General features: G+C 67.2%; 54 protein-coding genes and 1 tRNA gene (2 of these 55 only partly in view). 22 read left to right on the plus strand and 33 right to left on the minus strand.

What is annotated here, in order from left to right; genetic code table 11:
• The 15 genes from ABIA65_RS30550 to ABIA65_RS30620 form a co-directional block, all read right to left on the minus strand.
• Positions 1–683: the 5' portion of a M24 family metallopeptidase gene (locus ABIA65_RS30550; RefSeq protein ID WP_241404180.1), read on the minus strand. It extends 457 nt beyond the left edge of the window; the window shows 683 of its 1,140 coding nt (coding positions 1–683); the start codon lies at positions 681–683; the stop codon falls past the left edge of the window.
• The gene (locus tag ABIA65_RS30555; RefSeq protein WP_354525902.1) at positions 680–1,939 is read right to left on the minus strand and encodes a M24 family metallopeptidase; all 1,260 of its coding nucleotides are present in this window, start codon (positions 1,937–1,939) and stop codon (positions 680–682) included. The genes ABIA65_RS30550 and ABIA65_RS30555 overlap by 4 nt, the downstream gene beginning before the upstream one ends.
• Positions 1,940–1,951: 12 nt before the next feature.
• On the minus strand, positions 1,952–3,181 hold the full coding sequence (locus ABIA65_RS30560; protein WP_354525903.1) for an amidohydrolase family protein: 1,230 nt from the start codon (positions 3,179–3,181) through the stop codon (positions 1,952–1,954).
• Positions 3,182–3,230: 49 nt separating this feature from the next.
• A complete protein-coding gene (locus tag ABIA65_RS30565; RefSeq protein ID WP_241404177.1) occupies positions 3,231–4,466 on the minus strand; it encodes a cytochrome P450 in 1,236 nt (411 codons plus the stop codon).
• 4 nt (positions 4,467–4,470) lie between these two features.
• Complete coding sequence (locus tag ABIA65_RS30570; protein WP_354525904.1) at positions 4,471–4,665, minus strand: ferredoxin; 195 nt, start codon at positions 4,663–4,665, stop codon at positions 4,471–4,473.
• Positions 4,662–5,324: a TetR/AcrR family transcriptional regulator gene (locus ABIA65_RS30575; protein WP_354525905.1), complete on the minus strand. Its 663-nt coding sequence runs from the start codon at positions 5,322–5,324 to the stop codon at positions 4,662–4,664. The genes ABIA65_RS30570 and ABIA65_RS30575 overlap by 4 nt, the downstream gene beginning before the upstream one ends.
• Positions 5,325–5,455: 131 nt before the next feature.
• Positions 5,456–6,274: an SDR family NAD(P)-dependent oxidoreductase gene (locus ABIA65_RS30580; protein WP_354525906.1), complete on the minus strand. Its 819-nt coding sequence runs from the start codon at positions 6,272–6,274 to the stop codon at positions 5,456–5,458.
• Positions 6,275–6,289: 15 nt separating this feature from the next.
• Positions 6,290–7,111 (minus strand): alpha/beta fold hydrolase, encoded by an 822-nt coding sequence (locus ABIA65_RS30585; protein ID WP_354525907.1) that lies wholly within the window; start codon positions 7,109–7,111, stop codon positions 6,290–6,292.
• Positions 7,112–7,179: 68 nt separating this feature from the next.
• Complete coding sequence (locus tag ABIA65_RS30590; protein WP_241404172.1) at positions 7,180–8,175, minus strand: cyclase family protein; 996 nt, start codon at positions 8,173–8,175, stop codon at positions 7,180–7,182.
• Positions 8,159–9,013, minus strand: a complete 855-nt coding sequence (locus ABIA65_RS30595; protein ID WP_241404171.1) for a coniferyl-alcohol dehydrogenase — start codon at positions 9,011–9,013, stop codon at positions 8,159–8,161. The genes ABIA65_RS30590 and ABIA65_RS30595 overlap by 17 nt, the downstream gene beginning before the upstream one ends.
• 17 nt (positions 9,014–9,030) lie before the next feature.
• A complete protein-coding gene (locus ABIA65_RS30600) occupies positions 9,031–10,350 on the minus strand; it encodes an LLM class flavin-dependent oxidoreductase (protein WP_241404170.1) in 1,320 nt (439 codons plus the stop codon).
• The gene (locus ABIA65_RS30605; protein ID WP_354525908.1) at positions 10,347–12,152 is read right to left on the minus strand and encodes an FAD-binding protein; all 1,806 of its coding nucleotides are present in this window, start codon (positions 12,150–12,152) and stop codon (positions 10,347–10,349) included. The genes ABIA65_RS30600 and ABIA65_RS30605 overlap by 4 nt, the downstream gene beginning before the upstream one ends.
• Positions 12,149–13,090 (minus strand): 3-carboxyethylcatechol 2,3-dioxygenase, encoded by a 942-nt coding sequence (locus tag ABIA65_RS30610; protein WP_354525909.1) that lies wholly within the window; start codon positions 13,088–13,090, stop codon positions 12,149–12,151. Before ABIA65_RS30610 ends, ABIA65_RS30605 begins: the two co-directional genes overlap by 4 nt.
• Positions 13,023–14,711 carry a bifunctional 3-(3-hydroxy-phenyl)propionate/3-hydroxycinnamic acid hydroxylase gene (locus ABIA65_RS30615; RefSeq protein WP_354525910.1) on the minus strand — a complete coding sequence of 563 codons (1,689 nt, stop codon included), beginning with the start codon at positions 14,709–14,711 and terminating at the stop codon, positions 13,023–13,025. Before ABIA65_RS30615 ends, ABIA65_RS30610 begins: the two co-directional genes overlap by 68 nt.
• A complete protein-coding gene (locus tag ABIA65_RS30620; protein ID WP_241404166.1) occupies positions 14,708–15,586 on the minus strand; it encodes an alpha/beta fold hydrolase in 879 nt (292 codons plus the stop codon). The genes ABIA65_RS30615 and ABIA65_RS30620 overlap by 4 nt, the downstream gene beginning before the upstream one ends.
• Positions 15,587–15,695: 109 nt before the next feature.
• Between ABIA65_RS30620 and ABIA65_RS30625 the strand changes: the two genes are divergently transcribed.
• Both ABIA65_RS30625 and ABIA65_RS30630 read left to right on the plus strand, forming a co-directional pair.
• A complete protein-coding gene (locus ABIA65_RS30625; protein WP_241404165.1) occupies positions 15,696–16,400 on the plus strand; it encodes an IclR family transcriptional regulator in 705 nt (234 codons plus the stop codon).
• A 34-nt stretch (positions 16,401–16,434) separates the two neighbouring features.
• Positions 16,435–18,042: an FAD-dependent oxidoreductase gene (locus ABIA65_RS30630; protein ID WP_354525911.1), complete on the plus strand. Its 1,608-nt coding sequence runs from the start codon at positions 16,435–16,437 to the stop codon at positions 18,040–18,042.
• A 67-nt stretch (positions 18,043–18,109) separates the two neighbouring features.
• Here ABIA65_RS30630 and ABIA65_RS30635 read toward each other — a convergent pair whose 3' ends face one another.
• The 4 genes from ABIA65_RS30635 to ABIA65_RS30650 form a co-directional block, all read right to left on the minus strand.
• Complete coding sequence (locus ABIA65_RS30635; RefSeq protein ID WP_354525912.1) at positions 18,110–19,018, minus strand: enoyl-CoA hydratase; 909 nt, start codon at positions 19,016–19,018, stop codon at positions 18,110–18,112.
• A gap of 56 nt (positions 19,019–19,074) precedes the next feature.
• Entirely contained in the window at positions 19,075–20,232 is a 1,158-nt protein-coding gene (locus tag ABIA65_RS30640) for a thiolase family protein (RefSeq protein ID WP_354525913.1), read from the minus strand.
• Between the two features lie 13 nt (positions 20,233–20,245).
• Complete coding sequence (locus ABIA65_RS30645; protein ID WP_354525914.1) at positions 20,246–20,659, minus strand: Zn-ribbon domain-containing OB-fold protein; 414 nt, start codon at positions 20,657–20,659, stop codon at positions 20,246–20,248.
• Between the two features lie 63 nt (positions 20,660–20,722).
• Positions 20,723–21,658, minus strand: coding sequence for an ArgK/MeaB family GTPase (locus tag ABIA65_RS30650; protein ID WP_354526019.1), 936 nt, complete (start codon positions 21,656–21,658; stop codon positions 20,723–20,725).
• A 122-nt stretch (positions 21,659–21,780) separates the two neighbouring features.
• Between ABIA65_RS30650 and ABIA65_RS30655 the strand changes: the two genes are divergently transcribed.
• Positions 21,781–22,545, plus strand: coding sequence for an SDR family NAD(P)-dependent oxidoreductase (locus ABIA65_RS30655; protein ID WP_354525915.1), 765 nt, complete (start codon positions 21,781–21,783; stop codon positions 22,543–22,545).
• The gene (locus tag ABIA65_RS30660) at positions 22,542–23,288 is read left to right on the plus strand and encodes an SDR family NAD(P)-dependent oxidoreductase (RefSeq protein WP_354525916.1); all 747 of its coding nucleotides are present in this window, start codon (positions 22,542–22,544) and stop codon (positions 23,286–23,288) included. The genes ABIA65_RS30655 and ABIA65_RS30660 overlap by 4 nt, the downstream gene beginning before the upstream one ends.
• Positions 23,289–23,307: 19 nt before the next feature.
• On the opposite strand, the gene ABIA65_RS30665 is transcribed toward ABIA65_RS30660, so the two are convergent.
• The 4 genes from ABIA65_RS30665 to ABIA65_RS30680 form a co-directional block, all read right to left on the minus strand.
• Positions 23,308–24,072, minus strand: coding sequence for an enoyl-CoA hydratase/isomerase family protein (locus ABIA65_RS30665; protein ID WP_354526020.1), 765 nt, complete (start codon positions 24,070–24,072; stop codon positions 23,308–23,310).
• Positions 24,073–24,136: 64 nt separating this feature from the next.
• A complete protein-coding gene (locus tag ABIA65_RS30670; protein WP_354525917.1) occupies positions 24,137–25,234 on the minus strand; it encodes an acyl-CoA dehydrogenase family protein in 1,098 nt (365 codons plus the stop codon).
• Positions 25,221–26,036, minus strand: coding sequence for an acyl-CoA dehydrogenase family protein (locus ABIA65_RS30675; RefSeq protein ID WP_354525918.1), 816 nt, complete (start codon positions 26,034–26,036; stop codon positions 25,221–25,223). Before ABIA65_RS30675 ends, ABIA65_RS30670 begins: the two co-directional genes overlap by 14 nt.
• Positions 26,021–27,430: a class I adenylate-forming enzyme family protein gene (locus tag ABIA65_RS30680; RefSeq protein ID WP_354525919.1), complete on the minus strand. Its 1,410-nt coding sequence runs from the start codon at positions 27,428–27,430 to the stop codon at positions 26,021–26,023. Before ABIA65_RS30680 ends, ABIA65_RS30675 begins: the two co-directional genes overlap by 16 nt.
• Positions 27,431–27,580: 150 nt before the next feature.
• On the opposite strand from ABIA65_RS30680, the gene ABIA65_RS30685 reads away from it, so the two are divergent.
• Positions 27,581–27,889 carry a 2Fe-2S iron-sulfur cluster-binding protein gene (locus tag ABIA65_RS30685; RefSeq protein WP_354525920.1) on the plus strand — a complete coding sequence of 103 codons (309 nt, stop codon included), beginning with the start codon at positions 27,581–27,583 and terminating at the stop codon, positions 27,887–27,889.
• On the opposite strand, the gene ABIA65_RS30690 is transcribed toward ABIA65_RS30685, so the two are convergent.
• From ABIA65_RS30690 to ABIA65_RS30705, 4 genes are read right to left on the minus strand one after another with little or no spacing between them, the layout of a single operon-like run.
• Positions 27,877–28,944 (minus strand): CaiB/BaiF CoA transferase family protein, encoded by a 1,068-nt coding sequence (locus tag ABIA65_RS30690; RefSeq protein ID WP_502919639.1) that lies wholly within the window; start codon positions 28,942–28,944, stop codon positions 27,877–27,879. The two genes, ABIA65_RS30685 and ABIA65_RS30690, sit on opposite strands and share 13 nt — an antisense overlap.
• On the minus strand, positions 28,941–29,897 hold the full coding sequence (locus tag ABIA65_RS30695; RefSeq protein WP_354525921.1) for an LLM class F420-dependent oxidoreductase: 957 nt from the start codon (positions 29,895–29,897) through the stop codon (positions 28,941–28,943). Before ABIA65_RS30695 ends, ABIA65_RS30690 begins: the two co-directional genes overlap by 4 nt.
• A complete protein-coding gene (locus tag ABIA65_RS30700; RefSeq protein ID WP_241404153.1) occupies positions 29,894–30,301 on the minus strand; it encodes a cobalamin B12-binding domain-containing protein in 408 nt (135 codons plus the stop codon). Before ABIA65_RS30700 ends, ABIA65_RS30695 begins: the two co-directional genes overlap by 4 nt.
• A complete protein-coding gene (locus tag ABIA65_RS30705; RefSeq protein WP_354525922.1) occupies positions 30,301–31,878 on the minus strand; it encodes a methylmalonyl-CoA mutase family protein in 1,578 nt (525 codons plus the stop codon). Before ABIA65_RS30705 ends, ABIA65_RS30700 begins: the two co-directional genes overlap by 1 nt.
• Before the next feature lie 255 nt (positions 31,879–32,133).
• On the opposite strand from ABIA65_RS30705, the gene ABIA65_RS30710 reads away from it, so the two are divergent.
• From ABIA65_RS30710 to ABIA65_RS30720, 3 genes are read left to right on the plus strand one after another with little or no spacing between them, the layout of a single operon-like run.
• A complete protein-coding gene (locus ABIA65_RS30710; protein WP_354525923.1) occupies positions 32,134–32,982 on the plus strand; it encodes an SDR family oxidoreductase in 849 nt (282 codons plus the stop codon).
• Between the two features lie 10 nt (positions 32,983–32,992).
• Entirely contained in the window at positions 32,993–34,516 is a 1,524-nt protein-coding gene (locus ABIA65_RS30715; protein WP_354525924.1) for a class I adenylate-forming enzyme family protein, read from the plus strand.
• A complete protein-coding gene (locus ABIA65_RS30720; protein ID WP_241404149.1) occupies positions 34,513–34,815 on the plus strand; it encodes a hypothetical protein in 303 nt (100 codons plus the stop codon). The genes ABIA65_RS30715 and ABIA65_RS30720 overlap by 4 nt, the downstream gene beginning before the upstream one ends.
• Before the next feature lie 13 nt (positions 34,816–34,828).
• Here ABIA65_RS30720 and ABIA65_RS30725 read toward each other — a convergent pair whose 3' ends face one another.
• Positions 34,829–35,464, minus strand: coding sequence for a TetR/AcrR family transcriptional regulator (locus ABIA65_RS30725; protein ID WP_354525925.1), 636 nt, complete (start codon positions 35,462–35,464; stop codon positions 34,829–34,831).
• A 90-nt stretch (positions 35,465–35,554) separates the two neighbouring features.
• Between ABIA65_RS30725 and ABIA65_RS30730 the strand changes: the two genes are divergently transcribed.
• Positions 35,555–35,989, plus strand: a complete 435-nt coding sequence (locus tag ABIA65_RS30730; protein ID WP_241404147.1) for a nitroreductase family deazaflavin-dependent oxidoreductase — start codon at positions 35,555–35,557, stop codon at positions 35,987–35,989.
• Between the two features lie 27 nt (positions 35,990–36,016).
• Here the strand turns inward: ABIA65_RS30730 and ABIA65_RS30735 are convergent, their stop codons facing one another.
• Positions 36,017–36,793, minus strand: coding sequence for a FadR/GntR family transcriptional regulator (locus tag ABIA65_RS30735; protein ID WP_241404146.1), 777 nt, complete (start codon positions 36,791–36,793; stop codon positions 36,017–36,019).
• Between the two features lie 59 nt (positions 36,794–36,852).
• Here ABIA65_RS30735 and ABIA65_RS30740 point away from each other — a divergent pair, with 59 nt between their 5' ends.
• From ABIA65_RS30740 to ABIA65_RS30755, 4 genes are read left to right on the plus strand one after another with little or no spacing between them, the layout of a single operon-like run.
• A complete protein-coding gene (locus ABIA65_RS30740; protein WP_502919641.1) occupies positions 36,853–38,007 on the plus strand; it encodes an acyl-CoA dehydrogenase family protein in 1,155 nt (384 codons plus the stop codon).
• A complete protein-coding gene (locus ABIA65_RS30745) occupies positions 38,004–38,942 on the plus strand; it encodes an acyl-CoA dehydrogenase family protein (RefSeq protein WP_354525927.1) in 939 nt (312 codons plus the stop codon). Before ABIA65_RS30740 ends, ABIA65_RS30745 begins: the two co-directional genes overlap by 4 nt.
• Complete coding sequence (locus tag ABIA65_RS30750; RefSeq protein WP_354525928.1) at positions 38,939–40,132, plus strand: acyl-CoA dehydrogenase family protein; 1,194 nt, start codon at positions 38,939–38,941, stop codon at positions 40,130–40,132. The genes ABIA65_RS30745 and ABIA65_RS30750 overlap by 4 nt, the downstream gene beginning before the upstream one ends.
• Positions 40,129–41,124, plus strand: a complete 996-nt coding sequence (locus ABIA65_RS30755; protein WP_354525929.1) for an acyl-CoA dehydrogenase family protein — start codon at positions 40,129–40,131, stop codon at positions 41,122–41,124. The genes ABIA65_RS30750 and ABIA65_RS30755 overlap by 4 nt, the downstream gene beginning before the upstream one ends.
• Here the strand turns inward: ABIA65_RS30755 and ABIA65_RS30760 are convergent.
• The gene (locus ABIA65_RS30760; RefSeq protein ID WP_354525930.1) at positions 41,121–41,435 is read right to left on the minus strand and encodes a hypothetical protein; all 315 of its coding nucleotides are present in this window, start codon (positions 41,433–41,435) and stop codon (positions 41,121–41,123) included. The genes ABIA65_RS30755 and ABIA65_RS30760 overlap by 4 nt on opposite strands.
• Positions 41,436–41,526: 91 nt before the next feature.
• On the opposite strand from ABIA65_RS30760, the gene ABIA65_RS30765 reads away from it, so the two are divergent.
• A complete protein-coding gene (locus tag ABIA65_RS30765; RefSeq protein WP_354525931.1) occupies positions 41,527–43,155 on the plus strand; it encodes a flavin-containing monooxygenase in 1,629 nt (542 codons plus the stop codon).
• A gap of 5 nt (positions 43,156–43,160) precedes the next feature.
• On the opposite strand, the gene ABIA65_RS30770 is transcribed toward ABIA65_RS30765, so the two are convergent.
• Positions 43,161–44,927 carry an MOSC domain-containing protein gene (locus ABIA65_RS30770; protein ID WP_354525932.1) on the minus strand — a complete coding sequence of 589 codons (1,767 nt, stop codon included), beginning with the start codon at positions 44,925–44,927 and terminating at the stop codon, positions 43,161–43,163.
• 5 nt (positions 44,928–44,932) lie between these two features.
• A complete protein-coding gene (locus ABIA65_RS30775; protein WP_354525933.1) occupies positions 44,933–45,379 on the minus strand; it encodes a MarR family winged helix-turn-helix transcriptional regulator in 447 nt (148 codons plus the stop codon).
• Positions 45,380–45,446: 67 nt separating this feature from the next.
• Here ABIA65_RS30775 and ABIA65_RS30780 point away from each other — a divergent pair, with 67 nt between their 5' ends.
• The 6 genes from ABIA65_RS30780 (at position 45,447) to ABIA65_RS30805 (ending at position 55,326) form a co-directional block, all read left to right on the plus strand.
• Positions 45,447–46,988: a Bcr/CflA family efflux MFS transporter gene (locus ABIA65_RS30780; protein WP_354525934.1), complete on the plus strand. Its 1,542-nt coding sequence runs from the start codon at positions 45,447–45,449 to the stop codon at positions 46,986–46,988.
• 59 nt (positions 46,989–47,047) lie between these two features.
• Complete coding sequence (locus ABIA65_RS30785; protein WP_354525935.1) at positions 47,048–48,838, plus strand: penicillin-binding transpeptidase domain-containing protein; 1,791 nt, start codon at positions 47,048–47,050, stop codon at positions 48,836–48,838.
• A 48-nt stretch (positions 48,839–48,886) separates the two neighbouring features.
• Entirely contained in the window at positions 48,887–51,253 is a 2,367-nt protein-coding gene (locus tag ABIA65_RS30790) for a lysylphosphatidylglycerol synthase domain-containing protein (protein WP_354525936.1), read from the plus strand.
• 52 nt (positions 51,254–51,305) lie between these two features.
• The gene (locus ABIA65_RS30795; RefSeq protein ID WP_354525937.1) at positions 51,306–51,770 is read left to right on the plus strand and encodes an SRPBCC family protein; all 465 of its coding nucleotides are present in this window, start codon (positions 51,306–51,308) and stop codon (positions 51,768–51,770) included.
• Positions 51,757–53,595 carry a sulfatase-like hydrolase/transferase gene (locus ABIA65_RS30800; RefSeq protein ID WP_354525938.1) on the plus strand — a complete coding sequence of 613 codons (1,839 nt, stop codon included), beginning with the start codon at positions 51,757–51,759 and terminating at the stop codon, positions 53,593–53,595. Before ABIA65_RS30795 ends, ABIA65_RS30800 begins: the two co-directional genes overlap by 14 nt.
• 90 nt (positions 53,596–53,685) lie before the next feature.
• Entirely contained in the window at positions 53,686–55,326 is a 1,641-nt protein-coding gene (locus ABIA65_RS30805) for a peptide chain release factor 3 (RefSeq protein ID WP_241404133.1), read from the plus strand.
• Between the two features lie 104 nt (positions 55,327–55,430).
• Here ABIA65_RS30805 and ABIA65_RS30810 read toward each other — a convergent pair.
• A tRNA-Leu gene (locus tag ABIA65_RS30810) sits at positions 55,431–55,514 on the minus strand.
• Between the two features lie 337 nt (positions 55,515–55,851).
• On the opposite strand from ABIA65_RS30810, the gene ABIA65_RS30815 reads away from it, so the two are divergent.
• Positions 55,852–56,379, plus strand: a complete 528-nt coding sequence (locus tag ABIA65_RS30815) for a hypothetical protein (protein WP_354525939.1) — start codon at positions 55,852–55,854, stop codon at positions 56,377–56,379.
• Positions 56,360–56,382: the start of a hypothetical protein gene (locus tag ABIA65_RS30820; RefSeq protein WP_354525940.1), read on the plus strand. Its footprint extends 355 nt past the window's final position; the window shows 23 of its 378 coding nt (coding positions 1–23); it begins with the start codon at positions 56,360–56,362; its stop codon lies off the right edge, out of view. The genes ABIA65_RS30815 and ABIA65_RS30820 overlap by 20 nt, the downstream gene beginning before the upstream one ends.

Consider the following 56,382-nt stretch of genomic DNA (forward strand, 5'->3'; position numbering starts at 1 on the left):
GCGCCCACTCGGCGATCCCGTGGACCGTGGCGCCATGGGTGTTCGCGCGACGTGATCCACGCACCGTCCTGGGTGGCCGACGTGCTCACCCCGCCGGCAGCCATCGCCTCCAGCATCGCGCCGGTCAGGGCCTGCTCGGTGACACCGGGCGCCACAGCCGAAACACCAGCGGCAAGACCGGCTTGCGCCACCCGGGCCGCATTGCGAAGCGACTCGATCTCCTCGGGCGTCTTTATCCGCCGCGCGGTACGCATGGCGAGTTCGCCGTCGACGAACTCGGCCTTCGGGAACGCGATCGGCAGAAGTTGGGCGAATGTGGGTGACAGCGCGTCGGTTCCGACGCGGCGCGCCGTGGCGGCCCCGTCGATTTTTTTCAGCACGTCCATCAGCGTCATCGGGTTCCAGGCCAGCCCGTAGAGGTGATCGTGGTCGATCTCCTCGGGCATGCCCTCGTCCCAGCTGCTGTTCAGGTGGATCTCGCCGGTGCCGCGCAGCATGACGCAGATGGGCGCGAAGGGGCGCGTGCCCGCCACCCACAGCTGGGGCGCCCCGGTGACGTACCGGACGTTGGCCTGGCGGCCCAGCACCAGGATGTCCAGGTCGAAGGCCTCCATCTGAGCCAGTGCGCGTGCGCGCCGACCGGTCCGCAGTTCCAGACCGTCGGCAAGAACCTCGTCGCTCATCGTGAAAGACCGATCAGCTCATCGCCGTACGGCGTGTAGGGGTAGTCGGTGATCGGTGTGAAGCCGTCCTCGGTGATGACCACAATCTCCTCACTTCGATATCCACCGGTACCGTCCTCCCAGACCACCGGCTCCAGTACGAGCACCATGCCGGCCGGGAAGACGAAGTTGTCGTCGAACTCCTGCCCTAGATCGGTTCCGATCATTGGCATTTCGGCAGCATTGGTGCCGATGCTGTGTCCGAGGTAGAAGTGCGGCAGCCACGGTTTGCGACCGCCGTTGGCCGCGATCGCCGCTCGCGCCAGATCACCCGATGTCGCGCCCGCCTTGGTCACCGCCAGTACGGCGCCGAGGATCTCGCGCCACTTGAGGTACTGCTCCTGCTGGCGGGCCGTCGGCTCCTCACCCACGATCCAGGTGCGGCCGAAGTCCGAACAGTATCCCTCGTAGGTGATGCTGACATCGGTCCACAGCACGTCCCCCTTGACCAGTTCCTTCTCGGTGGTCAGCAGAGGAAGGGCAAGATCGCCGGTGGTGGTCCACACGTTGCCGCTGTCTCTGGTGGTGGGCATCACCTGCCAGATGGCCTCGAGCATGTTCGCGGTGGCGCCGAGTTCGAATGCGCGCCGGACGAACTGGGCCGAGAGGTCGATCTGACGGACACCGGGGGCCAGCGCCCTGTGTACATCGATGACAGCCTCCTCGGTGATCCGGCAGGCCTTGCGGATGCAGGAGATCTGATCGGGTGTCTTCGTCAGCTTCGCGGGACCCACCACCAGGGCCGCGTCCGATGGCGGCCCCGCGGGGAAGAGTCTGCTCGACGCGTGCCGCATCGCACCGGTGAGTTCGTCGACCGCGATGCTCGCTCCGGGCGGGACCAGCTCGGCCAGCACCTTGGCGAAACGTTCGACGCCCTCGTCGAACTCGAGGTAGAGCGGACCGTGGACGTGATCGGCGGGAAGCTCGGACTCCCATGCGGAGCCCTCACGGAACGGCATGTAGAGGTGCGGGTGCGGATCGTCGGCCAGCACGATCGCGACCGGGCGCTCGACGTGGGACAGGCCAGCGTCGAGCAGCGGCCAGCTCGCACCGGTCGCGTACACGACGTTGCCGTTGCCCAGCAGGACGAGCGCGTCGACGCCCTTCTCCCTCATCACCGTGCGTAGGCGCTCGCCGATCTCGCGATACATGCGGCCGCGGTCGGGCAGATCGGGGATGTCGAGCAGGGCAGCGTTCGGCTGCAGAAATGTCGTCATATCGCCGCTCCCTCAGATCCCGAGGAATCGCTTGATGTTGCCGCTGACTATCTTCACGGCATTGTCCGGACCGACCGCCTCGACCACGGCGGCCAGGGACTTCTCCGAGTACCCGAAGGTGCTCTCGTTGTGCGGGTAGTCGCTGGACCACATCACGTTGTCGACACCGATCTGATCGATCAGGCGCAGCCCCAGCGGATCCACCATGAACGAGGCGCTCATGTGGTTGTCCCAGTAGTGGCGGACGTCGTGGGAGAGCTGATGGTTGAACATGTGCCGATAGGAGGCGAGCATGTGCTCGGCGTCCTGTAAGGCCGTGGGAACCCAGGCGATACCGCCCTCGAACCAGCCGACGTTCAACGACGGGTGCCGGTCCAGGATGCCGGAGAAGACGTACTTGGCGAACTGCTCTCGGAACGAGTCGACGTTCACCATCATGCCGACCACGACACTGTTGTTCTGGCACGGCGTCTTCGGCGGTGTCTCGCCGATGTGGTGGCTGACCGGCAGCCCGGCCGCCTCGATCTCGTCCCAGACCGCGTCCATATCGGTGCTGCCGTAGTCGTAGATGTTGCCGTCGTCATCCTTGCCGGGGTTCAGTGGCAGCAGGAACGTCTTGAGTCCCAACCCCTTCAACTCCTCAAGCGTGCTGCGGGTGCCCTTCGGGTCCCACCAGTTGATCAGACCGACGCCGTAGAAGTGGCCTCCCGAGCGCTCCTGCAGTTCTGCGATGTGCTCGTTGTAGATCCGGAACACGCGCTCGCGCAACGCCTTGTCCGGGTAGTGGAAGAGGGCGAGCACGGCGTTGGGGAAGGCCAGCTCCCTGTCGATGCCGTCCTCTTTGAGTTCCCGGACGCGCGCCTCGATGTTGTTGGATGCGGCACCGGCGAGATCGTCGTACTGCATGAGCACCCGGCCGAAGTCACCGCCGGTCCAGGCCTTGCCCTTCATGCCCACCATGTAGGCGCCGTCCTCGTACCAGATGCGCGGCGCCGCACCCTTCAGCTCCTCGGGGAACCGGTCGAAGAAGATGTCGTCGGCCACCGAGATGTGGTTGTCGGCGGAGAAGATCTCGGTGTCGGCGGGCAGGCCGACGACTCCGCCGGTTGAGTGACCGTGGCGGTACTTGGGCGCACCCCAGCCCTCGGGGGGATAGAGGGACGCCGGCGGTGAGGTTGGGGCTGGGGTCGGCCGTGATGAGGTTGGGGCTGGGGTCGGCGGTGATGAGGTCGGGGTAGTCATCGTTGGTACTCCAATCGGACTGCGGGCGGGCTGGTGTTGGGCTGGCGGGCTACCAGGTCACCGGAAGTTCGTAGACGCCGTAGGCGAGGCGATCGTGCTTGAAGGGGATCTCGTCGAACGGGATCGCCAGACGCAGCGTGGGGATGCGGCGAAGAAGCGTGTGGAACACGATCTGCAGCTCGGCGCGCGCCAGCTGCTGACCGACGCACTGGTGACGTCCGTAGCCGAAGCCGAGTTGCTGCCCGGCACTGCGCGTGAAGTCAAGCTGGTCGGGCCGCGGGTAGGCGGCGGCATCCCAGTTCGCCGGCGCGAGATCGATGATGATGCCCTCGCCTGCGCGGATGGTCTCCCCTGCGATCTCGATATCCTCGATGGCCACACGCCGCTGACCGTTCTGGATGATCGACAGATACCGCATCAGTTCCTCGGCGGCATTCGCGATGAACTTCGGATCATCGGAATCACGAAGCAGGGCAGCCTGTTCGGGGTTCTCCAGCAGTGCGAGTACACCGATGCCGATCATGTTGGCGGTGGTCTCGTGGCCTGCGATCAGCAGGCCGGTGCCCAACTGGGCGGCCTCCTTCACGCTGATCTCGCCTGCCGTCACGCGTTCGGCAAGGTCGGACACCGCGTCCTCGGACGGGTTGGCCTGCTTCTCCTCGACGAGGTTGATCAGATACTGGTGCAGGCTCATCGCGCCCTTCTGCATGGCGTCCGCGGCTGCGTAGCGGGCCAGGCCGGCGTTGGCGTGCTCCTGGAAGAACTCGTGGTCCTCGTAGGGGACGCCCAGCATCTCGCTGATCACCACGGTGGGGACCGGCAGCGCGAGCTTCGCGATGATGTCGGCGGGCTGCGGCCCGGCCAGGATCTCGTCGATGCACTCGTCGGTGATCTTCTGGATCGCCGGACGCAGGCCCTCGACGCGCTTGAACGTGAACGGCTTGGACAGCATCCGCCGGAACCGGGTGTGCTCCTCGGCGTCGGCGGTGAACACCGAGCGCGGCCGCTTGTTGACGGTGGAGAGCATGTGCTCGTTCCAGTGCGGGAATCCCTCGATCCGGTCGTCGACGCTCACGCGGGCGTCGGCGAACAGCTCCCGTGCCACCTCGTACCCGGTGATGAGCCACGGTGTGCTGCCGTTCCAGATCCGCACTCGCGAAAGCGGTTTGACCTCGCCCATCTCCAGCATCTGACGGGGTGGCGCGAACGGGCAGCGCGCCTCACGCTCCATCGGGTACTCGGGGATGTCAGCGGAGACCTCGTCTGTCGCGAGCGTTTCTGTCATGGACTCACTCCTCGATGTGGATGGCTAGGGCCGGACATGCCGCTGCTGCATCGCGGGCGCTGTCGGCCCGGTCGGGGCTGGGACTCTCGATGAGGAGTACGACGACACCGTCGTCGTCACGCTGGTCGAAGACGTCCGGGGAGTTCATCACGCACATCCCGGACGAGACACACTTGTCCTGGTCCACCGTGACCCTCACGACGAATGGCCCTCCGGCGAGACCGGTGCGAGCCACATACCGACGATGGCGTCGATGAGCCCGGATCCGGCCTCCCGCCAGCTGGACCGTGCGACGGTGGCGCCCTTGGCCAGCGCGCGCTCGCGATCGGCACAGCTGTGCATCAACAGGTTTCGGGCCATGATGTTGCGCTCGAACCGGACGTCCAGCGGCAGGTCGGGAAGGCATCGGTTGATGCCGTCGACGACCTGGACCAGCGACGGTGAACTCAGCGCGTCCTTGACGACAAAGCCGTGGTAGGCCGGATCGGTCATTGCCTGCGCGGCGAACCGTGCGTACCAGGTCGGGTTGCCGAGATCGGCGAGGTGGTCGGTCAGCGGGCGGACCAGGCATGACACCCAGCCGCGCATGTCGGTGGTCTCGTCGGTCTGCTCGACCATCCGCTCCCTGTGTGCCTCGATGGGCGCGCGGTGACGCTCCTCGATGGCCCGGACCAGGTCGGTCTTGGTGCCGAAGTGATAGCCGACGGCGGCGTTGTTCCCTTGCCCCGCAGCCTCACTCACCTGGCGGTTGGATATGGCGTAGACGCCGTGCTCGGCGTAGAGCCGTTCGGCGGCGGCGAGAATCGCGTCACGCGTGCTGCTGGCACGTTCGGTGCGTAATGGCCGGGCTGCGGTCACGTGCTCAGTCAACGCCGTCCCTCCAATTAAGTCAAGCGACTGATTTAAATCAGCGCCGTGAACCGCTGCCGAGTGTGGGCTTCAGACACGCGTCCGGGCAGCTCCGCGCGGCGGTACTCGGCGTTTGGCCGTCAGCCGTCCTGCTTGGGCTTACGAGGTGGCATCACCTTTCCCGCCACGGTGCCGCCGTCCACGGGCAACACCGTGCCGGTGACGTACCGCGACCGGTCGGTGGCGAAGTACAGCGTTGCCTCGGCGACGTCGTCGGGTGTGCCCTCACGTTTCAGCGGACGGTCGTCGCGCATCTGCTGACGGATCCGGGCCTCGAACTTCTCGAGCCGCTCGCGATCCTCATCGCTGGCCGCGGTCTGCAGCAGTGGCGTCGGAATGTTTCCGGGGGCAATGCAGTTCACCCGGATCTCCCACTGGGCCAACTCGATCGCCGCAGACTTGGTGAACTGAATGACGGCCGCCTTGGAGGCGCGGTAGCTCGTCACTCCCCCGCCCGCCAGGATGCCGCCGATCGATGACATGTTGATGATCGAGCCGCCGCCGTTCTCGGCCATATACCGCGCCGCGTCTCGAGTGCCCGCCATCACGCCGAGCACGTTGATCCGCATGACGCTGTCGAACTCCTCGAAGTCCTCGTTGAAGAGCCCCCGCTTCAACGGGCTGGACCGTCCCGCGTTATTGACCATGACGTCCAGTGCGCCGAACTTGCGAACCGTCGCCGCGATGAGGTCGGCGATATGTGCCTGATCGGAGACGTCGGTGTGGTGGTAGACCGCCATACCACCGAGTTCGGCGGCGAGCGTCTCGCCGAGATCGTCTTGAATGTCGGCGATCACCACCTTGGCGCCCTCACCGTGGAACCGCTCGACGATCCCGCGGCCGATTCCGGACGCACCGCCCGTCACGATGGCGACCTTGCCTGAAAGCTCATTGACCATGGTGCAGAATCCCTTTCACGCCTTGCTCAGGAAGTCGAGCAACAGGCCGTTGACCTCGTCGGGCCGTTCCAATTGGGGACAGTGTCCCGCGCCGTCGACGACGGCCGAGCGAGCGCCTGCGATATGCGCGGCGATCTCGGCAGCCCACCCCGGGGGCAACAGCTTGTCGCCACCTCCCTCGAGGATCAGAGTCGGGACCACAATCCGCTCGTAGGCGCGTTCGGTAGACGGTGTCGGTGGCGGAGTCGCGCCGGGCCTGCGGAATCGCGCCGCCGCGACGGCCTCCCACGCACCGGGTGCGGTGCTCGAGTCATAGCGGCGCCGGACGTAGGCGTCGTCGGCCGGATAGGCGGGATCGGCGAACAGCGCGACGACAATGCGTCGCATGCCCTCAATCGTCGCGTCGTAGTCGTACAGGGCGTCGGCGTGCTCGTTGCGCTGAATCTGTCCGCCGCCGCAGATCAACGCCAGGCTGCGCACCGGCAGCACCGGCGACTCCGACGTCGTGTCGGTCAGCAGGTTGATCGCACCCATCGAGTTTCCGACGAAATGCGCGGACGCGACGCCCAGAACGTCACAGAGCCGCGCCACATGCCGGATACGCATACCGCGCCCGTCAACGAAGTCGAGCACCTTCGCGGACTCGCCGTAGCCCAGCATGTCCGGTGCCAGCACCCGGTACCTCGCGGCCAGCGCCCCGATGGTGCGCTCCCATCCGAGGTCCGCACTGGCGCCGAACTCGCCGCCGTGCAGCAGGATGACGGTGTCGCCGCTGCCTGCCTCCAGATAACCGGTGACGAGGCCGTCGACGACAACGGACTTCCGTTCGAACTCCACGGGAGCCAACGTACTGGTCACGAATTGTCCGAAGTGCTTAGTTTGTAATGCATGTCGAGGTGGCTGCCCTACTTGATCGCGATCGGGCTGACCGGGGAACCGACGGCGCCGACCACCTTCAGCGGTGGCGCAACCAGTTGAAACTCGTAGACGCCGTCGGCGGCGCAGTCGGCGGCCAGGCCACCGAGGTCCCAGTACTCACCGAGCATCAGGCCCATATCGCGCAGGCACAGCATGTGCATCGGGAGGAACGTGCCGTCGACGCCGTTGGCCGGATCAGGGTCCTCGACCATCAGATTGTCCGCGGCGACGGCCGCGACGTCGTGGTCGTGCAGCCAAGAGGCGCACGTCCAGTCCAGCCCGGATCCCGCTTCGGCACCGTCACCGGTGGACAGGAATCTGGTCCACCATCCGGTGTGCACCACCACGACGTCACCGGGTTGGACGCTGATGCCCTGGGCCTTGGCGATATCGTCGAGTTCGGCGGGCGTGATGGGGTTTCCGGGCTCGCAGAACACGTCTGCGCCGCGATGCGCGACGACGTCGAGCAGCACACCGCGCGATGTGATGCCCTTGACGTCGACCTTCTCGATCCCGAGGTGAAACGCACCGAAACTCGTCACCGAGTCCGCGGGAAAACCGTTGTACAGCTTGTCCTCGTAGTAGACGTGTGACAGCGCGTCCCACTGCGTCGCCGCCTGCAGTGGCATGACAATCATGTCGTCGTTGAACCGGAATGGATTGTCCACGAAGAACCCGCTGAGCTCCTTGGCCACGGAGTTACGCAGCCAGCCGGGCGCGTACTGGCACAGCGTGTTCGCGTCACCGCCGTCGACAGTCATGACGTGCACGGGGTTCTGTCGGAAGCCGAAGGCGCCTTGGGGACCCGAGGAGCCGAAGTCACCCCCGAGCGAGATGACCTTGCCCTTGCGCACGGTCGCCGCAGCCTGCGCCACCTTGTCCGCGGTGATCAGGTTCAGCGTGCCGAGTTCGTCGTCATCACCCCAGCGCCCCCAGTTGCGGACGTCGTCGGCAACCCGCCGAAAGTCAGCCATGCTGGCCATGCTGCGTCCTTCGTCTCTCGACCTCTCTGGCGTCTGCCAGGTCGCCGAACATCTTCTCCGCCACCGTGCCGCCGTCCGCCCAGATGACCTGTCCGGTGATGTAACTCGCCGCGTCACTGTTGAGGAACACCAGCACGCTGGCCTGCTCGGCGGGCTCCGCGACGCGTCCCAGCGGGGTGCGGAAGGCCTTTAGGAACAACTCCCCGTAGGCACCGCGCAACTGGTCCAGGATCGGGGTGTCCGTGACGCCGGGCGCGGTGGCATTGATCCGGATTCCCTTGGCGCCCAGCGTGGCCACGTTGGCCATGCCGTAGAGAATGAGCGCCTCCTTGGACAGCCTGTAGCCGCCGTCGGCCAGCGCCTCCGGATGGCGCTCACACCACTCGATGCCCGCAGACATGTCAGGTGTGTCCAGCAGGCCTGCGGTGACACTCGCGTTCTCCCGGTACCCCGAGGCCGCGAGCGAGGAGACGCTGGCGATCGCCGATCCCGGTGGCATCGCCGGTATCAACCCCTCGGTGAGGCGTCGGGTGCCGAGGAAGTTGATCGTCACCACCCGTAGCGGGTCCTTGATCCCCGAGGACACCCCGGCGACGTTGAACAGGCGGTCCACCGGGCCGTTGACGGCCTCGATAGCGGCGTCGATCGAATCCGGATCCGACAGGTCCACCGAGTGGAACTCGTTGACCGCGAACGACGGCGGGCACACATCGAGGCCAACAACGTATGCACCCAGGTCAGCCAACTGGCTCACCAGCGCCGCGCCGATGCCCGATGCGCAGCCCGTCACCACGACGCGCTGCGCCGCGTAGCTCGTCAGGTCGTGATACTCAGACACCGTCGTCCCCGTTCCGCTCAGCCGGCCGCCTCGCGAGCCGCCTCTTGTTCCTTGGCCAACTGCGCGGCATGCACGCGGCCCTCGTTGATCTCGGCCATGGCCTCGGGAATCTCGCCCGCGGTGAACTTTCCACCGCGACCGGTGGGCAACCCGCCGAACGCATAGGTCTCGTCGAACAGCGGCGCATCGGAACCTTCCCGACGCGCTTCGACCTTATCGATCACCGGCGCGAGCCGCTTGGCCTTGGCCACAACCGCCTTCGCATCGCGCTCGATGAACTCGGGCAGGATCTCCTTGCCCATGATCTCGATGGACTCCATCGTGCCCTCGTGGCTGCGCGGGTTGAGCAGCAGGATGATCTCGTCGACACCGCTGGCCTCGTAGCCGCGAAGGAACTCCCGAACAGTGTCCGGCGATCCGATCGCGCCGCGGCCGGGGCCGTACGCCAGCGTCGGATCCTCCTTCACGGCCTCCTCGTAGCGCTCCCACACCTTGGTGCGGCCGGGTGTGTGCATGCCGGTCAGGTAGTAGTGCATGATGCCGAAGGAGAAGAAGCCGCCGCCGATGCCAAGCCGCTTGAGCGCCTCGTCGTCACTCTTGGCGACCATCATCGACAGGTCACCGCCGATGGCGAGCACATTCGGGTTGATGGCGGGTGTGATGGGGGCACCCTTCTCCTCGAACTCGCGGTAGTAGCCGTCAACACGTTCCTTGAGGGCTTCGGGACCGGTGTAGGCGAAGCTCAGTGCGCCGATGGCCTTCTGCGCTGCCATCTGCACCGAGGACGGGCGGGTGCAGGCGACCCAGACCGGGGGGTGCGGCTTCTGCAGCGGCTTGGGAATCACGTTTCGGGCAGGCATCTCGACGTGTTCGCCCTTGAATCCGCTGAAGGGCTCCTCGACCATGCAGCGGATCGCGACCTCGAGGGCTTCCTCCCACTGTGCGCGCTTGTCGGCGGGATCGATGTTGAAGCCCTCGAGTTCTGCGACCGACGAGCCCTCACCGGTGCCGAACTCGACGCGTCCGTTGGACAGGTGATCGAGGGTGGCGACGCGCTCAGCGATGCGGGCCGGGTGATTGATCGTGGGCGGCAGGTGCATCACGCCGAATCCCAGCCGAATGTCCTTGGTGCGCTGGCTCGCCGCGGCCAGGAACATCTCCGGAGCAGTCGAGTGACAGTACTCCTCGAGGAAGTGGTGCTCGGTGAGCCAGACCGTCGAGAAACCGGCCTTGTCGGCGGCCTCGACCTCGTCCAGACCGTGCTGGAACAGCTGGTGCTCGTCGTCCTCCGACCACGGACGAGGCAGCGGGAACTCGTAGAAAAGTGAGATCTTCATTTAGTACCTCCGATAGGTGTCGGGCTGGTGCCGGTAGTGGGATGGGTATCCGTTGTGGGGCTTGAGGTGTGGTCGGCCCCGGCCGCGGCGATATGTCTGGCCGCCACGTAGCCGAACGTCATCGCGGGACCGATGGTGGCACCGGCGCCGGCGTAGCTGCGACCCATCACGGCCGCGGTTGCGTTTCCGGTCGCATACAACCCGTCGATCACCGAGTCGTCCTCACGCAGCACGCGGGCGAACTCGTCGGTGCGCAGGCCCCCGGACGTACCCAGATCACCCAGGATGATCTGAAACGCGTAATACGGCGGCTTGCCGAGCGGGTGCAGATTGGGGTTGGGCAGCGTCGGATCGCCGTAGTAGTTGTCATAGGCGCTGTCGCCGCGATTGAAGTCGTCGTCGTGGCCCTTTCTGGCCAGCTCGTTGAACCGTTCGGCAGTCTGGCGCAGGCTCGCTGCGGGAACACCGATCTGGACGGCCAGCTCCTCGAAGCTGGCGCCCTCCTTGACGATCCCGGAGTCCAGCCAGGCCTGTGGGACCTTCCATCCCGTCGGGACGGGAGCGAAGGGGATCTTCGGGAGCGGGAGATGCCCGCCGACCACGTAGCGGTGGAACGAACGGATGTCGGTGATCAGCCAACACGGTATGTGGGTGACACCGGAGCGCTCACCGTCCAGCATGGCGTGGGCGAAGTCCATGTACGGCGCGGCCTCGTTGATGAACCGCTTACCGTCGCCGTTGACGACGAACTGCGAGGGCATCATGCGCTCGTTGAGCATGAACTGCAGCCGCCCGTCGGGCCAGCACATCGCAGGGAACCACCATGCCTCGTCGAGCAGGTCGGTTGCGGCGCCCACCTTCTCGGCGGCGCGGATGCCCTCCCCCATCGCCGCTGGATTGCCGAAGCTCCAGTCCTTCTTCAGCTCCGGGAGGTGCTCCCTGCGCCACTCCATATCGTGGTCGAAGCCGCCTGCCGCCACGATCACGCCGCGCCGCGCCAGGACCCGCAGCGACTTTCCGTCGCGTTCCACGACGGCGCCCGTCACGTTGCCGTCGACGTCGGTGATGAGCTCGGTCATCGGCGCGCTCAGCCACAGCGGAATGCCGTGGTCCTTCAGCGCGAGCCGCATGCGGGCCATCAGTGACTGTCCGATGGCGGCCATCCGGTCCCCGAACACGTGCGCGCGGACCATCCGCCAGATGAGCTTGAGCAGCACGGCCTTGCCGCGCCAGTTCTGCCGCACCTGGTAGAAGAGCCGCAGATCCTTGGGCGCGAACCAGATTCCCCTGGGCGCCAGGGCCAACGGGGTCAGCAGGTCGGCTTCCTCGGGTCCCAGCTTGCGCAGGTCGATCTCGGGGACGTTGATCGTGCTGCCGCGCTCCGAGCCGCCGGGCAGCTCCGGGTAGTAGTCGGCGTAGCCCGGCTTCCAGACGAATTCGAACCACGAGCTGGACCTCTCGAGGAACTCCATCATCTCCGGAGCGGCGTCGACGTACGTCCGCAGGCGGGCATCGCTGACCAGTCCGTCGGTGATGCGCTTGAGGTAGTCGAAGGTGGCGTCCGGGTCGGGGCGATAACCCGCACGCCGCTGCGACGGTGCGCCGGGTACCCAGATGCCGCCGCCGGACAGTGCGGTGGAACCGCCGAACTGCGGTGACTTCTCGACGACGAGCGTGCTCAGGCCCGCCTCGTCGGCGGCCAGTGCGGCCGTCATGCCGCCGCCACCGGAGCCCACCACCAGGACGTCGACCTCGTGATCGAAGGGGGCCTCGTGGTCGAACACCGCCTCGGTACCCGTCATCGCGCCACCGCCGTGCGGACGGCGAAGCCGGCGATCAGCTCGGGCGCGGCCCGGTAGTAGCGCAGAACCGTGTCGTAGTCCCCCTGCGCTGCCATGGCCGCGTACGCCGCGATCCAGGTGCGCACCTCGTGGGCGGAGTTACCGGCCTCGGCGGCGATCTGCGCGTTGGACCACCCGTCGACGTCCGCGACCCGGTTGGTGTCCAGGAGTTCGAGAAGAGCGTGGTCCCAATCGGGGTTCAGCGGTTGCAACGGGCTCTCTCCGTGGGCGAAGTCGTGTGCGGCGGATATCACCGCGCTCTGTCTGGCTGCCCGCTGTTCGGGCGACATCGGCTCACCGTGCACAATGCGTCCGAGCGCGGCCGGTGGCGCGGTGGCCAGTGTGGGTACGGGCGGATCATGTGATAGGCCACCGGATCCCACCACCAGAACCCGCTTGCCGAGAGTGCCCAGAAAGTCCCCGACGGCAGCACCGAGTGCCCGCGCCCGCTTGACGGGGCCCAGCGGCGTGGCCACCGAGTTGATGAAGATCGGGAGCACGGGCACAGACGCCGCGTCACCGAACAACGTCTCAAGCGGCTGGACCGTGCCGTGGTCGACCTCCATGCTCGACGAGATCGCCACATCGACGCCCGCCTCCCACAGGGCCTCCGCGCAGGCGGTCGCGATATCGGCGGGCACACTCAGTGGACCCGCGTGCGTGCCGTAGTCACCCACACCGGTGGCCGCGGTGCCGACACAGAACGGTGGCATCAGTCGGTAGAAGAAGCCGTTGTAGTGATCCGGCGAGAAGATCACGACGAGTTCCGGATCGAAGTCGCGCACGAAGTCCCGCGCACCCGCCAACGCGGAGTCGACGTCCTCAAGGAGCTCAGGTGACGGTCCCGGAAGATTCAGCAGCGGGCTGTGCGACATGCAGCACAGCGCGATCGCGCTCATGGGAATCATGGGTTTCATTGCCTCCCTTGCTCAGACAGAGGACCTCGAACAATGACGCGCTCAACTCGGAAGCGAGTTGAGCGATACAGGCGCCTGCGATGCACCGGTCGGGGCGCAGGAACAACACCGATTCGGCGTGTGCGTCGAACCAGGCCTTGAGGGCGCCGGTGCAGTCACCGACGATGACGACGTCGGGGTCGTCCTGGCCGGTCCAGTGCAGCTGGGTCAGCGGGCGCACCGCGACGAACGTCGCGCCCAGGGCCTTCCAGCGCGCGAAGGCGAGGTCTCCGAGCAGTTTGCGCAGGTCGTTGTTCCAGCTGAGAACCGTGAAGCCGGAACCGATCACGTCGTCGAGCAACAGATTCCGTGCGTCGCGGGTGTCGACTCTCGGCTGGATGAACAACGTGCCGGTGGGCGACGTCTTCGAGCGCGGACCAACATGTGCGATGGCGCCCTGCTCATAGCGCGGCATCGGCTTGAACCGCATCTCCAGGATGTAGCGCTTCAACGTCGGCACCACGGACGCGGCCCGGATGACGCCGTCGCGCAATGACGCAACCCGTGCGTTCGTCGGCGAGATGACGCGGCCCACCAGCGTCGACAGGTCGATCATTGCGCGCGCGTGTTTGCGACGTTCCGCGTCGTAGGTGTCCAGCAGCGCGTCGTCGGCCTGCCCCGTGACCACCGCGGCGAGCTTCCAGCCCAGGTTCGTCGCGTCGCGGATGCCGCTGTTGTAGCCCTGCCCCTGCCACACCGGCATCAAGTGCGCGGCGTCGCCGGCCAGGAACGTCCGGCCACGCCGGAAGGCACCTGCGATGCGCGAGTGGTGGGTGTAGACCCGGTGGCGGATCACGTCGACCCGGTCCGGGTGCGGCACGAACGGCGCCAGCATCCGCTCGATGAACTGCGGCTCCTCCACCTGCTCGTCGGTCTCGTTCGCGTGAATCATGAACTCGAAGCGCCGGATTCCGTGCGCGATCGATATCGAGGCGTAGGGTCGCGCCGGATCCGCGCCGACCTCGCTGTTGGGGTGTCCCAGCGGGTCGGTCGCCAGGTCGATGACCAACCAGCGCGTCGGCGAGGTGGTGCCCTCGAACGAGACACCCATCAGGCTTCGGGTCGCACTTCGTCCGCCGTCGCAGCCGACCACGTAGCGGGCAGTCACCGCGGGAGCGCCGGCCAACTCGACCGTCACGCCGTCGGCGGTCTCTGTGAGTGACTCCATGCGCGCGTCCCACGACACCTCGACGCAGTCGAAGCGCTCAAGACCGCGCAGCAGTTCGGCGTCGACCATCGGCTGAACGAAGCCATTGCGCTTGGGCCACCCGAAACGTGCATCGGGAGGCGCCATCTCGGCGAGCAGCCTGCGGTTGCCGTCGAAGAAGCGCAGGATCTGGTTCGGCACTGTGTGGGGCAGAATGCGCTCGACCAGGCCGATGGACTGGAACGTCCGCAGCGCCTCGTCGTCCAGGCCGACACCACGCGGGTAGTCGATGAGACTGTCCCGCTCGTCGACGACACGGGTGACAACCCCCTGCTGGCCAAGGATGTTCGCCAGCGTCAGGCCCACCGGCCCGGCCCCGACGATGAGCACGTCCACCCGGTTCGCGGTCCCGCTCACTGCGGCGTGCCCAGCAGGAAGTCGATGTGCAGACGGTTGAACGTCTTTGCGTCCTCGTACTGTGGCCAATGACCGCAGTCGGGCATCACCTCGAACCGAGCACCCGGAATCATGGTGGCAATGCGATGACCCTCGCTGACGTCGGCGGTGGGATCGTCACTGGTCCACAGCACCAGCGTCGGTGCGGTGATCGCGCCGTACTCCTTGGGACCGAGTAGATTTCGAGCCCGGATCACGGGATCCTGCAGCGCCATGATGTCGCTCATCGCCGAGATGAAACCCGGCTGGCGGTACACGCGCTGCCTGCTCGCGACGATATCGTCGTAGTCCTTGGTCTTATCCGCCATAAGCCACTTGATGCGTGCCTGGACGGTGTCCCACGACGGGTTCTCCGCGGCGGCCATCGACAGCGTGATGATGCGCTTCATCACCTCGGGGTCGGCCTGTGACCCGCCTGCGGTGTTGAGCACCAGGCGGTAGATGCGGTCGGGATGGTCGGATGCGGCGCGGGCCGCCACCCAGCCACCCAGCGACTCGCCCGACAGGTGCACACGCTTGGCACCGATCGCGTCGAACACCGCGAGCAGGTGGTCCACGTAATGCGCGATCTCCAGCGGATGGCCGGGCTTGTCGGTGTAACCGTGCCCCAACATGTCGATCGACCACGTCGAGAAGTGCTCGGCGTGGGACGCCAGGTTGCGGACGTAGGCCTCCGCGTGACCGCCGGACCCGTGCAACAGCACCAGGGTCGGCTTGGTCTCGTCGCCGGCGTGCAGATACCGCGTGCGGACGCCACCCGCGTCGAGATAACCCTGCGAGAACGCGACGCCCTGGAGGTCGCTCCATACGCTCTCGAACACTGGGGACTCAGCCATTTCGGCGCCCTTCCAGATCCATGTTGGAAATCGCATTCTCTTGTACCGCGAGCGATGTGTGCTAATATCGCACATCGATGTGCACTATCTATAGAGCATCCTTCTCACGATGACGTCTGTCAAGGACGACGGCCCCGCGGAGCGGCTCACAGCCGGTTCGCAGACACTGGCGCGCGGGCTGACGGCACTGCAGGCGGTGGCCAACTCCCCCACGGGCGTGACGGCACAACAGGTCGCCGACCATGTCGGGGTGCACCGGACCATTGCCTACCGACTGCTGAGTACCCTTGCCCAGCAACGGTTCGTGGTGAAGGGCGAGGACGGCAAGTACCGGCCGGCCGCCGCGCTGGCGGTGCTCGGAGCGTCGTTCGACAACAACCTGCGACAGCTCAGCGTGCCCACGTTGCGCACCCTGGCCGACGACCTCGGCGCATCGGTGTCACTGCTGGTGGCCGAGGGCGACCAGCAGGTCGCGGTCGCGGTGATCGTCCCGACGCTGGTGTTCTACCAACTGTCGTTTCACGAGGGCAGCCGATACCCGCTGGACCGGGGCGCCGCAGGTATCGCGCTGCTGGCCAGCATGGCGCCGCGGCCCAATGAGCGTGACCTGGTGCCGCTCACCCGCGAACAGGGTTGGGTCATCACGCACGGCGAGATCGAGCCCGACACCTACGGATTGGCCGTCCCCGTGCGGCGCCGCCCCCCGTCCCCACCGACGTGCATCAACCTCATCTCCCACCGCAAGGACGTCCTGATCGAGGGACGCGACGCGGTGATCATGGCAGCCGACAGGCTGTCGGACATCCTCGGCTGACCTCGTCAGCCGGCGACTGAAAGGGAACGGGCACTTGAGTTCCGAATGGGATCACGAAGTCGACGTCGTGGTGCTCGGCACCGGCGGTGCGGGGCTGACCGCCGCGTTGACAGCCGCGACCCGCGGCGCTTCGGTCGCCGTGTACGAGAAGGCGCCGACGGTCGGTGGCACGACCGCGGTGTCCGGCGGCATCGTCTGGATCCCGGCGCATCACCGCTCCCCCGACGGCGAGCTGACGGTCGACGACGCCATGCGCTATCTGGAGGCGCAGTCGCTCGGCGCGATGGACACCGACCTGGTGGAGACGTTCGTCCGCACCGGGCCCGAGATGCTCGACTTCGTCGAGAGCCACAGCGAGTTGCAGTTCGAGGTCGCCGCGGGCTTCCCCGACTACAAACCCGAACTGCCCGGCGGACGGCCATCGGGGGGCCGCTCGCACAACGCCAAGCCGTTCGACCTCGACCGCCTCGGCGACTGGAGTGACCGCATCACCTCCTTCCCCGTCGACTTCAGCAATGTCGGGATCGACGCCGAGACACGTGCGCGCATCCACGCCTCCGTCGACGACATCGACGGGAACTACTGCGTGGCAGGCACCGCGTTGATCGCCGGACTGCTCAAGGGGTTGCTCGACCACGGCGTTGCGCCGGTGACCGAGGCCCGCGCGCTCGAGCTGATCGCCGGCAGCGACGGGCGGATCGTCGGTGTGCGGATCAGCCACGGCGGCAGGGACCTTCGGGTGCACGCCCGCCGCGGCGTTGTGCTCGGCACGGGCGGCTTCGAGTGGGACGAGAAGCTCGTCGACGCCTATCTGCGCGGCCCGATGCACGGGCCGGTGTCTCCGCCCAACAACACCGGCGACGGCTTGCGCATGGCCATGGTGCACGGCGCTGACCTGGCCAACATGGGTGAGGCATGGTGGGTGCCGATCGTGCAGATCCCCGGCGACACCATCGATGGCCATCAACGCAGCCGCAGTGTGCGCCTGGAGCGCACCAGGCCGCGCAGCATCATCGTCAACCGGGCGGGCAGGCGCTTCCTCAACGAGGCGGGCGAGTACAACTCGATGGCGGGCCCGTTCCACCACCTCGACCCGCGATTTGGATACCTCAACGACCCGGCGTGGATCGTGTTCGACTCGCTGCACCTGAAGAAGTACGGCTTCCTCGGTGTCGAGCCCGACGGTGTGGCGCCCGACTGGTACTGCAAGTCCGCCGACCTGACCGAGCTGGGCGCCAAGACGGGAATCGACTCGGATGGGCTGGCGCGCACGTTGGAGGTGTGGAACCGCAACGTCGCCCATGAGACCGATCCCGACTTCGGCCGCGGCTCAAGCGCTTACGACGGGTACTGGGGTGACACCAACGCCGCAACGCCCGCACTGCAGACTCTCGGCCCGATCGACACCGCGCCGTACTTCGCCGTGCCGGTGACGGTCGGCGCGATGGGCACCAAGGGCGGGCCACGCACCGATGGTGACGCACGCGTGCTGCACGTCAGCGGCCAGCCGATCCCCGGGCTGTATGCGGCGGGTAACGCAATGGCGGGCGTGACCGGGAAGGCCTACGGGGGCGCGGGTGGAACACTCGGCCCCGCAATGGTGTTCGGCTACCGCGCGGGGCGGGCTGTCACGACCGACTAACCCTCGGCGAACGTGAACAAGTGTGCGAGACCTCGCTCAAAACTCGCACACTTCCTCACGTTCGCGCTCAGTCGTCGAACCGGACCTTGTCCTTGACCGCGGGCACCACCGGGGGCGCCTCGCGCCAGTTGGGCAGGCCATCGGTCTCGTTGCCGACGGGGAAGCCGCCGCCGTGCACCTGGGACCAGTGGCTGTGGTTGAGCTGGTGCAGCGTGAAGCACGCGTTGATGGAGTTGTAGAAGCCCTGGTTGTCCTGGGTCTGGTTGACCGACTCCTTGATCAACAGCGCGGCCATGGTGGGCACCTTGGCGATGCGTCGCGCGAACTCCACTGTCTTGTCGGCCAACTCGTCGGCGGGGAAGACCTTGGACACCATGCCGAGCGCATGGGCCTCCTCGACCGACAGTGAATCACCGGTGAGCATGAGTTCCTTGGTCTTGCGCGCGCCGAACTCCCAGGGGTGGGCGAAGTACTCGACGCCGCACATCCCCAGCCGGGTGCCGACGACGTCGGCGAAGGTGGTGTTGTCGGCCGCCACGATCAGGTCGCAGGACCACATCAGCATCAGGGCCGCCGCGTAGACGTCACCGTGCACCGACGCGACGGTGATCTTGCGCAGATTGCGCCAGCGGCGGGTGTTCTCGAAGAAGTGATGCCACTCCTGCAGCATCAGCTTCTCGGCACCCTCGCGGGTCGCCCCGTTCTCACGGAAGCTCGGATGCTGATCCGGACCCGGCTGGTACTCCTGCATCATCACCTTGGAGCCCAGGTCGTGACCCGAGGAGAACATCGGCCCGTTGCCACCGAGGATGACGACGCGCACGTTGTCATCGGCCTCGGCCTTGAGGAACGCATCACCGAGTTCGACGAGCAGGCCACGCTGCTGGGCGTTGCGCTGCTCGGGGCGGTTCAGCATGATCCGGGCGATGGTGCCCTCGTCGAGCGTCTCGTATGTGACGTAGCGGTAGTCAGCCATGAATCGCACTCTATTCCTATGAGAATGACGTTACCGCGCGGGGTCGCGGCGCCGATTCAGAGCGACAGGATGGTCGCCGAAGCGGTACCCGGCGCGCCGTAAACCTGTGCCAATCCGACGCGCGGGTAGCCCGGCACCTGCCGGTCGCCCGCCTCGCCACGCAACTGGCGGACCAGTTCGTGCATCTGCCGCAGACCCGATGCGCCGATGGGCTCACCGTTGGCGATCAGACCGCCGTCGGTGTTGACCGGAATCGAGCCGCCGATCTCGGTGGCGCCGTCGGCCAGCAGCTTCTCCTGGTCACCGTCGGCGCACAGCCCGGTCTCGGCCATGTGGATGACCTCGGCGCCGGCATCGGTGTCCTGCAGCTGCGCGATGTCGACGTCCTCGGGCCCGATACCAGCTGCCTCGTAGGCGGCCTTGGCGGCGTACACCGTCGGCGAGGGGTCCTCGTCCAGCGGCGCGGAGGTGGCGTGCACCTCGTAGGCGCCGAAGGTTCGGGTGCGAATCTCGCTGGCCCGCACGTAGACCGGCGTCTTGGTGTACTTGTGGGCGAGGTCGGCGCGGCACATGATGACCGCAGCCGCGCCCTCGTCGGGTGCGCAGAACATGAACTGCGTCAGGGGATAGTTCAGGGCCGGCGAGTTGAGGATGTCATCCTCGGAGATCGGCTTGCGGCGGAACGCGTTCGGATTGAGTTCACCGTTGCGGAAGTTCTTGGCGGCGACCTTGGCCAGCGTCCGCTGCGAGATGTTGTGCTTGTGGAGGTAGTGGTTGGCCTTCATCCCGAAGAACTTGGTGGTGACGAACTGCCCGTTCTCGGCGTACCACTGCGGCAGCGCGAGCTTCGCGGGGTCGTCGGTGAATGCGCCGCGCGGGTGCTTGTCCAGCCCTATCGCGATGCCGATGTCGTACTTACCCAGCCGGATGGTGTCCGCGGTCTGCTGGATGGCGCTGGCCGAGGTCGCGCATGCGTTGAACACGTTTGTGAACGTGATGCCGGTCAGCCCGACAAGTCGCGTCACCGAGTCGGGATTGGACACCTCATAGCTGCCGCCGAACCCGAATTGGATGTCCTGCCAGCTCAATCCGGCGTCAGCCAGTGCGAGATGGATGGCCTCTGCCCCCATCTGAACTGCGGACTTCTCGAACCGGCCGAACGGATGCAACCCGACACCGATGATCGCGACGTCATTGGATTTCGAAGTGCTCATGAATCAGTCCCCTCTAGACCGGCTGGAACGCGAAGGTGACGATCTCGTTGCCGTCGGCATCCGTGGCGAACGGGATGAAGGTCAGTTCGACGTCCATGCCGAAATCGAGCTTCTCCGGATCGCTCTCAGTGAGGCGACCCTCGACGCGCACCACATCACCGAGCTGCACCAGACCCACCCCGAACGGGACGAAGTCCTTGCCCGTCGGACCGGCGTAGGGCGCACCCGGCGCGAAGCCCTGTGTCGTCCAGGCGATGACCGTGCCGCGACGCGGCAGCAGCACGTCGGTCATCTCGGCCCTGCTGCACTTCGGGCAGTGGCTCTGGACCGGGAAGACCGTCGCCGAGCAGGCCCCGCAGGAACTGCCGATCAGCTGCGGATTCTCCTGCGGCCACGTCGAGATCGTCGGGTCGATCGCCTTCTGCATCGAGGCTCCTCGCGGTGAAGATGTTGCGACTCCGGAATACGTTCACAAAATCGTACAACACGATTACTGCAAAGCGGAAACGTCATTCTCATCCTGGCCCCGCGCCTGTTCGGAAGCCACCGAGCCGGTGCCGAACCCAGCCTGATCGAGTAGGGCTGCGGTGGCCGCGTAGATGTCGAGGTCGCCGGTTGCCACCGAATCGGCGAGCGCGTCCAACCCGCCGTGCGCGCGCAGCGCACTCTGGGCCAGCGACAGGATCTGCGCGCGGGCGCGCGCCGCGCGGCGCCCCGGACTATCGTCGCGGTGATAGGCATCGATCACCGCGACGAGTTCCTCGATGCCCTCGTTGCGCGCTGCGATGATCTTGAGAATGGGCGCATCGGTCTCCGCGTGCAGGTCGCGCACCGTCTGATCGGCGCCCTCGCGGTCGGCCTTGTTGATGGCGACGATGTCGGCGACCTCGAGCAGCCCTGCCTTCGCCGCCTGAACCGCGTCTCCCGCACCGGGGTTGAGGATGACGACCGTGGGATCAGCGACAGCGGAGATCTCGATCTCGGACTGCCCGACCCCGACGGTCTCCAAAAGCACCACATCGTAGGCAAGTTCGGCGAGCAGACGGATAGCCGCGGGCACCGCAGCGGCCAGACCGCCCAGATGTCCGCGCGCGGCAACGGATCGAATCAGCACGTCATCGTCGTTGATATGGGCGGCCATCCGGATTCGGTCACCCAGGAGCGCTCCCCCGCTGTACGGCGACGACGGGTCCACGGCGAGCACCGCGACGCGTAGGTCCCGCTGCCGGTAGGCCGCCACCAGTACGGCAATGGTCGTCGACTTTCCGGCACCGGGCGGTCCCGTCACACCGATGACACGTGCGGTGTTCGTGCCGATGACGGCAAGCACCTCATCGCGGCGCGGACTCTCGACGAGGCTCAGCAGTCTGCCGACCGCACGGGTCGACCCGTTGCGCGCCTTCTCGAGGAGATCTTCGATGGTCATCGTGCGAGTCAGCCTATCGGCGCTGTCGGGGGCGACCTCGGGCATCGACTGACTCCTCTGTCCGCTTCCTGAAAATGTTATTCTCCCCTGAAGAGAGTCAGCGTTGCAACAAGGAGAACCACATGCAAATCGCCGGTAGCTCAGCGATCGTCGTCGGAGGCACGGGCGGTTTGGGAGAGGCGACGGTGCGCCGCCTGCACGCGGCGGGCGCCAAAGTCGTGATCGCCGACGTGGCCGACGACAAGGGCAGCGCGCTGGAGAGCGAACTGGGCGTGCGCTACGTCCACACCGACGCGACATCTGAGGAGTCGGTGAACGCGGCCATTGCCGAGGCGGAGGCGCTCGGTCCGCTGCGCATCTCGGTGGACACGCACGGCGGTCCGGCCAGTGGCGGCCGGCTCATCGGCAAGGACGGTTCACCGCTCGCCCTCGACGGTTTCAAGAAGACCATCGAGTTCTACCTGACAGCGGTGTTCAACGTGATGCGCCTGTCGGCGGCTGCCATGGCGAGGACCGAACCCCTCGACGAGGGGGCCCGCGGCGTCATCGTCAATACCGCCTCGATCGCCGGTTACGAGGGCCAGATCGGCCAGCTGCCCTACTCGGCGGCCAAGGGCGGGGTGCTCGGCATGACGCTCGTCGCCGCGCGTGACCTGTCGCCGCTCGGTATCCGCGTCGTCACCATCGCCCCCGGCACGATCAACACCCCGGCCTACGGCAAGGCAGGCGATCAGCTCGAGCAGTACTGGGGCCCGCAGGTTCCGTTCCCCAAGCGCATGGGTCGCTCGACCGAGTACGCCCAGCTGGCCCAGAGCATCATCGAGAACGACTACCTCAACGGCGAGATCATCCGTCTCGACGGCGCACTGCGCTTCCCGCCGAAGTGACGCAGTCCCTCGCAGGCAAGGTCGCGTTCGTCGCGGGCGCCAGCCGCGGTATCGGCGCGACCGTGGCGAAATCGCTTGCCGAGGCGGGCGCCGCGGTAGCTGTGGCGGCGCGGTCCGAGCAGCGGGGCAAGCTGCCGGGGACCATCTCCTCGGTGGCTGACGACATCGTCGCCACGGGCGGCCGGGCCATACCGGTTCCGTGCGACGTCACCAGCGAGGAGTCCGTCAACGCCGCCGTCGCCGCGACGGTCGCCGAGTTCGGCGGCATCGACATCCTGGTCGCCAACGCGGGCGTATTGTGGCTCGGCCCAGTCGAATCGACGCCGCTCAAGCGCTGGCAGCTGTGCCTGGACGTCAACCTGACGGGTGTCTTCCTGGCCACCAAGGCGGTGATCCCACACGTTCGCGAGCGTGGCGGTGGCTCGCTGATAGCGGTCACCACCACCGGCGTCAACATGATCGACCAGGGCGCCAACGCGTACTGGGTGTCGAAGGCCGCCGCCGAGCGCCTGTACCTCGGGCTGGCGGCGGACCTGCGGGCCGACAACATCGCCGTCAACTGTCTCAGCCCGTCGCGGGTCGTGCTGACCGAGGGCTGGCAGGCAGGCGGCGGTGGCTTCGAGATCCCGCCCGAGATGGTCGAACCACCCGAGGCGATGGGTACTGCCGCGGTATGGCTCGCCGGGCAGGACGCCAGCGGGATCACGGGCACCATCCAGCGCTCCGAGGAACTGGCCACCTAGCTCGCCGAAATAGGGCGGGCTAGTCCTTGGCGATAAGACCGTCGACGATCCGGTTGAAATCGGCGGTCCCGAAGGACACGTACTCGGACAGGTTGGCGTAGTCCAACGACGCCATCACCGACTTCTCCAGCTGGATGTTCATCAGCCGCTTGGTGGCCTCGAGCGCCTGCTGCGGCAACTCCATGATCTTCTTCGCGCAGGCAATCGCCTCGGTCAGCGGGTCAGCCCCCACGTGGTTGGCCATACCCAGTTCGAGCGCTCGCGCGGCCTTGATCCGCACACCGGTGAAGGCGAACTCCTTGGCCTGCAACAGGCTTATCTGCGACGGCCACACCAGTGGCCCACCGTCGGCGGCCACCAGACCGATCGACACGTGCGGGTCGGCGAAGAATGCGGTCTCGGCCATGTAGACGATGTCGCTCAATGCGGCCAGGCTGCAGCCCAGGCCCACGGCAGGCCCGTTGACCGCCGCGACAACGGGGACGCGGCAGCGCACCATGCCGATGACGAGATCGCGTCCGTGCTTGATGGTCTTCTGGCGCAGGGCCTCGTCATTGCGCAGCTCGTCGAGGTAGTTGAAGTCGCCACCGGCCGAGAAGGCGCGGCCCGCACCGGTGATCACCGCCGCTCGCGCACCGGCATCCTCGTTGAGCGCTTCCCAGATCTTGGCCAGCCCCACGTGCAGCGAGTCGTTGACCGCATTGAGCTCATCGGGCCGGTTGAGCGTGATGATGCGCAGTCCGCCGTCGGCCTGGACGTCGATTTCGTCTGGCATGTCGTACATGCTGTTCCCTTCATTCTTCATCCATGGCTCCTCGCCCGAGGGCTCGTCGCGGCGCGAGCGCTCATCACACTCCCAATCCGAGAATTCGCTGCGCGATGATGTTCTTCTGAATCTGCGATGTGCCACCCATCACGCTCTGGGCGCGGCTGTAGAGGTAGGCGCCGAACAACTCCTCGTCGGTGGTTCCGACGGTCGCCAGCGCCGCATGACCCACCGCCTGCTCGGTCCAGGTCATCAGGAGCTTGTCCAACGAACCGTTCGGCCCGTGTGTGATGCCGTCTAGCTGTTCGGACAGTCGCCGTCGCACGTGCAGACGCAGCATCTCGGTCTGAACCCACGCCCAGGGCAGCTCGTCGGGCACACGCCCCTCGGCACCGTCCACACGGGAGGCCAACTGACGCACCAGCTTTCCGTAACGTGCCGAGAATCCCAGGGTGGACGGCTCGCGCTCGTGGCCGACGACGGTCATCGCCAGCTTCCACCCGTCGCCCGGCTCACCCACCATGTTCTCGGCGGACACCCGGGCGCCATCGAAGAGGACCTGACCGAATTCCTTGGTGACACCGCTGATCATCTGCAGTGGCCGCTGCTCGATTCCGGGTTGATGCATGGAGACGATGAATGCCGAGATGCCCTTGTGCTTGGGCGCGTCCTTGTCGGTGCGTGCCAGCACCAGACACCAGTCGGCGACATCGGAGTAGCTGGTCCAGACCTTGTGTCCGTGAATCACGTAGTCGTCGCCGTCGCGAGTGGCGGTGGTCGTCAGCGACGCCAGGTCCGAGCCCGCACCGGGTTCGCTGAAGCCCTGACACCAGCGTTCGGTGCCCTTGATCATGCCGGGCAGAAACCGTTGCCGCAGTTCCTCACTGCCGTGGTGGCTCAAGCCGACGACGAGGTAGCCGAGGCCCGGCCGGGCAGGGGCGCCGGCCTTCGCGATCTCCTCGTCGACGATGACGTCGTATACCGGCGGCAGGTCCTGTCCGCCATACGCCTTGGGCCAGGACGTGCCGAAGAACCCGGCCTCGTACAGCGCCACGTGCCACTCGCCCGCCTTGGCCCAGTACTCGTCGCCGGACGTCGGGAACTTGCCCTTCTGTTCCTTCAGCCAGCCGCGCAACCTGTCCCGGAACGCGGCCTCCTCCGGAGAGTCACGAAAGTCCAACGGTCAACTCCTCCAACTTCACTGGCCACAGCTCGGTGGCGCTCAGAACTCGACGCAGGTAGACGTGCGCGAGGCAGTCCCAGGTGTTGCCGATTCCGCCGTGCACCTGGATCGACGTCTCGCACACGGTGAGCGCGGCCCGGGCGCTGTAGATCTTGGCGATGCGGGCGGCCTCGATGGCCTCGACGGCGGGCAGTTCGTCGACAGCCCACGCGGCGTGGCGTAGCACGCTGATCGAGCCCTCGATGAGCGCCAGCCCCTCGGCCAGCATGTGCCGCACGGCCTGGTACGAGCCGATCGCCGCACCGTACTGCTCGCGCACCTTGGCGTACTCGGTCGCGAGTGCCAGCGTGCCGCGCGCGGCACCCACCAGGTCCGCCGTGGTCGCCGTGAGGGCCAGCGCGTACCAGCGGCCGGCGTCCTCATCGGACAGTTCGGCGAGGGCCTCGGGTGATTCGACGACGCCCATGAGGCTTCTCGTCAGGTCGACCGACCGTGGTGCGGATGCCGGCGGCGGCACCTCGCGACCCAGCCTGTGGCTGAGGTCATCGGCCAGGACCGGCCCGAGGAACGCCACGTCGACCAGGCCGCGGGCGAACTCCTCTGCGACGATGGCCACCTCGACGCCGGACGCCTCGTCGGTGCGCAACGCGCGCCAGCCAGTGGCCGCGACGTTCTTCTCGAGCCGGGCGATACGGCCGTCATCATCGAGATCAGCGACCGAACCCGGCCCAAGATCGTCGGCCAGTTTGGCGGCCGCATCGCGTAGTTGTCGTTGTTCGGATGTCAGTCGGACGTCCACAGCCGCTCCTTGAGCACTCGGCGCAATACCTTTCCGGATGGAAGTCGGGGGATCTCCTCGACGAACACGACCCGGCTGGGTCGCTTGTAGGAAGCCAGACGGTCGGCCACCAGCGCGGTCAGCTCATCAGATTCCACTACCTGGCAACGTGATACGGCGGCGACGACGGCCTCGCCGTTGACGGCGTCGGGGATGCCGAACACGGCGCAGTCGGCAACCGCCGGATGTCCGTGCAGGACGGCCTCGATCTCGGCGGGCGCCACCTGAAAGCCCCGCACCTTGATCATCTCCTTGGACCTGTCGGTGATCCGCAACCATCCGTCGGCGTCCAGATGGCCGACGTCACCGGTGCGGTACCACCCGTCACCGACCGGGCCGGCGAAGGCGTCGGCCGTTGCGTCGTCGGGCAGGTAGCCGGCCATCACCGACGCGGAACGCACCTGGATCTCACCGGTCTCGTCCACGGGGACCGGCTCGCCGGACTCCAGGGAAACCACTCGGATCGTCACGCCCGGCACCGCGCGGCCGACGGTGTCCAGCCGCCCGGCCACCAGGGAGTTGCAGGCGATGACAGGCAGTTCGCTTGTGCCGTAGGCAGTCACCCAGTTGATGCCGACGCGGGCGGTGACCTCCTCGGCCACGCTCTTGGTCACCGGCGTCGCGCACCACATGACATACCGCAGCGACGACAGGTCGTAGCGCTCCAGACTCGGGTGCGCGGCGAGCGCCAGCGCGATGGGCGCGACGGCCATCTCGATCGTGATGCGGTCGGTCTGGATGTGACGCAGCATCGCATCGACGTCGAATCGGCGATGCAGCCGCAGCCACGCGCCGGCCTCGAACGCTGTCGCGATGTTGAGCAGCCCGAGGATGTGCGACGGCGGCGTCATGATCTGCATCCGGTCGTCTGCCGAGAGCCCAAGGGCTGAGCGCCAGTGGGCGACGGCCGTCGCGAACGCCCGATGCGTGTGCCGAACGGCCTTGGGCATGCCGGTGGTGCCGGAGCTGAAGACGAACAGCGCGTCTGCGTCGAGACTCGGCGGCGCGAACCGACGGCGGCTCGGGGTGATGGGCGCGTCGAGGTCGAGCATCGGCATCGCCTCGGCCAGCATCGGGTTGTCTCCGACGGCGTGCGACGGTGTCGTGAGCGCCAGCGCGTGGTCGACTTCGGCGCGCCTCCACGCGGTGCTGAGCAGCACGACGGCGGCCCCGAGACGCCAGATGGCCTGCAGGGCGACGACGAACTCGGGTCGGTTCGACGACATCAGCGCCACCCGATCACCGGAACGCACACCACGTTCCTCGAGGAGCGCCGCCATGCCGCTGACCAGCGCATCAAGCTCGGATCGGGTGTACTCCCGGTCCTCGAACGCAAGGAGGACCGGCTCAGTCACGTCTCGGTCCCTCCTGACTCGGCACCCGCACTCAATTGCAGTTGAGAATAGACTATCTATTATGGAGAATAGTATTCTCGCAGATACAGAATCTCAATGTCGATTGGGATGTTGAACGTGCCGCCGAACGTGATGTCAGGAGTGAGAGCGATGAGCGCAGACCCCGCGCCGTCCGATGTGGACGCCGACGAGGTGACGATCGTCCTCGACCGCAAGACTGTCTCCATCAAGATGGTCGAGGGCGAGACACTCCTCGAGTCCGCGAGGCGTGCGGGCATGGGCCCACCGTTCTCCTGCGAGGCGGGCAACTGCGGCACATGCATGGCCAAGATCACCGAGGGCAGCGCGACGATGCGGGTGAATGACGCCCTCGACGATGACGAGGTCGCCGACGGCTATGTGCTGACATGCCAAGCCGTGCCGGACACCTCATGCGTCAAGTTCAGCTACGACGAGTGAGGCTGAGCCGAGTCAGGCTGAGCTGAGTACTCGTCCAGCACCGGCGCCGGGCGATACTCGGCCTCGTGGCCAACGACCCTGATCGACCCGCGGACCAGACGCTTGTCCCCCGCGGTCACGATCACGTCCGGCGTCGCCTCGAGGGCCTCGGGCAGCGAGCGAACCGCGGCGGCGGGTATTCCGAGCGGGCGTAGCCGCGCCTCCCAGTTGCGTGCGGTGTCCTTGGCCAGTGTCGCGGTCACCAGATCGAGCACCTCGTCGCGGCGCGCGGCGCGCTCAGCCATCTTCTCGAAGCCGTCGATACCCGCCTCCCCCGCGAACGAACGCCAGAAACCGTCGTGGGTGATGAAGAGCGCGAGGTAACCGTCCGAGGTCGGAAACAGCTGCGCTGGAACGTAGTACGAATGTGCGCCGAACGGGTGGCGCTGTGGTGCCGCGCCGTCGTTCAGATAGGCCGCCGCGCGGTAGTTCAACTGCGACAGCATCACATCGCGCAACGACACGTCGATCTGCCCGCCACGGCCCGAGACCACCTGTGCGAGCAGTCCCAGCGCAGCGGTCAGTCCCGTCGAGTTGTCCGCCGACGAATACCCGGGAAGCGTCGGCGGCCCGTCCGGGTCACCGGTCATCGCCGCGACCCCGGTGACGGCCTGCACCACATAGTCGAATGCCGGGTCGTCGCCGCCCTCGAGGCCGTACCCGGTCAGCGCCACACAGACGATCCTCGGGTTGAACTGCGATAGCGCGTCATAGGTGAGGCCGAGCTTGCGGATCACCGACGGTTTCATGTTCACCAGCAGCGCATGGGATTTCGCGACCAACTCGCCGAGCCTGCGTCGACCCTCATCGGAGGTGAGGTCGAGGCACACGCTGCGCTTGTTGCGATTGAGGCTGGCGAAGTAGCTGTCGCTCACCTGACGGGATATCTCGCCGCCAGGTGGCTCGATCTTGATCACCTCGGCGCCGAGGTCAGCCAACATCATCGTGGCGTACGGGCCTGCGAGCATCACGCCTACCTCGAGGACACGGATGCCCTCGAGCGGTCCGGGCGTCACCTGACCGCCTTGGCCAACTCCGCGATCACCTCACGCGTGCGGTACTTCGACGCGATGAGTTCGTCTCGGGTGTCGCCGATGGGCAACAGGCGCACGGACAGGTCCGTCACACCGGCGTCGGCGAATGACTTGAAGCGCGCCAGGATCGACTCCTCATCCCCCGCGGCGCACAGGTCGCCGACGTTGCGAGCCTCGCCCCGGTCGAGCAGCTTCTGGTAGTTGGGCGATGTCTCGGCCTCGGCCAGAATCCGGTTGGCCCGGTCCTTGGCGGCGTCGATCTCGGAGTTGGCGCACAGCGTGACCGGGATACCGGCGACAATGCGTGGCGCGGGCTTACCCGCCTCCGCAGCGGCCTTGTTGATCTTCGGCGCGATGTGCTCGCCGATGGCCTTCTCGTCCGCCATCCACAGCGACGTCCCGTCGGCGTGCTCGCCGGCGATCTGCAGCATCACCGGCCCCAGCGCGGCCACCAGCACCGGCATCGGCGTCTCGGCGCCGAGCGCTGTCGGGTTGTGCACCGTGAAGTTGTCGTTCTCGACATCCACGGGGCCGGGCCCCGCGGTCGCGGCGTTGAGCACCTGCAGGTAGTCGCGGGTGTAGGCGGCTGGCTTGTCATAGGGCAGGCCGAGCATGTCGCGAATGATCCAGTGATGCGAGGGGCCGACGCCGAGGGCCAGGCGGCCTCCCGACATGGCGTGCACCGACAATGCCTGGCGGGCCAACGCGATCGGGTGCTGTGCCTGCAGCGGCACCACGGCGGTGCCGAGCTCGATCCGGGTGCTGTGCGCCGCCATCAGCGCCACCATGGTCAGCAGGTCGAAGTCGTCGGGCACCTGTGGCATCCACGCGGTGTCCAGGCCCGCCGAATCGGCCCACTCGATATCGGCGATGAGTTTCTTGACCTTGCGGGCCATATCGCCGCGCTCGGCCCCGATCATCACACCCAGTCTCATGCGCCCGCCTCCCCCGCTGACTCGGTCAAGGCCCGCACGTCGCGGACGAGCGTGTCGAGCGGGGTGCCGGTCGGGAACACCGCAGCGGCACCGGCATCGAGCAACTTCTGCACGTCGGACTCGGGGATGGTGCCACCAACGACGACGGCGATGTCTCCCGCGTCGGCGGCGCGCAGCGCGTCGACGGTCCGGGTGGTCAGTGCGACGTGCGCACCCGACAGGATCGAAAGCCCCACCAGCGCAACGTCCTCCTGCAGCGCGATGGACACGATGTCCTCGATGCGCTGCCTGATTCCGGTATAGATGACCTCGAATCCCGCATCACGCAGCGTGCGCGCGACGATCTTGGCGCCCTTGTCGTGTCCGTCCAGACCGGGCTTGGCCACGAGCACTCTGGTGGCCATCAGAACACCACCGGTTGCTGGAACTCGCCCCACACTGCCTTGAGCGTGGAGACCATCTCGCCCACCGTGCAGTAGGCGTTGGCACAGTCGATGAGCTTGTGCATGAGATTGTCGGTGCCCTCCGCTGAACGTGCCAGTGCGGCCAGAGCGTCCTTGACCGCGACCGGGTCCCGGTCGGCCTTGACCCTCGCGAGCCGCTTGAGTTGAAGATCGCGCCCCTCGGCGTCGAGTTCGTAGGTGTCGATGTCCGGTGGCGGCTCATCTGCGACGAACCTGTTGACGCCCACCACCGGGCGCTCCCCCGACTCGATCTCCTGGTGAATCTTGAATGCCTCATCGGCGATCAAGCCCTGCAGATAGCCGTCCTCGATGCACCGAACCATGCCGCCGTGCTTCTCGAGATCGTCCATGATCTCGATGATCTTGGCCTCTGTCGCGTCGGTGAGCGCCTCGACGAAGTAGGAGCCGCCGAGCGGGTCGGCGACCTTGGTGACGCCGGTCTCGAGGGCCAGGATCTGCTGGGTGCGCAGAGCCAGCGTCGCCGACTCCTCGCTGGGCAGCGCGAACGGCTCGTCCCAGGCGGCGGTGAACATCGACTGCACGCCGCCGAGCACCGAGGCCATCGCCTCATAGGCGACGCGGACGAGGTTGTTCTGCGCCTGCGGCGCGTAGAGGGAGGCCCCGCCGGACACGCAGCCGAAACGAAACATCGACGCCTTGTCGCTGGTCGAGCCGTAGCGTTCGCGCACGATGGTGGCCCACCGCCGACGTCCGGCCCGGTATTTGGCGATCTCCTCGAAGAAGTCACCGTGGGTGTAGAAGAAGAACGAGATCTGCGGCGCGAACTTGTCGATCGACATCCGGCCGCGCTCGACGACGGTGTCGCAGTAGGTGACGCCGTCGGCCAGTGTGAACGCCATCTCCTGCACGGCGTTGGCGCCGGCATCGCGAAAGTGCGCACCCGCCACCGAGATTGCGTTGAACCGCGGCACCTCCGCGGCGCAGAACTCGATAGTGTCGGCGATCAGGCGCAGCGACGGGTCGGGCGGCCAGATCCAGGTACCGCGTGAGGCGTACTCCTTGAGGATGTCGTTCTGGATCGTGCCGGTGAGCTTCTCGCGCGAGACGCCCGACTTCTCGGCGGCGGCGACGTAGAGCGCCAGCAGTATCGCGGCAGTGCCGTTGATCGTGAAGCTGGTGCTGATCCTGTCCAGCGGGATGCCGTCGAACAGGATCTCGGCGTCGGCCAGCGTGTCCACCGCAACACCCACTCGACCCACCTCCTCGCCGTACTCCTCGTCATCGGAGTCGTATCCGCACTGAGTCGGCAGATCGAGGGCCACCGACAGCCCGGTGCCCCCCTGGTCCAGCAGGTACCGGTAGCGGCGGTTGCTCTCCTCAGCGGTGCCGAATCCCGAATACTGGCGAAATGTCCACGTCTTACCGCGATAGCCGGACGCGAAGTTGCCGCGGGTGAAGGGGTACTCGCCGGGTGCCGGGGGATCTCCCACGCGGTCACCGGGTCCGTACGTGGGCTCCAGGGGGATGCCCGACGGGGTTTGAACGACGTCACTCATCGGTTGATAACGTACTTGCAAAAAATGAGAATGCCAATACCGCAGAGCGGAAACACAGCCGAGCCCTGGCATTCATTGGCACGTCAGCAGGCACGCGGGTGCGCGCGCCGTTCCCGCATGCCAGGCGATACGCCCCGTGTGCGAGCATGGCATTTGCCCAAAAAGAGAATGCCACTGCCGGTCGGTTACCATCGGGGGCACCTGAGTCACGAGGAGTCACATGACGGACCAGCGAGAAGCGCAGCGGGATCGCGCATGAAAAACGAGCGAGATTCGCTTGCCGATCGGACGATGGTGGTGTCCGGCGGTAGTCGTGGCATCGGCCTGGGGATAGCCCTTGGCGCCGCCAAGCGCGGCGCCAACGTCGTCCTTCTGGCCAAGACCTCCGAACCCCACCCAAGGCTTCCGGGCACCGTGCACACCGCGGTCGCCGACGTCGAGGCGGCCGGGGGCAAGGGGCTTGCCGTCGTCGGTGACGTCCGCAAGGAGGAGGACGTGCAACGCGCGGTCGACGCGGCCGTCGCGCACTTCGGTGGCATCGACATCGTCGTGAACAACGCCAGCGCCATCTCGACCGAACCGACCGAGCACCTGACGGCCAAGAAGTTCGACCTGATGATGGACATCAACGTGCGCGGCACGTTCCTGCTCACCAAGGCAGCGCTGCCGCACCTGCGCGCGTCGAGAGACGCGCACGTGATCACGCTCGCGCCACCGCTGAACATGAACCCGCACTGGCTGGGCGCACACCCTTCCTACACCGTGTCCAAGTACGGCATGACCCTGCTGTCGCTGGGATGGGCCGCGGAGTACGGCTCCGCGGAAGACGGAACAGCCATCGGATTCAGCTGCCTGTGGCCGCAGACCTACATCGCGACATCAGCCGTGACCAACCTGGCCGAGGGCGATGACCTGGTGCAGAGGTCGCGTAGCACCGACATCATGGCCGACGCCGCGGTCGACATCCTGACCCGGCCCGCCGCCGAGTCCAATGGCCAGACCTACATCGACGCCGATGTCCTGACCGCGGCCGGGGTCACCGACCTGTCGCGCTACGGCGGTGGCGACGATCCGATGTGGGATATCTTCGTCGACAAACCATGAGCGAGCATTCATGAGCATCTCGTTGTTACTGGAAATGGCCCTAGAAGCGGCCATGACGTCCAACCCGGACCGCACCGCCGTGGTGTCCGGTGAGTTACGGCTGACCGTCGATGAGTTGAGCGCGTTGGCCGATGGCGGCGCGGGCGTCATCGCGGTCTCGGGCGCTGAGCACGTCGCCTACGTCGGTGCCGGTGGCGCGATGCTGCCACTGCTGCTGTTCTCCTCGGCGCGGGCGGCCGTGCCGCTCACCCCACTGAACTACCGGCTGTCCGCTGACGGGTTGCGCGCACTTATCGACCGGCTGCCCAACGCGTTGGTCGTCGTCGACGACGAGTACCGCGAAGCGGTGGGCAACGCTGGTGTGCAAGTTCTCTCCTCTGCCGACTTCCTGGCCGCGGCGCGCATCGCGGAGCCCGCCGCCGAGTTCGCCGATCCCGACTCGGTGGCTGTCGTGCTGTTCACCTCCGGCACCACCTCGGCGCCCAAGGCCGTCGAGCTGACCCACAACAATCTCACCAGCTACGTGATGGGCACCGTCGAGTTCGACTCCGCCGCCGACGGCGACGCCGCGCTGATCTGCGTCCCGCCGTACCACATCGCGGGCGTCGGGGCGGCGCTGTCGAACCCCTACGCCGGCCGAAAGATGGTGTACCTGACCGCCTTCGACGCGGCCCAGTGGGTGCGGCTGGTCGACGGCGAGGGCGTCACGGCGGCGACCGTCGTCCCGACCATGCTCGACCGCATCGTCAAGGTCCTCGAGACCGAACGCGCGACCCTGCCGTCGCTGCGCACGCTCGCCTACGGCGGCTCCAAAGTTGCACTGCCCCTGGTGCGCAAGGCGTTGTCGCTGCTGCCCGACGTCGGATTCGTCAACGCATACGGTCTGACCGAGACCAGTTCCACGATCGCGGTACTCACCCCCGACGATCACCGCGCCGCGCTGGGCTCGCCCGACGAGGCCGCCGCTCGTCGGCTTGGATCGGTGGGCCAACCGGTGCCGAGCATCGAGGTGCAGATCCGGGCCGAGGACGGCACGGTACTCGGCGCAGGCGAGACCGGCGAGCTCTTCGTCCGTGGTGAGCAGGTCTCGGGCCGTTACACCGGCATCGGCTCGGTGCTCGACGAGCAGGGCTGGTTCCCCACCCGCGATGTCGCCTACCTCGACGACGAGGGCTATCTGTTCATCGGCGGCCGCTCCGACGACACCATCATCCGCGGCGGGGAGAACATCGCACCCGCCGAGATCGAGGACGTCCTCGTCGAGCACCCGCACGTGCACGACTGCGCGGTTGTGGGCGTCGAGGACCCGGAGTGGGGCCAAATCATCGTCGCCGTCGTGGTTCCCGCCCCCGACAGCACGCCCGACACCGAGGATCTACGGTCCTTCGTCCGCGGCCAGCTCCGCGGATCGCGCACCCCCGACCGGGTCGTGTTCCGCGCCGAACTGCCCACCAACGCGACCGGCAAGGTACTGCGCCGCGAACTTGTCGCCGAACTCAACGCCGAACAGAGCATCTCGAAGGAGTCAGCATGATCAAGAACGGCACCCGCCTCCAGAGCCAGGTCTGCGATACCCAGGTGATCGTGGTGCGCAGCGCCGACAGCCTCGATGACCTGCGTGCTGGCGGCGCACCCCTGGTCCCGGTCGGCTCGGACGTTGATTCCGGCCTGTCGCTCGATGAGTCGCTGGCCGAGGGCAACCTGATGGGCAAGCGCTACGTCGACGAGGCGGGCGCCGAGGTACTGGTCACCAAGGCAGGCAAGGGCACGCTCAGCATCGGATCCACTCCCCTGGCCATCAAGGAGGCCAAGCCGCTGCCCGCCAGCGACTAGGTCGGCATCAGGACTAGGACTGCATCAGGCTCGCGGCAACGGCCGCGGCCTCGGCCGCGCCGGCGGGCAGTGGAGTGGCCGCGGCGGCGCGTAGACCGTCCAGCAGCAGGGCAATCTGGCGGCGGGCGACCGCAGCGGCATCCGGGCCACCATGGTCGGCCAGGCAGGCATTGAGCCAAAGCGCCGTGAACACGTCGTCGACGGTGACGTCAGCACGCAGCGAACCGTCGGCCTGAGCGCCGGCAATCAACCGTGAGCCGAGTTCCAGACTGGCGTGGCAGATCTGCTCGATCGCCGGCGACGCGTACCGCGTGGTGCACATGGCATCGCTGAAGGCATGATCGCCGGCCTGCAGATCACACAATCCAAAAATGAAGGTGGCGAAGCGATCCCACGCCGAGTCGGCTGACAGCGCGCGCTCGGTCAGGTCCTCCAGTGTCTGCGCAAGCAGGGCAGGCAACGCTGCGTCGATGAGGTCCTCGCGAGTCGGGAATCGGTTGTAGAGCGTGCCGATACTGACCCCGGCGCGCGCCGCGATCGCCTCCAGCGGAGCGCCGAGCCCGCGCTCCTGAAACTCGACCTGCGCGGCTTCGAGCAGCTTCTCGCGATTGCGGCGCGCATCAGCGCGCAACGCGCGTTGTGTAGGCATCGCACCTCCAGAACTAAGTTGACACGCACCCTCAATATAGCGGTAAGCTGGCCCGCATAACTTGAGCCCAATCCTCAACTTGGAGAAACCGTGAAGCTGCCCTGGTACATCAAGCCCGGCAACAAGGCGATCGTCGCGCTGTCGCGGCTCGGACTCCGCTTCGGCGCAAAGGGTCCTGTGATCCTCACCGTCACCGGACGTAAATCCGGGCAACCCCGCGCGACACCGGTCACACCGATGTTCGTCGACGGCAAGCAGTACGTCGCGGCGGCACCGGAGGCGGCGTGGATCGCCAATGTGCGGGCCGACCAGGCCGCGACGCTGAGCCGAGGTCGTCGAGTCGAGCAGGTACGGGTGGTCGAACTCTCCGATGAGGACGCCAGACCACTACTTCGCCTGCTGCCCAGCCTGATTCCCGGCTGGGTCGGCTTTCTTCGCCAGGGCGGGCTGGTGACCGACGGTGGCCCCGAGGAGTTCGAGGCGCTGCTGGGGCGGATGCCGATCTTCCGGATGGATCCCGCGTAGGTGCCCTGCGCGCTCAGACCCTCAAGGTCAGCAGGTGCGCCGCTCGTGCGACTTGGCACCGCGCGCGGCCCGCACCACATCGTCGGTGAACCGTTCCAGCAGCAGCGACTGGGTGGCGGCTAGGTGCTTGCGAGCAATGCGTTCGGCCTCGGCGGCATTACCCGCGGCGATCTCGTCGACAAGGCGACGGTGGGTGCGCACTGCACCGCGCGCCTCGGCCGGTGACGGGTACTCCCCCCGTTTGACGACGTAGTCGGCCCACTTCTCCTCCTGCGCCGACCACAGCGCCACCAGGCTGCCCACCACATGCCGAACGGTGGCATTCGGGGTGTATTCGACCACCAGATCATGGAATTCACGCGCAATCCGGGTGAATGCCGCACCATCGGCGACGACTGCCGCGGACGCATCGACACTACGGGTGAGCACGGGCACCACGACCTTGAGCCGATCGGCGCGGCGTGCGACCTCGGCGACGCAGAGTGGTTCCAGCAACTGCAGGCCTGCCGCCAGGTCGCCGAGCGGTACGGCCGATCCCTGCAGGGCCAGGCCCAGGTGGTACGCCGCAGACGATTCGTCGGGCCGATGCACCTCGGCGCCACCGACGCTGCCGCGGCGAACCGTGATCAGGCCCTCGGTCTCCAGGATCCGCAACGCCTCCCGCACCGACGGATAACTGACGCCGAACTCGGTGACCAGCTGGTCCTGGGTCGGCAACCGATCGGCGCCCGCCAGGATCCGGTCGCGCAGTTCGCCCGCGACGGTCTCGGCGATGCGCTGCTGGGGAGTCCGCCGAGAGGCCATATCGAGAATACTAGCAATCCTTATAAGGATTGCCCTACCATCGGCTGGTGGACTTCGACATGAGCGGCGCGGCCACCGCACTTCGCCACGAGCTCCGTGAGCTGGTACACGCCAACGTGCCGGACGGTTACCTCGGCGCCTTCACCGACGATCCGGCCGATCTCGAGGTGGCACAGGCATTCTGCCGACTGCTCGCCGATCGCGGGCTGCTGTGCATGTCCTGGCCCGAGGAGTTCGGCGGCAAGGCGTCCTCGGCGTGGGAGCAGACCGTGGTCCGCGAGGAGATGTGGGCCCACCACGAACCGCGCGGCGCGCAGTACATGGGCGTCAACTGGGTGGGTCCGACCCTGATGCGGCACGGCACACCCGAGCAACAGCGTCAGCACCTGCCGCCGATCGCACGCGGTGAGGTCATCTGGTGTCAGGGCTTCAGCGAGCCCGAGGCCGGTTCCGACCTGGCGTCGCTGCGGACCACCGCGACCCGTGACGGCGACGGCTGGCGCATCAACGGGCAGAAGATCTGGACGTCGTACGCGACCATGGCGCAGTGGTGCTTCCTGCTGGCGCGCACCACCCGGGTGGGTGAGGGTGCCGTCACCAAGAAGCAACAGGGCCTGACGATCTTCCTGGTCCCGATGTCCGATCCGGCGATCACCGTGCGCCCGATCGGCACCATGTTGGGGCCGCACCACCTCAACGAGGTGTTCTTCGACGACCTTCGCGTCACCGACGCCGACGTGCTGGGAACCGTCGACGACGGCTGGTCGATCGTGGAGAACGTGCTGGCCTTCGAACGGGTCGGCATCGCCCGGTACGCCCGCTGTGAACGCCTGCTGCACATGGCACCCGAAGCTCTCGGCGACGACTGGGACCGCCTACCCGTCGAACTGCTGGGCCGCTGGGCGCGCATGCTGACGCACTGTCGCCGCGCTCGGCTACTGGCTTACCGCGTGGTGGCACTACAGGCCAGCGGCCAGGTGAAGCCGACCGATGCCGCGTCCTATCGCATCGCCGTCACCAAACTCGACCAGGACAGCGCGGAGGTACTGATGGAGATCAGCGCCGAGATCCCGGCCCAGGCAACCGGTGTCGCCGCGGTGTTCCGCGGCGAGGCCGAGGATCACTGGCGCTACTCGCAGGCCTCGACGGTGTCCTCGGGCAGCATCGAGATGCAGCGGATCCTGTTGGCTCGAACCCTGTTGGCGGCGAAGTGATCATCGACCTGAGCGACGAGGCCAGGGAGTACGGCGTGCAGGCCCGCCGCGCCTTCGAGGCCGCGGGCGGCGACGACCTGGTGCAGCGCGCCGAGGCAGATCCCACCATCCGCGAGGCCCTTGTCGGCGGTGTTCTCGCCGAACTCGGCGCGTGGGATCTCGAACCACGCGATGATGCCGACTCCCTGGAGGCCGCCGCCGCGCTGTGCCGCAGCGCGGGCTACTGGGCGCTCCCCTACCCCGTCGCCGAGCGCCTGGCGCGGCCGAGTGACCTCGACGTTGACGGCCTACTCGTCGTCGCGCAACCCCGCCCGACTGCGACCGTCACCGGTATCGACGGGCGCTGGGCCGCGGTGACATTGGATGGCCGCAGGCACACCGTCACCGGAACGACCCACCCCGGTCCCGCCTTCACCAGCGTGCTGGAGTTGACCGCACGTGACGACGACGGCGCGGCCGACCTCCCGCTGTCTTTGACCCTGCCCTGCTGGACGCTTCTCGGAATGCTGGACCGGGCAATCGAACTCACCATCAGCCACGTCCAGATGCGCCAGCAGTTCGGCCAGCAGCTGTCGTCATTCCAGAGCGTGCAGTTTCAGCTGACGGACGCCGAGGTGGAGCGCGCGGGCCTCGACATGCTGGCCAAGTACACGCTGTGGAGCGTCGGCACCGGACGCCCCGAGGCACTCGACGACGCCCTGGCCCTGCGGATGGCCGCACTGGAGGCCGCCGAGGTGGTCTTCCGCGTCACCCATCAGCTCCACGGTGCCATCGGCTTCTGCGACGAGACCACGTTGTCGTGGCTGTCGCGCCACAGCCAACCGCTGCGGCGCCTGCCGCTCGGCCTCTCGGCCACCCGCGATCTGCTGACCACCCGCGTCGACCGCCGCGGCCTGACCGGCCTGTACACACCCGAGCGGGATGTCGCGCGATGACAACCGACCTTGCGGAGTTCCGAAACCGGGTGCGGCAGTGGTGCGTCGAGCACGTTCCGCCTGACTGGCGGGCCCGGCAGACAGGCGTCAGCGATGAGGAGTTCGTCGCGTTCCAGAAGTCGTGGTTCGCCGAGCTGCACACGGCGGGCTTCGCCGTGCCGCACTGGCCCACCGAGTGGGGTGGCGGTATGTCGGTCGCCGAGCAGATCGTGCTCTACCAGGAACTCGCAGCGCACGATGCGCCACGGCTGGTGTTGGCGTTCGTCGGGATTCACCATGCCGCCTCCACTCTGCTGGTCGCAGGCACTGACGCGCAACGCGAGCGGCACCTGCCCGCAATCCTCAATGGCGAGATCTGGGTGCAGGGCTTCTCCGAGCCCGAGGCCGGCTCGGACCTGGCCGCCCTGCGCACCACGGCCAGACGCGACGGCGACACCTTCGTGGTCAACGGCCAGAAGCTGTGGGCCAGCGGCGGAATGCACGCCGACTGGTGCCTGCTTCTGGCCCGCACCGATCCGGATGCGGCCAAGCGCAAGGGCATTTCGTACTTCCTGATGGACATGACCTCCCCCGGCATCGACGTACGCCCCATCCGCAACGCCGTGGGTGACTCACACTTCTGCGAGGTGTTCCTCAACGACGTGGTGATCCCCGCAGAGAACCTCGTCGGGCCGGAGAACGACGGATGGCAGGTGGCGCAGGCAACGTTGGGCGCCGAACGCGGAACGACGATGCTGGAACTGGCCGAGAGGCTCGGCAACGCCGGCTTCCGATGGTTGGTGCAGGAGTGCGCGCGCGTACGTGAGGACGGCACACGCCCGCTCGACGACTCCGCCGTACGTGATTCCCTGGCCCGGTTCGAGACCGACATCAGCGGGTTGCGCGGGCTGTGCCGCAAGGTCGTCGAGGGACACGACGGCAGCGCCGTGGGTCCCGCCGACGCGTCGATCGTGAAGCTCTTCTACAGCGAGTTGCTGCAGCGCATGACCGACTTCGGCGCCGATATCAGTGGTCTGCACGCGCACACCGTGCTGGCCAAGCCGATGTCGAGCGGGTGGGAGTCGGGCGCGTGGATGCTCGACTTCATCGGATCGTGGGAGTGGACCATTCCCGGCGGGGCCAGCGAGATTCAGCGCACCATCATCGGTGAGCGTGGACTCGGACTGCCGCGAGAGCCGGTGCCGCAGTGAGCGAGGACTTCCGCGAGATCCACGACGAACTGCGGGCCGTGTCACGCGACATGCTCGCCCACGCCCCAGTCGACTGGGCGCAGATCACCGCCGCGGGATGGGCCGGCCTCGAGGTTCCGGAGGCGTTCGGCGGTGCAGGCGCGACCTTCGTCGAGACCGCGATCGTGCTCGAGGAGATCGGCCGCGCCGCAACGGCCAGTCGGTTTCTCGGCACCACGCTGGCCGTCGGCGCGCTGACGGCGCTGTCGCCCAACGAATCCCGGAACACACTGCTGGGACGGCTGGCCGCGGGCGAGAGCGCCGCGTTGGCATCCGGATTCACCCTCGAGCACGGCACCGATGGCCTCGTCGTGTCGGGACGGGCGGAGTTCGTCCTCGACGCCGACGGCGCCGACCACCTGCTGCTGCTGGCCCGCGACCCCGACGGTGCCCAAGTTCTCGTCGTGCCCTCTGCGGCGACGGTCACGCCACAACCGGCGCTGGACGAGACGCGCTCGCTTGCCGTCATCACGACCGATCGGACACCGGTGTCGCAGTCCTGGTCCCCGATAGTCGATCCCGATGCGCTGGGCCACCGCGCGGCGGTCTCGGTCGCGTGCGACAGCCTCGGGTTGGCCGAGGCGATGCTGGCACGCACCGTCGACTACACCAGCGTGCGCAACCAGTTCGGCCGGGCGATCGGATCCTTTCAGGCGGTCAAGCACGCGTGTGCGGACATGCTGGTGCACATCGCGGTGGCACGACAGTTGGTCGAGGCGGCAGTGGCGGACGTGGCCGCGGGACTCGATGCGGCCGTGACGACGGCGATGGCCAAGTCGTACGCCACCTCCATAGCGGTCGATGTCGCGGGCAAGGCCATGCAGCTGCACGGTGGAATCGGCTACACCTGGGAGAGCGGTGTGCACGTCTACCTCAAGCGCGCCGCGCTGAACCGCGCACTGTTCGGGTCGCCGTCCGAACACCGCAGGCGACTTGCCGCGCGGTACGGCTAGGGCCTGTTTCTGATGACCGCGCCGGGACCGAGCACGGGGCCTGTCGTCAGACCGGGAAACGATCCTCCGCTGGCCTGAGTCAGCGCGATGCAGACACCAAGGTGATTGCCCGTACATGGCACGCCCTGCACGGTCGGCACCTGCCCGACGGGGCGGCTGACACCGGGATTCGTGATGTGGCGCGACGACCCGTTCTCCGTACACCGCACGAGATAACCGTCCGCACAGTCATCGGCCCACGCGGGCACCGCCGGGCTCAGCGCGCCGAGCGCGGCAGCGGCGATGACTCCCCATCCGAGGGCCGCTCTCACACCGTGCACACTACTCCCGCGCCGCCGAACCCTCTTGCATACTGTATGGCTTTCGATAAGGTGGGGCGGAACTCGTCCCCAGGAGGACCAGATGGCGGCTGTCGACGACGACACCCCGTACGACGCCGTGATCATCGGCGCGGGCTTCTCGGGCCTCTACATGCTTTACGAACTGCGTCGCCGCGGCCTGCGCACGTGCGTGCTGGAGCGCGCAGGCGCCGTCGGCGGCACGTGGCTGTTCAACCGGTACCCGGGCGCGCGCTGCGACATCGAGAGCATCGAGTACTCCTACAGCTTCTCCGAGGAGATCCAGCAGGAGTGGGTCTGGACCGAGTCGATGCCTGCACAGCCCGAGATCGAGCGCTACCTGAACTTCGTCGCCGACCGCCTCGACCTCCGCAGGGACATTCGGTTGCACACCGAGGTCGTCGCGATGACATTCGATGAGGACGCCGCGCAGTGGCGCCTGGACACCGCGGACGGGCAGCGCGTCGTCGCCCCGTTTGTCGTCGCCGCATCGGGGATCCTGTCGGTGCCGCTGGAACCCGACATCGATGGCAAGGACACGTTCGCCGGTACCTCCTTGTACACCAGCCGTTGGCCCGCCGACGGCTTCGACTTCACCGGCACGCGTGTCGGTGTCATCGGAACCGGTTCCACCGGAGTCCAACTCATCCCGGTGGTGGCGAAGGAGGCGAGCCAACTCACGGTGTTCCAGCGCTCGCCGGCCTTCACGCTGCCGTGGGCGGTGCAACCGATCGAGCCGGCCGAACTCGACGATATGAAGGCCAACTACGGCCAGATCCGGGAGGCGCAGCGCAACAGCGCCGTCGGTGCGGCGCGCCTATCGGCGTTCTCGGTCCTCATCGACATGCTCAGCCAGCCGCCCATCAAGTCGGCCTCACGCGAGGAGCAACTGGCCGCCATCGAGGCGAATGGTGTTATGGGCGCCCTCAACTGGGGTGACATCTTCTTCGACATCGAGGCCAACCGGATGGCCACCGCGCTGTACGGCGAGGCGATCGCCCGCATCGTGGCAGACCCGGAGACCGCGGCGGCGCTGGTGCCCACGCACCCGTTCGGCTGCAAGCGCCCGATCATCGACCAGGGCTATTACGAGACCTACAACCGTGACAACGTCACCCTCGTCGACCTGCGCAGGGGGCCGATCACGGCGGTGACGCCGACGGGCATCGCAACCGAGCAGGGCTCGTTCGACCTCGACGTGATCGTCTACGCCACCGGCTTCGACGCCATGACGGGCGCATTGACCCGCATCGACGTTCGCGGCCGAGACGGCGTGCTGCTCAAGGACTTCTGGGCCAGCGAGGGTCCGCTGTCCTACCTCGGCCTCGCGGTGGCCAGGTTTCCGAACCTGTTCGTCGTGCAGGGGCCGGGCAGCCCCTCAGCGGCCACGAACTTCCTCACCGCGCTCGAGCAGCATGTGGAGTGGATCGCGGACTGCCTCGATCACCTGCGCGCCAACGGGTACCGCGAGATCGAGGCGCTTCCCGAGGCGCAAATCGAGTGGATCGAGCACGCGACGTCGATAGTCGAGGCGACGGTGCTCATGGATCCGTCGTGCAACTCCTGGTACAACGGCGGCAACGTGCCAGGCAAGAAGCGGATGTACATGGGCTACACCGCAGGCATCCCGGAGTACCGGCGACGCTGCGATGAGATCGCCGCGGGCGGCTACACCGGCTTCAAGTTGACCTGATGCGGTCATAGGTCGAGGACGACCTCCTCGGCGGGAACCGAGCAGCAGATCAGGACGTTTCCCTGCGCGGGCGGTTCGAGCGGCTCGGGGTCGTAGCGAACCGCCCCCGACAGCAGCGCTGTCTCACAGGTGTGACACACCCCCGTTCGGCACGACCACCTGGTGGGCACATCGCACGCCTCGGCGAACTCGAGCAGGCTCTCGTACTGCGAACCCCACGGCACCGTGAGGCCGCTGCGGGCGAAGCCAACGCCGGGGCCCGACCCTGCAGGACCGGATGGCGTATGCGGTGCGACGGACGCTGTCGCGGTGATCCCCGGGGTGAGCGCTGCTGCAGCACCGAAGGTCTCACTGTGAATGCGGCCGGCAGTGAGACCGTAGTCCACCAGTCCGGTGCTCAGCGCCGCCATGAAGTCGGCGGGGCCACACAGGTACGCGTCGCAGTCCCGCGGCGGTCCCAGTGTCGCGAGCGCCTCGATCGACAGCCGGCCGAGCGCCGTGTAGTCCGAACCCAGCCGGTCGGAGACACCGGGGCGGCTGTAGAAGACGTGCAGATGACCACCGGGCAACTGGCGCAGAACATCACGGCACTCGGCGGCGAACGGATGCTCCGTGCCGTCTCTGGCGCCGTGCAGCCACCAGACCTCCCGCGGCGACGCCGACTCGGCGAGCGTGTGCAGCATCGACAGCACCGGCGTGATCCCGACACCCGCCGACAACAGGAGCACCGGGCCGTCGCCGTCGGCGAGAAAGAACGTGCCCCGCGGCGCGGCGACGTCGAGCACGTCGCCGACCGCGACCCGGGTGTGAAGGTATCCGCTGCCGCGCCCGTTCGGTTCCCGCTTGACGCCGATACGGTAGGCGCCGGAGTCCGGCGCGTTGGACAGCGAGTAGTTGCGGAGCACGGTGTCGCCATCCGGCTCGGACCGCAACCGCAATGCGATTGACTGGCCAGCAAGCCAATTCGGCAACCGTGCCCCATCGGGGGCGGCCAGCACCACCGATCGGACACGGGCGCTCTCGTCATTGATCGAGGTGACCACCAATGGCCGGAAACCGGACCACGCCGGCGGCGGACTGGCCGCCGCGCCAGTCAGCCCCGTGTTTCCGTTCGATGTCGCCGACCCCTGCCCCTGGTTGATCAGGTTCTCGAGCGAGGCCTTCCACCCCGGGCTCAGTGCGGGTATCCGCAGTGCGCGCTCGAGGGCGTCGTGGGGATGACCGGGCAGGTAGAGCAGTGCGTCGATCTCTGCGACGGTGACCGACTCGGGACCGTCGGCGATCTTCACGATCTCCTGGCCCGCGGCCACCTCGCCTTCGGTGACGACACGGAGGTAGAAGCCCGGGCGTCGGTGAGATACCAGCAGCGAGGCCATGTTCGGCACTGCCAGTCGCATGCCGACGCGATAGCAGGTGACCCGGGGCTGGGTGACCTCGAAGACAGCATCACCGATCCGGTAGCGGTCGCCGATGCAGACCTCGTCGTCGGGTAGACCGTCGACGGTGAAGTTCTCGCCGAAGTGTCCTGGTGCCAGGTCGTCACGTCCGAGTTCGGCGGTCCAATGGCGGTAGGACGCGTCCTGATACACCAGGACGGCCCGATTCTCACCGCCGTGCCCACCCAGGTCTCCTTGGCCATCACCGTCGACGTTGAGCCTTCGCACCATTCGAGGACCATCGACGGGCTGCTTCCACGCGCCGGTGTGAACGACCCGGCCCCGCCACGCGACGTCCTTTGGCGTACCGACGTTCAGCGAGAGCAGAGTGGGCATGGCTGTCAGCCCTCCGCCAGGCCGACTTCGAGTTCGGCCAGCAGCGTCAGCGCCGAATCGAGGTTGCGCCGGTCCGCGCCGGCATTGCCCAACAGCCGCGACCAATTCGCCCGCAGCCGACGAAGATTGGCCTCCGCGCGCGGGGTCGGGTTCAACTGCGCCTGCCGTGCGTCACCCCCGCCGACGGACCTGGAGACCAGCCCCTTCTCCTCCAGGGCACGCACGGCGCGGCTGAGATTGCTGCGCTGCAGGCCGGTGGCGGCAGCCACCGCGGTGGGCGATGCACCCGGGTGACGGTCGATGAATCGCATGACGTTGATCTCGGTTGCCGTGAGTTCCACGACCTGAGCATCCAGATGCGCCTCGGTGCTGATCGTGCGTGCCAGCGCCAGGATCAGGTCGGCCAGGTCCGCCATGCGGTCCGCGGTGTGACCATCATCGCCCTCACTCATCTGGCCAAGACTACCCCGATTGTTGTACTTTAATAAGTATCATTTGATAACTAGTTGGAGGTGATCCGTGACAGCGGCCCTAGACACGTCCCCCCGGACCGACCGCGAGCGGACCATCACCGCAACCCTGCTGGTGACACTGGCGCTGCTGTCCGCGGTCGCGCCCTTCGCCACGGATCTGTATCTGCCCGCGTTCCCGACGATGGTGACCGACCTGGGCACCTCCGCGACGGCCGTACAACTGACGCTGACCGCGTTCCTGCTCGGGCTGGCATTCGGCCAACTTCTCTTCGGCCCGTTGTCCGACAGGTTCGGCCGGGTGCGGCCCCTACTCGTCGGGGCGACGGTATGCGTAGTCGCCAGTGCCGCAACCGTGTTCGCACCCACCGTCGAGGTGCTGATCGGAGCGCGGTTCGTCCAGGGCTTCGCCGGGGCGGCGGGCATGGTCATCGGACGCGCCATCATCGCCGACCTCGCGACGGGCAAGGCCGCCGCACGGGCATTCAGCCTGATGATGATCGTCGGCGGGGTCGCACCGGTCATCGCGCCCCTGGCGGGCGGATTCCTGGTCGGGCCAATCGGATGGCGCGGGGCGCTGGCCGTCATCCTCGCCCTGTCGACGCTGATGCTGCTGGCGGTGCTGTCGATCGTGCGCGAGACGCACACCGAGTATCGGCGCGCCGAACTGCGATCGTCACGTGCCGCACTGGGGTCACCGCTGCGCGATCTGACGAGCCGGACCTACCTCGGCAACGCCGCGGCATTCTGCTGCGCATTCGCCACGATGATGGCCTACATCTCCGCGTCGCCGTTCATCTACCAGACCATGATGGGACTCAGCGCCGGCCAGTACGGCGCCATGTTCGGCGTGAATGCGCTTGCGCTGCTGAGCATGAGCGCGCTGTCAGCGCGCCTGACCACCCGGCACGACGTGCGGCGCCTTGCCGGAATCGGTCTGGGTCTGGGCCTGGGCGCGACCGTGACGCTGCTGGTGTTGGCGACATCGGGTGTCGCCGCGGGTTGGCTCGCCCTGCCACTATTGGTGACGGTGGGCAGCATGGGCCTGGTCTTCGGCAACACCACCGCGCTGGCGCTGGGCGCGGCGCCCCGCGCTGCGGGCACGGCCTCGGCGGCACTGGGCGCGACGCAATTCGGACTCGCCGCTGCGGTCACTCCCCTGGTGAGCATCGCAGGCGAGGCCACGGCCGTACCCGCGGCGATCGTCATGGTCTGCGCGAGCACGCTCGCCGTGCTGGCCTTCGCCTGCGCCGGTCGGCGCGGGTCGTCAACGAGCGAAAGTGAGCACGACATGTCAGAGATGACGAGTGTCGCGACGGTGGCCACCGAGCGTGCCCCGCGATACGGCAAGCAGTTGGTATCGCACCTGGGCCGCAAGGCGGTCGGCGCGTGGGACGAGGCAACCGAGTCCGGCACGCTGGAGATGGGTGACGGCGCGGCACACGTGACGTTGACCTCGTCACCCTCGGCATTGCTCATCGAGATCCGTTCGACACCTGAGGCGATCGCCACCTACGAGGATGTCGTGGGCCGCCACCTGGAGCGCTTCGGCGAGCGCGACGAACTCACGGTGGAGTGGATCACGGCCTGACACACCGTCACCGCCAGACGTTCGATGATCGGGAGGCGGCTGGCTAGCCTCGAGGGGTCATGACGAAACGTTGCGCGCTGGTTCTGCTGATTGGTGTCCTACTCCTCGGATCGACGGGATGTTCGCTGTTCTCCAGCAGCGGCCCGGACGACGCACTGCGGGCATTCGCTGAAGCGCTGCAACGCAGGGACGCGGGCGCCGCTGCCGCCGCAACCGATGACCCGGACGCAGCGACTCCCGTCATCACATCGATGTTCGACGGCATGGGCAAGAACGCGTCGGTCACCGTCGACGTCGCCGAGCCGGATGACGCGGCCGAGAACCAGGCAACGACCAAGCTCGGCTACACGTGGACGTTCGGCCCCGACCGCACCCTGCACTACGAGGCAACGGCGACCGCCACCAAGGGCGGTGATGACTGGCACGTCCAGTGGTCACCCACCGCATTGCATCCCAAGCTCGCTCCAGGCGTGTCGTTCCAGTACAGCGACGACAAGAACTTCCTCACCCCGGTCGTCGACCGAGACGGCCAACCACTACTGACCTGGCAGACCGTCGGCGTCGTCAACCTGACGCGCGAGCACCTCGCCGCCGCACCCGCGCTCGCGCCGGTGTTGGCCCAGTTCGAGCCGACGATCACCGCCGAGACCATCACCGCCCAGTTCGACGGCAACTCCGACGACGTCGTCACGGTGATCAGGCTGCGGCAGGCCGACCTGGACCTGGTGGCCGACCAACTCGCCCAGATTCCCGGCGTAAGCGTGGCCGAGCAGGGCGCCCTGCTCACCGCCAACCGCGAGCTGTCCTCCCCCGCCATCAGCGGGCTGCAGGAGATCTGGCAGAAGACGATCGACGCGAGCGCCGGGTGGTCGGTGGACCTGGTCGACGACGAGGGTCAGCCGGTCGACGTGCTGGAGTCGGCACAGCCCGGTGACACCAAGCCGATCCGCACCACCCTCGACACCCGGTTGCAGATGCTCGCCCAGCAGGCGGTGGCCGCTGAGCCGAGGGCCGCGGTCGTCGTGGCGATCTCGCCATCGACGGGTGGGATCCTGGCCGCGGCGCAGAACCCAGCCGCCGACGCGCAGGGGCCAATCGCCTTCACCGGCTCCTATCCGCCGGGTTCGACATTCAAGACCATCACCACCGCGGCGGCGTTGCAGGCGGGCCTTGCCACGCCGGACACCCCGGAACCGTGCCCGGGCCGCGTCACCGTCGAGAACCGCACCATCCCCAACGACGACGAATTCGACTTGGGCACTGTGCCGTTGACGACGGCGTTCTCCCACTCCTGCAACACGACGATGGCGGTGCTGTCTGACAAGCTGCCAGCCGACGCGCTGCCGAAGACCGCCCGGATGTTCGGGATCGGTGTCGACTTCGTCATCCCGGGGCTGACCACCATCACGGGCAACGTGCCCAATGCCGACACCCCGGCACTGAAGGTGGAGAACGGGATCGGCCAGGGCACCGTGACTGTCAGCCCGTTCGGACTCGCCGTCGCCGAGGCGAGCCTCGGACACGGGTCGACTATCACCCCGACCCTGGTCATCGACGAGAAGACCACCGCCGACACCCCATCGGAGCAGATTCCGCCTGCCATCGCCGACAGCCTGCGCGCGATGATGCTGCAGACCGTGTCCGACGGCACGGCCACCGAACTGCGGGACGTGCCCGGTCTCGGCGGCAAGACGGGCACCGCCGAATTCGGCGACAACAGCCATTCGCACGGCTGGTTCGCCGGTATCGCGGGTGATATCGCCTTCGCGACGCTGGTGGTCGGCGGAGACTCCTCGGCACCGGCGATCGCGGTCTCCGGCGCCTTCCTGCGTCCAGCTCTCATCCCCTGACCGGCGTTTCGCACCCGATAGCACCGCCCGGCCAGGGATGCTGAGGGCGTGCGAGTCGACGGCCGGGAGATCACAGTTGCAGGCAGGCTGCTGCAACCGCTGACCCGGCGAACCAACGACATCCTGCGACTCGCCGTCGCGACGGTGCTGCTGGCCGTCGTGATCACCAGCTCCCTGATCACCCGCAACGACTGGGTGGGGCTGGAGAAGTCGATCTCCAACATCGTGGGAGTGCTGACGCCCACACAGTCCAACCTGGTGTACCTGGCGTACGGCATCACCATCCTGGCCCTGCCGTTCGTGATCCTGATCGGGCTGATCATCTCGCGGCAGTTCAAACTGCTCGGGGCCTACGCGGCGGCCGGGATGGTCTCGATCCTCGCGCTGTCCATCACGGCGAACGGCATCGCAGCACCTCGTTGGCACTTCGATCTGTTCGACCGGCTCAACACCACGCTGTCGCAGTTCCTCGACGATCCGCGGTGGATCGCCATGCTGGCCGCGATGCTCACCGTCTCGGGCCCCTGGGTGCCCGCCCGCTGGCGCCGCTGGTGGTGGACCCTGCTGCTGGCATTCGTGCCGATCCACCTGGTGGTCAGCGCCGTCGTGCCGGCCAGGTCGGTGTTGGGCCTGTCGGTCGGTTGGTTCGTCGGCGCGTTGACGGTTCTGCTGGTCGGCACGCCGGCGCTGGAAGTGCCACTCGTGGAGGCGGTCCGCGCATTGGGACGGCGCCAAGTCACCGTCACCGCAATGCAGGTACTACGCCCGGCCGGGCCGGGGCCCCTGGTGCTGTCCGCGACGTGCGCGGGCTCCGACGAGCCCGCCGTCGTCGAGTTGTACGGTCCCAATCAGCGCAGCGGCGGCGCGTTGCGGCAGATCTGGCGCTACCTTCGCCTGCGCAGGAACGAGACCGGGCCGCTGCAGACGTCGATGCGCCGCGCCGTCGAGCACCGGGCGTTGATGACGATCGCCGTCGACGACCTCGGCCTGTCGAACACCACCACCATGGCGGTGGCGGCGCTGGATCGTGGCTGGACGCTCTACGCGCACACCTGGCCCCGCGGCGACGCACTGTCGAGTGATGATCCGGTGGAGACGGCGTGGGAGTCATTGCGGCAGTTGCATGATCACCAGATCGCCCACGGTGACCTGCGTGCGGTGAAGATCACCCTCGATGAGGACAAGGCGCGCTTCGGCGGGTTCGACAACTCCGAGTACGGCGCATCCGACACCCAGCTGCAATCCGATATCGCCCAGTTGTTGGTGACGACGACGGCGCTGCACGGCGCGAAACCGGCGGTCACCGCTGCGATCACCTCCTTCGGCCGTGACACCGTTTTGACCGCATCGCGGCGGTTGACCAAATCGGCCATGCCACAACGGATCAGAAAGTCCGTGATCGATATCAAGACGTCGGTCACCAGCGCGCGAGACGAGGTCAAGCGCCAGACCGGCGCCGACCAGATCCAGACCGAGACCATCACCCGGTTCACCCGAAACCAGTTGATCCAGATGGTGCTGCTGGTGGCCCTGGTCTACGTCGCGTATCCGTTCATCAGCACGGTGCCCGCGTTCTTCGCCGAACTCCGGACCGCGAACTGGTGGTGGGCGCTGCTCGGCCTCGCGGTGTCCGCGTTGACCTACGTCGGCGCGGCTGCCGCTCTGTGGGCCTGCGCCTCGGAACAGGTGAACTTCAAGAACCTCACAATCATGCAGGTGGCCAACACGTTCGCGGCCACCACGACGCCCGCCGGGGTTGGCGGCCTTGCGCTCAGCACGCGCTTCCTGCAGAAGTCCGGCCTCGGCACGGTGCGCGCCACGGCGGCCGTGGCGCTGCAGCAGTCGGTGCAGGTGATCACCCATGTGGCGCTGCTGATCTTCTTCAGCGCCGTGGCGGGGGCATCGGCGAACCTGTCCCACTTCGTGCCATCGGCCACGGTGCTGTACCTGATCGCCGGCGCGGCACTGGGTGTGGTGGGCACGTTCATGCTGGTGCCGAAGGCACGCCGCTGGCTGGGCACCGAGGTGGGGCCGAGACTCAAGGAGGTCGGCCAGGATCTGGCCGACCTGGTTCGCGAGCCCAAACGCCTGGCATTGATCGTGCTGGGTTGCGGCGCAACCACTCTGGGAGCGGCACTGGCACTGTGGGCCAGCGTCGAGGCGTTCGGTGGCGACGTCTCGTTCGTCACGGTCACCGTGGTGACGATGATCGGCGGGACGCTGGCCTCCGCCGCGCCCACCCCGGGCGGTGTCGGCGCTGTGGAGGCCGCGCTGATCGGTGGCCTCGCCGCGTTCGGGGTCCCGGCGGCGGTGGCCGTTCCGTCGGTACTGCTGTACCGCGTGCTGACCTGCTGGCTGCCGGTGTTCATCGGATGGCCGGTGATGCGGTGGCTGACGCGCAACGACATGATCTGAGGCGGGCCGGGCATTCGCGAGTCGGACGCACCACCACCCGCGATGGTGTTTGATGGGTGCCGTGTCGGTCATCACCCGCGATGCCACGATTTCTGCCTCGCCTCAGGCGATCTGGGACGTCCTCGCCGATTTCGGTGCGCTCAGTAGCTGGGCGGACGGCGTCGACCACTCGTGCATCCTGAACCACGGTGCGGACGGGGTGTCAGCGGGCACGACCCGCCGCGTCCAGGTCGGCCGCAACGTCCTGGTCGAGCGCATCACCGAGGCGGATGCACCGGAAACCCTCGCCTACGACATCGAGGGACTGCCACGCCGACTGCGCCACGTCGCCAACCGCTGGACCCTGCGGCCCGCCGGCACGGCAACGGTGGTGACGCTCACCAGCACCGTCGAGGTGGGAGCCAACCCGCTGGCACGCACCGCCGAGCGAATCGTGTGCCGTGTCATGGCCAAGCAGTCCGACTCGATGCTCGCCGGGCTGGCTCGACATCTGGAGAACACGCATGGCTCACCGTGACACCATTCGCTCCTCGCGTGCGCACCCCGACATCGTCATCCTCATGACCGACGAGGAGCGCGCCACACCGCCGTATGAGTCCGACGAGGTGCTCACCTGGCGGCAGCGCACGCTGACCGGCCGACGCTGGTTCGACGAGCACGGCGTCAACTTCACCAGGCACTACACCGGGTCGCTGGCGTGCGTGCCGAGCCGCCCGACGATCTTCACCGGCCAGTACCCGGATCTGCACGGGGTCACCCAAACCGATGGCATCGGCAAGCGCTACGACGATTCGCGGCTGCGCTGGTTGCGCCGCGGCGAGGTGCCCACCCTGGGCAACTGGTTCCGTGCCGCGGGCTATGACACCCACTACGACGGCAAGTGGCACATCAGCCACGCCGATCTCGAGGATCCGACGACCGGTGAGCCATTGGCCACCAACGACGACGAGGGTGTGATCGACCCCGCCGCCGTCGCCCGCTATCTCGAGGCCGATCCCCTCGGGCCCTATGGCTTCTCGGGGTGGGTGGGCCCGGAGCCACACGGTGCGGCCATGGCCAACAGCGGTTTTCGGCGCGACAACCTGTTCGCCGACCGGATCGTCGCGTGGCTGGGCGATCGCTATGAGCGTCGCCGCGCCGGTGACGAGGAGGCGCTGCGCCCCTTCCTGCTGGTGGCCAGCTTCGTCAACCCGCACGACATCGTGCTGTTCCCCGCCTGGGTGCGCCGCAGCCCGATCGAGCCCTCGCCCCTGGATCCGCCAAGCGTGCCCGCACCGCCGACCGCGAGAGAGGACCTGTCGACCAAACCGGCCGCGCAGATCGCCTTCCGCGAGACCTACTACTCCGGATACGGCCCGGCACCCGTCGTCGGGCGCACCTACAAGCGCAACGCGCAGCGCTACCGCGACCTCTACTACCGCCTGCACGCCGAGGTCGACGGGCCACTCGATCGGGTCCGACGCGCCGTCACCGACGGCGGTTCCGAGGACGCGGTCCTGGTCCGCACGTCCGATCACGGCGAGCTGCTCGGCGCGCACGGCGGGCTGCACCAGAAGTGGTTCAACATGTACGACGAGGCCACCCGGGTGCCGTTCGTCATCGTCCGCACCGGTGCGCACGCGACGCAGCCACGCACCGTCTCCGCGCCGACATCGCATGTCGACCTGGTGCCGACACTGCTCTCGGCGGCGGGTGTCGACATCGGCGCGACGGCCACGGCGCTCGCCGAGACGTTCACCGAGGTGCACCCGCTGCCCGGCACGGACTTGATGCCGGTGGTCGACGGCGCGCCGGCCGACGAGGGCCGGGCGGTCTACCTGATGACACGCGACAACGTGCTCGAGGGAGACACCGGGGCGTCCGGCGGCGCCAGGCAACTGGGCGTCACCGAGAACCCGCCCGCACCGCTGCGCATCACGCTGCCCGCGCACGTCGGCGCGAACTTCGAGGGACTGGTGGTCCGAGTCGATGACGTCGACGCCCCCGGCGGCGCGGGGCACCTGTGGAAGCTGGTGCGCACGTTCGACGACCCGGCCACCTGGACGCAGCCTGGTGTGCGTCACCTGGCGGCGAACGGGATCGGCGGCGAGGCGTACCGGACGGATCCCCTCGACGATCAGTGGGAGCTCTACGACCTGACGTCCGATCCGGTCGAGGCCGACAACCGGTGGCCGGACCCCGACCTGCACGACCTGCGGGCTCACCTGCGCATGCAGCTCAAGCAGGCGCGGGCGTCCTCGGTTCCGGAACGCAACACGCCGTGGCCCTATGTGGACCGGCACCCGCCGGTGGGCGCGTCGCCCTCGGTGGTGCGCCAGGTGCTTGCGCGCCTGCGGAGGTAGCCACTCACCGGCGGTGACCAGCGTGTACCGCGGTGGCCTGACCGACACGATTACGGGTTTGGTGGGCGCCGCCAATATCATCGGTACTCAATGATTGAAAACGCCCCGGTCGTCCCGGCAGCCGCCGAGGGACGCGCGGCAGAACGCATAGCCACCGAGGCCCGGCGGCGCAGGACGTTCGCCGTCATCAGCCACCCCGACGCAGGCAAGTCGACGCTCACCGAAGCGCTCGTCCTGCATGCCAACGCCATCACCGAGGCCGGTGCCATCCACGGCAAGGCCGGCCGCCGCGCCACCGTGTCGGACTGGATGGACATGGAGAAGGCCCGAGGCATCTCCATCACGTCGACGGCGCTCCAGTTCCCCTACTCGACAGCGGGGCGCGACTGCGTCATCAACCTGCTCGACACCCCGGGCCACGCCGACTTCTCCGAGGACACCTACCGCGTCCTGACCGCCGTCGACTGCGCGGTGATGCTGATCGACGCCGCCAAGGGCCTCGAGCCACAGACCCTCAAGCTGTTTCAGGTGTGCCGTCACCGCCGGATCCCGATCATCACCGTGATCAACAAGTGGGACCGCCCCGGTCGTGACCCACTCGAGCTGATGGACGAGATCGCGGCCCGGATCGGGCTGCGCCCAACACCATTGACGTGGCCGGTCGGTATCGCCGGTGACTTCAAGGGCGTGCTGGATCGGCGGACCGGGAACTTCATCCGGTTCACCCGCACGGCCGGTGGGGCGAAAGCCGCGCCCGAGGAGCACATCACCCCGGAGAACGCCCACGCCTCGGCGGGCATCGACTGGGACCGCTCGGTCGAGGAGTCCGAACTTCTCGAGGCCGATGGCGCCGACTACGACCAGGAAACGTTCCTGGGCTGTGAGTCCACGCCAGTCCTGTTCACCTCGGCGGCGTTGAACTTCGGCGTCAACCAGCTGCTCGACGTGCTGGTCCAACTCGCTCCGGCGCCCGACGGACAGGTCGACGTCGACGGCAACCGGCGCGCCACGGTGGCGCCGTTCAGCGCCTTCGTCTTCAAGGTGCAGGCCGGTATGGACTCGTCCCACCGCGACCGCATCGCCTATGCGCGGGTCTGCTCGGGCACATTCGAGCGGGGCGACGTCCTCACCCATGCGACGACGGGCAAGCCGTTCGTCACCAAGTACGCGCAGTCGGTGTTCGGCCAGCAGCGCTCCACTCTGGACACCGCGTGGCCCGGTGACGTCATCGGGTTGGCCAACGCCAACGCCCTGCGACCGGGTGACACGCTATTCCGCGATGTCCCCGTGCAGTACCCACCGATCCCGAGCTTCTCCCCCGAGTACTTCTCGGTGGCCCGGGGCACCGACCCGAGCAAGCACAAGCAGTTCCGCCGCGGTATCGAGCAGTTGGAGCAGGAGGGCGTGGTGCAGGTGCTGCGCTCCGACCGCCGCGGTGAGCAGGCGCCGGTACTCGCCGCCGTCGGCCCCATGCAGTTCGAGGTCGCCACCCATCGGATGGCGACCGAACTGAGTGCGCCGATCTCACTGGAGTCGCTGCCCTACACGGTGGCGCGCATCGTGGATCCCGAGGACGCCGACTTCGTCCAGCGCCAGCCGTCGGCCGAGGTTCTGACGCGCACCGACGGCGTCATGCTCGCGCTGTTCTCGACCAAGTGGCGGCTTGAGGGCTTCCAACGCGACAACCCCGACGTGCATCTGCACTCGCTGGTGGCCGCGTCCGACGACTAGGTCGTAGCGACTAGGGCGTAGCGATCGCCAATTGTGAATCTGACGACGCCTGACCAGGGGTCTGCGTCGCCAGATTCACAATCGGCGAGAGCCCCTACCAATTGTGCGGGCGGTGGGACTCGAACCCACAAGTTCTTTCGAACACCGGCACCTAAAGCCGGCGCGTCAGCCAATTGCGCCACGCCCGCGAACGGGCCAATCGTAGCGCGCCCGTGGCAGGCAATCTTGTCGGTGGCCATTCATAGCTTGGAGTCATCACCGAGCAGAGGGCACGAGATGAGGTCAGCGGAGGAATTCGATGAAGTACGGCGCCTTGTCGCTGCTGGATTCAACGACTGCGAAATCTCACGACAGACGGGAGTGCCGAGACCGACCGTCCGCGGTTGGCGCAGCAATCCGCCCCAATGTCTGAGGCGGGCAGGCGCATCCACACCATGTGGCGTTCTACACGACTTCTCGACACTTCCGGTCCCGGCCTACTGCTACCTACTCGGCCTGTACCTCGGTGACGGGTGCATTTCCCGAATGGGTCGGGTGTGGCGACTCAGGATCGTTCTCGACATCAAGTATCCGGCGATCATCGACCGTTGCCGTGAGGCGATAGATGCAGTCATGCCTCGGCAGCGAGCAGCAATTGTCAGGCGACCGACACGATGTGTTGAGGTTGGCCTCTACTCCAAGCACTGGCCGTGTCTGTTTCCCCAACACGGACCCGGCCGGAAGCACCACAGACGTATCGCACTCGAACCATGGCAGCAGGCCCTCGTCGATCAGGAGACGGAGGAGTTCATCTGCGGGCTCATCCACAGCGATGGCTGCCGTGTCGTCGCCAACGACCGCGGGGTCCGCAGCATCCGCTACCACTTCTCGAATAGGTCAGAGGACATCATCGGCCTGTTCACCGCAGCCCTCGACCGACTCGACATTCCCTGGACGCGGTCGACTAGGTACATCGTCTCCATTTACCGCAAGGCTGCCACCGCACGCATGGACGAGTTCATCGGACCGAAGGACAGCGCGGTACCGTTAGGGCATGTCCACTACACGGCGTAGGAG

It is taken from the genome of Mycolicibacterium sp. 624, assembly GCF_040548615.1.
Classification (GTDB): Bacteria; Actinomycetota; Actinomycetes; order Mycobacteriales; family Mycobacteriaceae; genus Mycobacterium.

What these genes read in the sequence shown, in the direction of transcription:
- ABIA65_RS30555 (WP_354525902.1), bottom strand. Translation starts at nt 1,939, where the DNA reads ATGACGACATTTCTGCAGCCGAACGCTGCCCTGCTCGACATCCCCGAT.
- ABIA65_RS30560 (WP_354525903.1), bottom strand. Translation starts at nt 3,181, where the DNA reads ATGACTACCCCGACCTCATCACCGCCGACCCCAGCCCCAACCTCATCA.
- ABIA65_RS30565 (WP_241404177.1), bottom strand. Translation starts at nt 4,466, where the DNA reads ATGACAGAAACGCTCGCGACAGACGAGGTCTCCGCTGACATCCCCGAG.
- ABIA65_RS30580 (WP_354525906.1), bottom strand. Translation starts at nt 6,274, where the DNA reads ATGGTCAATGAGCTTTCAGGCAAGGTCGCCATCGTGACGGGCGGTGCG.
- ABIA65_RS30590 (WP_241404172.1), bottom strand. Translation starts at nt 8,175, where the DNA reads ATGGCCAGCATGGCTGACTTTCGGCGGGTTGCCGACGACGTCCGCAAC.
- ABIA65_RS30600 (WP_241404170.1), bottom strand. Translation starts at nt 10,350, where the DNA reads ATGAAGATCTCACTTTTCTACGAGTTCCCGCTGCCTCGTCCGTGGTCG.
- ABIA65_RS30605 (WP_354525908.1), bottom strand. Translation starts at nt 12,152, where the DNA reads ATGACGGGTACCGAGGCGGTGTTCGACCACGAGGCCCCCTTCGATCAC.
- ABIA65_RS30610 (WP_354525909.1), bottom strand. Translation starts at nt 13,090, where the DNA reads ATGAGCGCGATCGCGCTGTGCTGCATGTCGCACAGCCCGCTGCTGAAT.
- ABIA65_RS30620 (WP_241404166.1), bottom strand. Translation starts at nt 15,586, where the DNA reads ATGGCTGAGTCCCCAGTGTTCGAGAGCGTATGGAGCGACCTCCAGGGC.
- ABIA65_RS30625 (WP_241404165.1), top strand. Translation starts at nt 15,696, where the DNA reads ATGACGTCTGTCAAGGACGACGGCCCCGCGGAGCGGCTCACAGCCGGT.
- ABIA65_RS30635 (WP_354525912.1), bottom strand. Translation starts at nt 19,018, where the DNA reads ATGGCTGACTACCGCTACGTCACATACGAGACGCTCGACGAGGGCACC.
- ABIA65_RS30640 (WP_354525913.1), bottom strand. Translation starts at nt 20,232, where the DNA reads ATGAGCACTTCGAAATCCAATGACGTCGCGATCATCGGTGTCGGGTTG.
- ABIA65_RS30645 (WP_354525914.1), bottom strand. Translation starts at nt 20,659, where the DNA reads ATGCAGAAGGCGATCGACCCGACGATCTCGACGTGGCCGCAGGAGAAT.
- ABIA65_RS30650 (WP_354526019.1), bottom strand. Translation starts at nt 21,658, where the DNA reads ATGACCATCGAAGATCTCCTCGAGAAGGCGCGCAACGGGTCGACCCGT.
- ABIA65_RS30655 (WP_354525915.1), top strand. Translation starts at nt 21,781, where the DNA reads ATGCAAATCGCCGGTAGCTCAGCGATCGTCGTCGGAGGCACGGGCGGT.
- ABIA65_RS30665 (WP_354526020.1), bottom strand. Translation starts at nt 24,072, where the DNA reads ATGTACGACATGCCAGACGAAATCGACGTCCAGGCCGACGGCGGACTG.
- ABIA65_RS30685 (WP_354525920.1), top strand. Translation starts at nt 27,581, where the DNA reads ATGAGCGCAGACCCCGCGCCGTCCGATGTGGACGCCGACGAGGTGACG.
- ABIA65_RS30695 (WP_354525921.1), bottom strand. Translation starts at nt 29,897, where the DNA reads ATGAGACTGGGTGTGATGATCGGGGCCGAGCGCGGCGATATGGCCCGC.
- ABIA65_RS30700 (WP_241404153.1), bottom strand. Translation starts at nt 30,301, where the DNA reads ATGGCCACCAGAGTGCTCGTGGCCAAGCCCGGTCTGGACGGACACGAC.
- ABIA65_RS30705 (WP_354525922.1), bottom strand. Translation starts at nt 31,878, where the DNA reads ATGAGTGACGTCGTTCAAACCCCGTCGGGCATCCCCCTGGAGCCCACG.
- ABIA65_RS30710 (WP_354525923.1), top strand. Translation starts at nt 32,134, where the DNA reads ATGAAAAACGAGCGAGATTCGCTTGCCGATCGGACGATGGTGGTGTCC.
- ABIA65_RS30715 (WP_354525924.1), top strand. Translation starts at nt 32,993, where the DNA reads ATGAGCATCTCGTTGTTACTGGAAATGGCCCTAGAAGCGGCCATGACG.
- ABIA65_RS30720 (WP_241404149.1), top strand. Translation starts at nt 34,513, where the DNA reads ATGATCAAGAACGGCACCCGCCTCCAGAGCCAGGTCTGCGATACCCAG.
- ABIA65_RS30725 (WP_354525925.1), bottom strand. Translation starts at nt 35,464, where the DNA reads ATGCCTACACAACGCGCGTTGCGCGCTGATGCGCGCCGCAATCGCGAG.
- ABIA65_RS30735 (WP_241404146.1), bottom strand. Translation starts at nt 36,793, where the DNA reads ATGGCCTCTCGGCGGACTCCCCAGCAGCGCATCGCCGAGACCGTCGCG.
- ABIA65_RS30740 (WP_502919641.1), top strand. Translation starts at nt 36,853, where the DNA reads ATGAGCGGCGCGGCCACCGCACTTCGCCACGAGCTCCGTGAGCTGGTA.
- ABIA65_RS30750 (WP_354525928.1), top strand. Translation starts at nt 38,939, where the DNA reads ATGACAACCGACCTTGCGGAGTTCCGAAACCGGGTGCGGCAGTGGTGC.
- ABIA65_RS30765 (WP_354525931.1), top strand. Translation starts at nt 41,527, where the DNA reads ATGGCGGCTGTCGACGACGACACCCCGTACGACGCCGTGATCATCGGC.
- ABIA65_RS30770 (WP_354525932.1), bottom strand. Translation starts at nt 44,927, where the DNA reads ATGCCCACTCTGCTCTCGCTGAACGTCGGTACGCCAAAGGACGTCGCG.
- ABIA65_RS30775 (WP_354525933.1), bottom strand. Translation starts at nt 45,379, where the DNA reads ATGAGTGAGGGCGATGATGGTCACACCGCGGACCGCATGGCGGACCTG.
- ABIA65_RS30785 (WP_354525935.1), top strand. Translation starts at nt 47,048, where the DNA reads ATGACGAAACGTTGCGCGCTGGTTCTGCTGATTGGTGTCCTACTCCTC.
- ABIA65_RS30795 (WP_354525937.1), top strand. Translation starts at nt 51,306, where the DNA reads ATGGGTGCCGTGTCGGTCATCACCCGCGATGCCACGATTTCTGCCTCG.
- ABIA65_RS30800 (WP_354525938.1), top strand. Translation starts at nt 51,757, where the DNA reads ATGGCTCACCGTGACACCATTCGCTCCTCGCGTGCGCACCCCGACATC.
- ABIA65_RS30805 (WP_241404133.1), top strand. Translation starts at nt 53,686, where the DNA reads ATGATTGAAAACGCCCCGGTCGTCCCGGCAGCCGCCGAGGGACGCGCG.
- ABIA65_RS30815 (WP_354525939.1), top strand. Translation starts at nt 55,852, where the DNA reads ATGGGTCGGGTGTGGCGACTCAGGATCGTTCTCGACATCAAGTATCCG.